51 protein-coding genes and 1 riboswitch (1 of these 52 cut by a window edge) are annotated in these 56,827 nt (G+C 71.2%); of the genes, 25 read left to right on the forward strand and 26 right to left on the reverse strand.

The window, feature by feature from the left end; genetic code table 11:
- Positions 1-113: 113 nt before the first annotated feature.
- The 4 genes from OO014_RS01780 to OO014_RS01795 all read right to left on the reverse strand — a co-directional run bounded on the left by OO014_RS01780 (position 114) and on the right by OO014_RS01795 (position 4,334).
- Entirely contained in the window at positions 114-710 is a 597-nt protein-coding gene (locus OO014_RS01780; RefSeq protein WP_272460538.1) for a histidine phosphatase family protein, read from the reverse strand.
- Between the two features lie 2 nt (positions 711-712).
- Complete coding sequence (locus OO014_RS01785) at positions 713-1,192, reverse strand: hypothetical protein (RefSeq protein ID WP_272460539.1); 480 nt, start codon at positions 1,190-1,192, stop codon at positions 713-715.
- A gap of 117 nt (positions 1,193-1,309) precedes the next feature.
- On the reverse strand, positions 1,310-3,682 hold the full coding sequence (locus OO014_RS01790) for an ATP-binding cassette domain-containing protein (protein WP_272460540.1): 2,373 nt from the start codon (positions 3,680-3,682) through the stop codon (positions 1,310-1,312).
- Between the two features lie 16 nt (positions 3,683-3,698).
- The gene (locus OO014_RS01795) at positions 3,699-4,334 is read right to left on the reverse strand and encodes an ECF transporter S component (RefSeq protein ID WP_272460542.1); all 636 of its coding nucleotides are present in this window, start codon (positions 4,332-4,334) and stop codon (positions 3,699-3,701) included.
- A gap of 120 nt (positions 4,335-4,454) precedes the next feature.
- Positions 4,455-4,571, reverse strand: a riboswitch (TPP riboswitch).
- Between the two features lie 61 nt (positions 4,572-4,632).
- Here OO014_RS01795 and OO014_RS01800 point away from each other — a divergent pair.
- From OO014_RS01800 to ppdK, 4 genes are all read left to right on the forward strand, one after another.
- Positions 4,633-5,061 carry a DUF4235 domain-containing protein gene (locus OO014_RS01800; protein ID WP_272460544.1) on the forward strand — a complete coding sequence of 143 codons (429 nt, stop codon included), beginning with the start codon at positions 4,633-4,635 and terminating at the stop codon, positions 5,059-5,061.
- A 61-nt stretch (positions 5,062-5,122) separates the two neighbouring features.
- Complete coding sequence (locus OO014_RS01805) at positions 5,123-6,532, forward strand: MBL fold metallo-hydrolase RNA specificity domain-containing protein (RefSeq protein WP_272460545.1); 1,410 nt, start codon at positions 5,123-5,125, stop codon at positions 6,530-6,532.
- A gap of 168 nt (positions 6,533-6,700) precedes the next feature.
- Positions 6,701-6,910: a DUF1918 domain-containing protein gene (locus OO014_RS01810; RefSeq protein ID WP_272460547.1), complete on the forward strand. Its 210-nt coding sequence runs from the start codon at positions 6,701-6,703 to the stop codon at positions 6,908-6,910.
- A 133-nt stretch (positions 6,911-7,043) separates the two neighbouring features.
- Complete coding sequence (ppdK, locus tag OO014_RS01815) at positions 7,044-9,788, forward strand: pyruvate, phosphate dikinase (RefSeq protein WP_272460548.1); 2,745 nt, start codon at positions 7,044-7,046, stop codon at positions 9,786-9,788.
- Positions 9,789-9,936: 148 nt separating this feature from the next.
- On the opposite strand, the gene OO014_RS01820 is transcribed toward ppdK, so the two are convergent.
- The 6 genes from OO014_RS01820 to OO014_RS01845 all read right to left on the reverse strand — a co-directional run bounded on the left by OO014_RS01820 (position 9,937) and on the right by OO014_RS01845 (position 17,545).
- Entirely contained in the window at positions 9,937-11,445 is a 1,509-nt protein-coding gene (locus OO014_RS01820; RefSeq protein WP_272460549.1) for an amidase, read from the reverse strand.
- 2 nt (positions 11,446-11,447) lie between these two features.
- Entirely contained in the window at positions 11,448-12,734 is a 1,287-nt protein-coding gene (locus OO014_RS01825) for a M20 family metallo-hydrolase (RefSeq protein WP_272460551.1), read from the reverse strand.
- A 55-nt stretch (positions 12,735-12,789) separates the two neighbouring features.
- Positions 12,790-14,121: an MFS transporter gene (locus OO014_RS01830; protein WP_272460553.1), complete on the reverse strand. Its 1,332-nt coding sequence runs from the start codon at positions 14,119-14,121 to the stop codon at positions 12,790-12,792.
- A gap of 134 nt (positions 14,122-14,255) precedes the next feature.
- A complete protein-coding gene (locus tag OO014_RS01835; protein ID WP_272460554.1) occupies positions 14,256-15,176 on the reverse strand; it encodes a LysR family transcriptional regulator in 921 nt (306 codons plus the stop codon).
- A gap of 30 nt (positions 15,177-15,206) precedes the next feature.
- Positions 15,207-15,863, reverse strand: coding sequence for a response regulator (locus tag OO014_RS01840; protein WP_272460555.1), 657 nt, complete (start codon positions 15,861-15,863; stop codon positions 15,207-15,209).
- Positions 15,864-15,871: 8 nt separating this feature from the next.
- The gene (locus OO014_RS01845; protein ID WP_272460557.1) at positions 15,872-17,545 is read right to left on the reverse strand and encodes a GAF domain-containing sensor histidine kinase; all 1,674 of its coding nucleotides are present in this window, start codon (positions 17,543-17,545) and stop codon (positions 15,872-15,874) included.
- Positions 17,546-17,678: 133 nt separating this feature from the next.
- On the opposite strand from OO014_RS01845, the gene OO014_RS01850 reads away from it, so the two are divergent.
- The gene (locus OO014_RS01850; protein ID WP_272460559.1) at positions 17,679-18,224 is read left to right on the forward strand and encodes a dsRBD fold-containing protein; all 546 of its coding nucleotides are present in this window, start codon (positions 17,679-17,681) and stop codon (positions 18,222-18,224) included.
- A 37-nt stretch (positions 18,225-18,261) separates the two neighbouring features.
- Here OO014_RS01850 and OO014_RS01855 read toward each other — a convergent pair whose 3' ends face one another.
- Genes OO014_RS01855 through OO014_RS01875 form a run of 5 tightly spaced genes read right to left on the reverse strand, consistent with a single transcriptional unit; the run spans position 18,262 to position 23,646 of the window.
- The gene (locus tag OO014_RS01855; RefSeq protein WP_272460560.1) at positions 18,262-18,975 is read right to left on the reverse strand and encodes a hypothetical protein; all 714 of its coding nucleotides are present in this window, start codon (positions 18,973-18,975) and stop codon (positions 18,262-18,264) included.
- Positions 18,972-19,772, reverse strand: a complete 801-nt coding sequence (locus OO014_RS01860) for a helix-turn-helix domain-containing protein (protein ID WP_272460561.1) — start codon at positions 19,770-19,772, stop codon at positions 18,972-18,974. Before OO014_RS01860 ends, OO014_RS01855 begins: the two co-directional genes overlap by 4 nt.
- A 50-nt stretch (positions 19,773-19,822) precedes the next feature.
- Positions 19,823-21,067, reverse strand: a complete 1,245-nt coding sequence (gene hutI / locus OO014_RS01865) for an imidazolonepropionase (protein WP_272460562.1) — start codon at positions 21,065-21,067, stop codon at positions 19,823-19,825.
- On the reverse strand, positions 21,064-22,401 hold the full coding sequence (locus OO014_RS01870; RefSeq protein WP_272460564.1) for a formimidoylglutamate deiminase: 1,338 nt from the start codon (positions 22,399-22,401) through the stop codon (positions 21,064-21,066). Before OO014_RS01870 ends, hutI begins: the two co-directional genes overlap by 4 nt.
- A gap of 12 nt (positions 22,402-22,413) precedes the next feature.
- Positions 22,414-23,646, reverse strand: a complete 1,233-nt coding sequence (locus OO014_RS01875) for an allantoate amidohydrolase (RefSeq protein ID WP_272460565.1) — start codon at positions 23,644-23,646, stop codon at positions 22,414-22,416.
- Between the two features lie 144 nt (positions 23,647-23,790).
- Between OO014_RS01875 and OO014_RS01880 the strand changes: the two genes are divergently transcribed.
- Both OO014_RS01880 and OO014_RS01885 read left to right on the forward strand, forming a co-directional pair.
- Positions 23,791-25,035, forward strand: coding sequence for an MFS transporter (locus OO014_RS01880; RefSeq protein WP_272460567.1), 1,245 nt, complete (start codon positions 23,791-23,793; stop codon positions 25,033-25,035).
- Between the two features lie 54 nt (positions 25,036-25,089).
- The gene (locus OO014_RS01885; RefSeq protein ID WP_272460568.1) at positions 25,090-25,563 is read left to right on the forward strand and encodes an aminoacyl-tRNA deacylase; all 474 of its coding nucleotides are present in this window, start codon (positions 25,090-25,092) and stop codon (positions 25,561-25,563) included.
- An 86-nt stretch (positions 25,564-25,649) separates the two neighbouring features.
- Here the strand turns inward: OO014_RS01885 and hutU are convergent, their stop codons facing one another.
- Together hutU and hutH are read right to left on the reverse strand one after the other, a co-directional pair.
- Entirely contained in the window at positions 25,650-27,305 is a 1,656-nt protein-coding gene (gene hutU, locus OO014_RS01890) for a urocanate hydratase (protein WP_272460569.1), read from the reverse strand.
- Between the two features lie 179 nt (positions 27,306-27,484).
- A complete protein-coding gene (gene hutH / locus OO014_RS01895; RefSeq protein ID WP_420485467.1) occupies positions 27,485-29,044 on the reverse strand; it encodes a histidine ammonia-lyase in 1,560 nt (519 codons plus the stop codon).
- A 103-nt stretch (positions 29,045-29,147) separates the two neighbouring features.
- On the opposite strand from hutH, the gene OO014_RS01900 reads away from it, so the two are divergent.
- The 6 genes from OO014_RS01900 to OO014_RS01925 all read left to right on the forward strand — a co-directional run bounded on the left by OO014_RS01900 (position 29,148) and on the right by OO014_RS01925 (position 33,920).
- The gene (locus OO014_RS01900) at positions 29,148-29,912 is read left to right on the forward strand and encodes an IclR family transcriptional regulator (RefSeq protein ID WP_272460571.1); all 765 of its coding nucleotides are present in this window, start codon (positions 29,148-29,150) and stop codon (positions 29,910-29,912) included.
- Positions 29,913-30,002: 90 nt separating this feature from the next.
- Positions 30,003-31,244 carry a sensor histidine kinase gene (locus OO014_RS01905; RefSeq protein ID WP_272460572.1) on the forward strand — a complete coding sequence of 414 codons (1,242 nt, stop codon included), beginning with the start codon at positions 30,003-30,005 and terminating at the stop codon, positions 31,242-31,244.
- Positions 31,241-31,933: a response regulator gene (locus OO014_RS01910; protein ID WP_272460573.1), complete on the forward strand. Its 693-nt coding sequence runs from the start codon at positions 31,241-31,243 to the stop codon at positions 31,931-31,933. Before OO014_RS01905 ends, OO014_RS01910 begins: the two co-directional genes overlap by 4 nt.
- Before the next feature lie 68 nt (positions 31,934-32,001).
- A complete protein-coding gene (locus OO014_RS01915) occupies positions 32,002-32,979 on the forward strand; it encodes an NAD(P)H-quinone oxidoreductase (RefSeq protein ID WP_272460574.1) in 978 nt (325 codons plus the stop codon).
- Positions 32,980-33,079: 100 nt separating this feature from the next.
- On the forward strand, positions 33,080-33,652 hold the full coding sequence (locus OO014_RS01920; protein ID WP_272460575.1) for a PadR family transcriptional regulator: 573 nt from the start codon (positions 33,080-33,082) through the stop codon (positions 33,650-33,652).
- A 16-nt stretch (positions 33,653-33,668) separates the two neighbouring features.
- Positions 33,669-33,920 carry a hypothetical protein gene (locus OO014_RS01925; protein WP_272460576.1) on the forward strand — a complete coding sequence of 84 codons (252 nt, stop codon included), beginning with the start codon at positions 33,669-33,671 and terminating at the stop codon, positions 33,918-33,920.
- Between the two features lie 139 nt (positions 33,921-34,059).
- On the opposite strand, the gene OO014_RS01930 is transcribed toward OO014_RS01925, so the two are convergent.
- Positions 34,060-35,529, reverse strand: a complete 1,470-nt coding sequence (locus tag OO014_RS01930; protein ID WP_272460577.1) for a PhoX family protein — start codon at positions 35,527-35,529, stop codon at positions 34,060-34,062.
- Between the two features lie 234 nt (positions 35,530-35,763).
- On the opposite strand from OO014_RS01930, the gene OO014_RS01935 reads away from it, so the two are divergent.
- The 5 genes from OO014_RS01935 to OO014_RS01955 all read left to right on the forward strand — a co-directional run bounded on the left by OO014_RS01935 (position 35,764) and on the right by OO014_RS01955 (position 40,709).
- Positions 35,764-36,375: a hypothetical protein gene (locus OO014_RS01935; protein ID WP_272460578.1), complete on the forward strand. Its 612-nt coding sequence runs from the start codon at positions 35,764-35,766 to the stop codon at positions 36,373-36,375.
- A 122-nt stretch (positions 36,376-36,497) separates the two neighbouring features.
- Positions 36,498-37,727 carry a sensor histidine kinase gene (locus OO014_RS01940; protein ID WP_272460579.1) on the forward strand — a complete coding sequence of 410 codons (1,230 nt, stop codon included), beginning with the start codon at positions 36,498-36,500 and terminating at the stop codon, positions 37,725-37,727.
- Positions 37,724-38,353 (forward strand): response regulator, encoded by a 630-nt coding sequence (locus OO014_RS01945; protein WP_272460580.1) that lies wholly within the window; start codon positions 37,724-37,726, stop codon positions 38,351-38,353. Before OO014_RS01940 ends, OO014_RS01945 begins: the two co-directional genes overlap by 4 nt.
- Positions 38,354-38,380: 27 nt before the next feature.
- Complete coding sequence (locus tag OO014_RS01950) at positions 38,381-39,019, forward strand: proteasome activator (RefSeq protein WP_272460581.1); 639 nt, start codon at positions 38,381-38,383, stop codon at positions 39,017-39,019.
- 22 nt (positions 39,020-39,041) lie between these two features.
- The gene (locus OO014_RS01955; RefSeq protein WP_272460582.1) at positions 39,042-40,709 is read left to right on the forward strand and encodes a metallophosphoesterase family protein; all 1,668 of its coding nucleotides are present in this window, start codon (positions 39,042-39,044) and stop codon (positions 40,707-40,709) included.
- Here the strand turns inward: OO014_RS01955 and OO014_RS01960 are convergent.
- Positions 40,699-42,474, reverse strand: coding sequence for an AMP-binding protein (locus OO014_RS01960; RefSeq protein ID WP_272460583.1), 1,776 nt, complete (start codon positions 42,472-42,474; stop codon positions 40,699-40,701). The genes OO014_RS01955 and OO014_RS01960 overlap by 11 nt on opposite strands.
- A gap of 400 nt (positions 42,475-42,874) precedes the next feature.
- On the opposite strand from OO014_RS01960, the gene ric reads away from it, so the two are divergent.
- Positions 42,875-43,585: an iron-sulfur cluster repair di-iron protein gene (gene ric / locus OO014_RS01970; RefSeq protein ID WP_272460584.1), complete on the forward strand. Its 711-nt coding sequence runs from the start codon at positions 42,875-42,877 to the stop codon at positions 43,583-43,585.
- A gap of 117 nt (positions 43,586-43,702) precedes the next feature.
- On the opposite strand, the gene OO014_RS01975 is transcribed toward ric, so the two are convergent.
- Complete coding sequence (locus OO014_RS01975) at positions 43,703-44,332, reverse strand: PH domain-containing protein (protein ID WP_272460585.1); 630 nt, start codon at positions 44,330-44,332, stop codon at positions 43,703-43,705.
- Between the two features lie 148 nt (positions 44,333-44,480).
- Between OO014_RS01975 and OO014_RS01980 the strand changes: the two genes are divergently transcribed.
- Both OO014_RS01980 and OO014_RS01985 read left to right on the forward strand, forming a co-directional pair.
- Entirely contained in the window at positions 44,481-45,539 is a 1,059-nt protein-coding gene (locus tag OO014_RS01980) for an SGNH/GDSL hydrolase family protein (protein WP_272460586.1), read from the forward strand.
- A 163-nt stretch (positions 45,540-45,702) separates the two neighbouring features.
- Positions 45,703-47,004, forward strand: a complete 1,302-nt coding sequence (locus tag OO014_RS01985; protein WP_272460587.1) for a TrpB-like pyridoxal phosphate-dependent enzyme — start codon at positions 45,703-45,705, stop codon at positions 47,002-47,004.
- A gap of 7 nt (positions 47,005-47,011) precedes the next feature.
- Here the strand turns inward: OO014_RS01985 and OO014_RS01990 are convergent, their stop codons facing one another.
- Both OO014_RS01990 and OO014_RS01995 read right to left on the reverse strand, forming a co-directional pair.
- The gene (locus tag OO014_RS01990; protein WP_272460588.1) at positions 47,012-47,599 is read right to left on the reverse strand and encodes a DNA-3-methyladenine glycosylase I; all 588 of its coding nucleotides are present in this window, start codon (positions 47,597-47,599) and stop codon (positions 47,012-47,014) included.
- A 111-nt stretch (positions 47,600-47,710) separates the two neighbouring features.
- Entirely contained in the window at positions 47,711-48,334 is a 624-nt protein-coding gene (locus OO014_RS01995; protein WP_272460589.1) for an FMN-binding negative transcriptional regulator, read from the reverse strand.
- A 180-nt stretch (positions 48,335-48,514) separates the two neighbouring features.
- On the opposite strand from OO014_RS01995, the gene OO014_RS02000 reads away from it, so the two are divergent.
- Together OO014_RS02000 and OO014_RS02005 are read left to right on the forward strand one after the other, a co-directional pair.
- On the forward strand, positions 48,515-49,831 hold the full coding sequence (locus OO014_RS02000) for an MBL fold metallo-hydrolase (protein WP_272460590.1): 1,317 nt from the start codon (positions 48,515-48,517) through the stop codon (positions 49,829-49,831).
- On the forward strand, positions 49,824-50,951 hold the full coding sequence (locus tag OO014_RS02005; RefSeq protein ID WP_272460591.1) for an MBL fold metallo-hydrolase: 1,128 nt from the start codon (positions 49,824-49,826) through the stop codon (positions 50,949-50,951). Before OO014_RS02000 ends, OO014_RS02005 begins: the two co-directional genes overlap by 8 nt.
- Positions 50,952-51,011: 60 nt before the next feature.
- On the opposite strand, the gene OO014_RS02010 is transcribed toward OO014_RS02005, so the two are convergent.
- Both OO014_RS02010 and OO014_RS02015 read right to left on the reverse strand, forming a co-directional pair.
- Positions 51,012-52,466 (reverse strand): HAMP domain-containing sensor histidine kinase, encoded by a 1,455-nt coding sequence (locus tag OO014_RS02010; RefSeq protein WP_334685024.1) that lies wholly within the window; start codon positions 52,464-52,466, stop codon positions 51,012-51,014.
- Positions 52,467-52,470: 4 nt separating this feature from the next.
- The gene (locus OO014_RS02015) at positions 52,471-53,208 is read right to left on the reverse strand and encodes a response regulator transcription factor (protein WP_272460592.1); all 738 of its coding nucleotides are present in this window, start codon (positions 53,206-53,208) and stop codon (positions 52,471-52,473) included.
- A gap of 150 nt (positions 53,209-53,358) precedes the next feature.
- On the opposite strand from OO014_RS02015, the gene OO014_RS02020 reads away from it, so the two are divergent.
- Both OO014_RS02020 and OO014_RS02025 read left to right on the forward strand, forming a co-directional pair.
- Complete coding sequence (locus OO014_RS02020) at positions 53,359-54,030, forward strand: VIT1/CCC1 transporter family protein (protein WP_272460618.1); 672 nt, start codon at positions 53,359-53,361, stop codon at positions 54,028-54,030.
- Between the two features lie 214 nt (positions 54,031-54,244).
- A complete protein-coding gene (locus tag OO014_RS02025; RefSeq protein ID WP_272460593.1) occupies positions 54,245-56,383 on the forward strand; it encodes a DEAD/DEAH box helicase in 2,139 nt (712 codons plus the stop codon).
- A gap of 2 nt (positions 56,384-56,385) precedes the next feature.
- Here OO014_RS02025 and OO014_RS02030 read toward each other — a convergent pair whose 3' ends face one another.
- Entirely contained in the window at positions 56,386-56,562 is a 177-nt protein-coding gene (locus OO014_RS02030; protein ID WP_272460594.1) for a hypothetical protein, read from the reverse strand.
- 27 nt (positions 56,563-56,589) lie between these two features.
- Positions 56,590-56,827, reverse strand: partial view of an NAD(+) synthase gene (locus OO014_RS02035; protein WP_272460595.1) — the 3' end only. The gene runs 1,805 nt beyond the window's last position; 238 of the gene's 2,043 nt are visible here — the last part of the coding sequence; its start codon lies off the right edge, out of view; its stop codon occupies positions 56,590-56,592.

Below are 56,827 nucleotides of genomic sequence, written 5' to 3' on the forward strand. Positions count from 1 at the left end.
CGGACCCCCAGGACGAGGCGGCCAGGGCGGCAGCGGCAGCCAGGCCGAGGAACCGCCAGGCGGTGGCCGTGCGGTGCCCGGCGCCCGTGCGATGCGCGGCGGCCCCCGCTGGCTCAGTCATGGGTGATGGGTTCGTCTCCCCAGGCGAGGAGGCGCCAACCCGCGTCGGGGTCGCCCTCCAGGGTCACGACGAGCGTGTTGTCGAGGCGCCGGGCGTCGAAGAAGCCCGGGTCGAGGTTCGTGGCTGCCGCCACCCAGACCCGCATGGCCGCGCCGTGGCTCACCGCGACCGCTGACTCGTGCCCGTCGCCCGCGATGCGGCGGATCGCCGCCTCGTAGCGGCTCATGAAGCCGATGCCCGAGTCGCCACCCGGGATCGTGTGCTCCGGGTCGTCGCGCCAGCGCTTCACCGCGTCGACGAACGGCCCCCACTCCGTCGACATCTCGTAGTCCCCCGCCTGGATCTCGCGCAGCCCCGGCAGGACGACGACGTCGAGCCCCAGCGCGGCGGCGAGGGGCTCGGCGGTCTGCTGCGCCCGCAGGAGGTCCGAGACGTAGATCGCCCCGAGGTCCTCGCTGGACAGTCGCTCGGCGAGGTCCTTCGCCTGCTGCTCGCCGGCCTCCGTCAGGTGCAGGCCGGGGACGGCCGTGTCGAGCTGGCGGGCGACGTTGGCGTGTGTCTCACCGTGCCGGACGAGGAAGAGTCGCACGGTCAGTGGCCCTTTTCGGTGACGCCCGTGAGGCACTGGACGGTGGCCGGGTCGACGTCCTGGCTCGTGTAGAAGGCGGCCGCCTCCACCGGCACCGTCTCATTGGGCGGGACGGCGAGGTCCACCTCGTGGACGGTGAGTACATCGAGGTCAGTGGTGGAGACGAGGGAGATCGCGACCCCGATGTCGAGCTGCTCGGCGGTCGTGTTGGCGAACGAACCCGCATAGCTCCACACGCCGCCGCTCTGCTCGCACGACTGCGTCGTCAGCATCGCCTCGAGGTCGAACGCGCCGCCCGGCACGGCCTCGGACGGGTCCGCGGACGGTGCACCCGTCTCGTAGGGCGTGATCGTCGGCTGGATCGGGACGCTGACCGTGCCATCGTCCGTGGGCGCCACCTCCGGCTGACCACAGCCAGCCAACCCCACGAGGGAGGTGACCACGAGAGCCAGCCCAGCGGCATACGTCAAAGGTCTGCGCACGACGCCCATTCTGCCCTGTTCGCTCCCACGGCATCGGGGACACCTGACGGACCTTCACCGAGTGCTCGACGGAGCAGGTGCCGTATGCCGCTGGGCCGGCTCCCAGCCCACGGTGCCTCAGGCAGGCAGGAAGAAACGCGCGGCGAACCCTGCGATGACGATGACCAGCCCGGCCACGAGGGCCAAGGTGTCAGCGAGCCGCCACGGCGCATCGCGCGCCCAGGTCCGTCGGCGCGCCTCGGCGAAGCCGCGGGCATCCATGGCGAGGGCGAGGTTGGCCGCCTGCCCCAGGGCGCCGACGAGGAGGCCGCCGGTCACCACGACCGCCTCTCGGATCCTCGGCACGACTCCCCGGTCGGCGCGGATGCCACGCACGCGACGAGTCTTCATCAGCTCGTCCCACAGGGCGTCGAAGGACTGGACCCGCTGCAGGGCAGCGGTGGCCGCGACGACCGGCCTGGCGGGCAGCCGCAGTCGCTGGGCCAGCTGGTCACCGAGGCGTTCGGGGTCGAGGTAGCCCACGACGAAGGCCGAGGGGACCACGAGGCACAGGACGCGTAGGCCGGCGCCCGCGGCGACCTCGAGGTCGCGTCCACCGAGGAGCCAGGCCGACCACGCGACACCGACGACCGCGAGCCCCGCGGGGGCGAGGCGGGTCAGGACGCCGCGGACTCGCCCGACCGGCCGCCGGCCAGAGCCGGGAGCGAGCAGGCCGATCACCCCGAGGAGCAGCTCCACGCCGAGGACTGCCAACCCCTGGCGCCAGGACTCCAACAGCGCCGGGAGCGGGAGGACGCTCAGACCCACCGCGAGCAGCGCCAGAGGGCCCACTCTCGCCACCAGGGGCCGCCGTTCTGGTGTCGCCGGTGGCGGGGAGGGTGGGGGCGCCGTGAGGCGGAGCGTCTCGTCGGCCCGGCCGATGGCCCCGTCGTCGTGGGTTGTCACCACCAGCGCGGCGCCCTCGTCCCGGGACGCCTCCAGGATCCCCATGACGGCGGCCCAGGTCAGGCGGTCCTGGCCCACGGTGGGCTCATCCGCCAGAACGAGCGCCGGTGAGTGCAGGACTGCCGAGGCGACGGCGAGCCGGCGTTGCTCACCGCCGGACAGGTGCCGAGGGTCCGCCGCGCCGAGGCCGGTGAGCCCGAGAGCCGCGAGCACCTCGTCCGCCCGCCGCTCGCTCAGCTCGGGGTCGAGGCCGAGAGCCCGCGGCGTCGTGAGCACGTCGTCGCGCACGGTGCGTCCGACCACGGCCGAGGCGGACCGCTGCGGAACCCACGCCACGACGCGCGCCAGGTCCGTCGAGGACCACTCATGTGGCGGCTCGACGCGGCCCTTGGCGTCGAGGGCGCCGGCCGAGCCGCCCGGAGTCAGCGGAAGGGCGAAGTCGACGCGGCCCGATGCCGGCGCGGTGAGGCCGCCCAAGGCGCCCATGAGGGATGTCTTGCCGGATCCGCTCGGCCCCACGAGCGCCACGACGCAGCCGGCCCGCACGTCGAGGTCGACGCTGCTCACGGCCGTCGTCGTGCGGCTCTCGGCGCCCAGGCGACGGGTGCGGTGCTCGACCGTGACGTCCCGCGCGGCCAGGACGACCTCGCCTCGGCCGACGCTGCCCGCCCCGGCACTGTCGCCCGGCCACGGCGTCAGCTCGATCTCGAGCGGCTCGGGCTCCGGAAAGCCGGGGACCCAGATCCCCTCGGCGGCCAACCTGCTGCCGTGCTCACGCAGGACACTTCGCGGCGGCCCGTCGGCCACGATCGTGCCGTCCGCGCCGAGCACGACGAGCCGGTCCACCAGCTCGACCCAGCCGGTGAGCCGGTGCTCGACGACGAGCAGCGTCAGCCCCCTGCGGCGGGTCACGGTGTCGACCAGGCTGCGCACGGAGGCTGCCGTGAGAGCGTCGAGCATCGCCGTCGGCTCGTCGAGCAGCAGCACCCGGGGCTCCATGGCGAGCGCGCCGGCGAGCGCGAGCCGCTGCGACTCGCCACCGCTCAGCGCACCAGGTGGACTGCCCTCGTCCATCGTCAGGCCGACCTCCGCCAGCGTCGCAGCGACGCGGGGAGGCATGTCCCCGCGGGGCAGCTCGACGTTCTCGAGTCCGAAGGCGACGTCGCGGCCGATCGTCGACGCCACCACTCCTGCCCCGGGGTCCTGCAGGACCAGCCCAACGGAGCCGGGGCGGTCCTGCGGCGCTTCGCCGCCGACGCTGACGGACCCCGCGAGGTCGCCCGAGTCCGCGGTGAGCAGCAGCCCGGCGATGGCCCGGAGCAGCGTCGACTTGCCGGAGCCGCTCGGCCCGGCGAGCAGGACGCGCTCGCCGGGCTCGACGGTCAGGTCGAAGCCGGCCAGAACCGGTCGGCTCCGGCCGTAGGGGCGCCACGTGAGGTCCGCGACGCGAACGGCGGCCCCGGCCTGCGCCGAAGCGCGCTCGGCTCCGCCCTGCGTCGAGGTCGTCGCAGAGCGGGCTCCGGGCCGGGGCTCCGTCGTGGGCATGGCTCTGGCGTGCCCGTCAGACCGCGTGACGCTCCCTGACCTCCTGGCCCGGCGGGAAGGCGTTGAGGGCCCCCGCTGAGGCCAACCCGCGAGTCAGGGCGACGGAGACGATCGAGCCGAAGACGGCGACCGAGGCGCCGAAGAGGAACAGGTAGGCGACCTTGTAGCCCAGGTCCCACTCCTGGTACCAGGAGTACCACTCGTAGACGGCCTCGAACGCGCCGCCGAGGAAGCCGCCGAGGAGCAGCGGCCCCCACCGGAAGGTCGCGTAGGCGAAGGCCGCGAAGCCGAGCTCGACGCCGAGGCCCTGGACGAGGCCCGAGACGAGCGTGGTGATGCCCCACTGGGTGCCGATCAGCGCGGACACCACCGCGGCGAGCAGCTCGGTGAACACGGCGGCGCCGGGCCGGCGGATGACGAGCATGCCGACGATGCCGGCGACGAGCCAGGGCCAGTTGAGGAGCGCGGAGAGCGGCGGGAACCCCGCCGAGATGACGTTGGACGGCGTCTCGTAGACCAGCCCCCAGGCCCAGTAGGCGACGCCGAAGGCGACGCCGAGGAAGGCGCAGGTGAGCAGGTCGATGGTCCGCCAGCGCGGCAGCGGTCCGGACGCGCGGATCTCGTCGGGCCGGACCGAGTTGGATGTGGTCATGATGAGTGACTCCCGTGGTGTCCTTGGAGATGGTGGAGACCTCGGGGAGGGCGACCAACGATCTCCGTCAGTGCATGGCCGTCGAGCTGATGCGCCATGAGATGACGGAGCGCGTGGGTGTCCTGAGAATTACCGACTCCCTTCGCCGGTGCTAACCGGAGCAGGTTCGAGGGTCTGCGGCCTCACGCGTCTGGTGGGCCGCACTCTCAGCGCTACTGCGCTCCCCTGTCGTGAATAGGGTGGTGCTGTTCAGTTTTCAGCCCGACTCTACCCCCACCGCCGTGGGTACAGTCACACCATGGCCAAGGCGAGCAAAGCGGCGAAGCATGACGTGACAACCCCCGACGAGGACCAGCACTCACCCCTCGGCGGACTCGCGTGGAAGGCGATCACCGTCACGTCGACGGTTGTTGCGACGAAGCTCGCCACCACCGTCGCCTCGAAGGGGTGGAAGCTCGCGACCGGCAAGCCGGTCCCGGTGCGGGGCGACTACGACAACGAGAAGACCCGTGACGTCATCGCCTTCACCGCGCTCTCCGGGATGATCATGGCCGGCACCAAGGTCGCCGCCGAGCGCAAGGCGGCGGAGTACTACCGCCAGTCCACCGGACACCTCCCCAAGGCGCTCGAGCACACGAAGCTGACGCGCAAGGAGAAGAAGGCGCACAAGAAGCTCGAGAAGGCGACGGCCAAGGCCGAGAAGAGCGCCAAGAGGCTCGCCTCCTGACTCCTGCGCCACATTCCGGCGCCCACCCAGGTCGTGCGCGACACGATGGACGAGGGTGGTGATGACGGTGCAGCAGGCACGGGCCGCGAGCGCGCTGACCTTCCTCGGGGCCGCGGGGACAGTCACGGGAAGCAAGTTCCTCCTGGAGGCGGGAGGCCGGCGGGTCCTCGTCGATTGTGGCCTCTTCCAGGGCGAGCGACAGTGGCGGCGGCTCAACTGGGACCCACCGCCGGTGGACCCCGCGACGATCGATGCGGTGGTCCTCTCCCACGCCCACCTCGACCACTGCGGCTACCTGCCGCGACTCGTGCGCGACGGCTACTCAGGGCCGGTGCACTGCACGGCCGGGACGGCGGAGCTCGCCCGGATCGTCCTGCGGGACAGCGCCTTCCTCCAGGAGGAGGAGGCAGCCAACGCGGCGACCTACGGGTGGTCGCGCCATGCCGAGCCGCGCCCGCTCTACACGACCCAGGACGCCGAGCGGGCCATCGAGCTCCTGACGCCGTGCGGCCCCGAGCGGCTGCTGCACCTCGGTGGCCCGGACGCACCGGAGTCCATCGACGTCCGGCTGCTCCGCGCCGGCCACATCCTCGGCTCGGTGAGCCTCCACGTCACGACCGGGGACTCGACCGTCCTCTTCTCGGGTGACCTGGGACGGCCGCAGCACCCGATCCTGCACGGGAGGGAGCCCTCCCCCGCGGCCCGCACCGTGGTCCTCGAGTCGACGTACGGAGACCGAGCACATCCGGAGGTCGACCCGTCCCATGCCGTGATGGCCGCGGCGATCCGACGCACGATCGGCCGCGGCGGCTCGGTCGTCATCCCGGCCTTTGCCGTCGACCGCACGGAGGTCGTGCTGCTCGCCCTGGCTGACCTGCTCGCTCGGGGTGACATCCCGGACGTCCCGGTCTGGGTGGACAGCCCGATGGCCCTGGCCACCCTCGACGTCTACCGCGACCCCGCCCACCGCGACGAGGTGAGGAGCGACGTCCTCGAGGCGATCAAGGGGATGCGCCAGCTGCGCACCGCCCGGACCGCAGAGGAGTCGATGCGGCTCAACACACCCGGCACCCCGAGCATCATCGTGTCCGCCTCGGGCATGGCCACGGGGGGCCGGGTGGTCCACCATCTGCGCCACCTGCTCCCCGGCGAGCAGAACCTGATCATGCTCACCGGCTACCAGGCAGCCGGGACTCGCGGTCGGGCCCTGCTCGAGGGAGCGACCGAGCTCAAGATCGCGGGCCGCTACGTCCGCGTCCGGGCCGAGGTCCTCCAGGTCGAGGACTTCTCGGTGCACGCCGACGCCGACGAGCTGGTCGCCTGGCTCGCGGACCTGCCCGAACGGCCAGAGACCGTGCACGTCGTGCACGGAGAACCCGAGGCGAGCCGGGTCCTCGCCCGCCGCATCCGCGAGGAGATCGACTGCGCGGTCACCATCCCGAGGCTGCTCGAGCGGGTCCTGCTCGACTGATCGCCCGGCCCTCAGTCAGTCGTCGCCGAGCGGCCCCGAGTCCCCGCAGGGATGAGGGCCCGGCCTCGGCCCACGACGTGATCCTCGCGTCACCCCTTCCGGCCGAGGCCCCTCTAGTGGTGTGCTTGGAGGGCAACGAAGCCGGACCGTCTGAGGAGGACCACACTCATGAAGGCAGCCGTCGGAGACCGGATCACCATGGCCGCAGAGCACGTCGGCGAGCGGGTCCGTGAGGGCACGATCCGCGAGGTGCACGGCGAGGACGGGGCGCCGCCCTACCTCGTCGAGTGGTCGGACGGGCACTCCGGGCTCATCCACCCCGGCCCCGGCTCGGTCCTCAAGTGCGAGCACCAGGAGAGTCACAGCGCCGGCAGCTGAGGAGCGTGACGAAGGCTCGGGACCAAAGTCCCTACTGCCCCCTAGGGGTATCCGACGCACGATGCAGGAAGGCGGGACCCCTCGTCAGCCTGCGATATGAGGCAGGGCCCGCCGTGTAGGCCTGGAGACTGCCATGACCGCAACGGACCTGACCATGCCGATCAACACCAGTGGCCGCCCGCTCGTCCTCGAGTTCCACGAGGGCGACCGGACCATGGCCGAGCTGCTGGGGGGCAAGGGCGCCGGGCTCGCCGAGATGACCCGCCTGGGACTGCCCGTCCCTCCCGGGTTCATCGTGACGACGGAGGCCTGCCGCGCCTACCTCGCGGCGGGCGGTGACCCGGAGGGGTTGTGGGACCAGGTCGACGCGGCGCTCGCCGACCTCGAGACGCGCTCCGGGCTCGTCCTCGGCGACCCGGACCGGCCGCTGCTCGTGTCGGTGCGGTCAGGGGCCAAGTTCTCCATGCCGGGGATGATGGAGACCGTCCTCAACATCGGCATGAACGACGAGGTCGTCGCCGCTCTGGCGGAGCGCGGCGAGGCGCACTTCGCCTGGGACAGCTACCGCCGGCTCGCGCAGATGTATGGCCGGACCGTCCTCGGCGTGGAAGGCGCGCGGTTCGACGACCTGTTGACCGAGGCCCGGGCGGACGCCGGGGTCGCCACCGACGCCGAGCTCGACGACGCCCACCTCCAACGGCTCGCTGCGGCCTTCCGGGAGCTCATCATGGCCGAGACGGGCAAGGAGCTCCCGCAGGACGCGCGCACCCAGATGCGCGAGGCCGTGCGCGCCGTCTTCCGCTCGTGGAACGGCGAGCGCGCCCGCCTCTACCGGGCCCACGAGGGCATCCCCGACGACCTGGGCACGGCCGTCAACGTCGTCCAGATGGTCTTCGGCAACCGCGGCGACCGCTCCGGCAGCGGCGTCTGCTTCACCCGCGACCCCGTGACGGGTGCCCCGGGGGCGTTCGGCGACTATCTGCCCAACGCCCAGGGTGAGGACGTCGTCAGCGGCGTGCGCAGCCCGATGGACCTGTCCGAGCTGCACCGCCGCGACCCCGAGATCCACGACGAGCTCACCCGCCACCTGCAGACGCTGGAGACCCACTACCGGGACCTCTGCGACGTCGAGTTCACCGTGGAGCGCGGGCGGCTCTGGATCCTGCAGACGCGCTTGGGCAAGCGCAGTCCCGCTGCGGCCTTCCGAATCGCGGTCGAGCTGGCCGACGAGGGGGTCATCGACCTCGATGAGGCGCTGACCCGCGTCAACGGCCACCAGCTGACGAGCCTGCTGCACCCGTCGTTCCAGATCGGTGCCGCGAGTCCCTTGGCCGGCGGCCTGGCAGCCAGCCCGGGGGCCGCGGTGGGCCAGCTCGTCTTCGACGCTGCGACGGCGATGGAGTGGGCCGGGCTCGGGCGCGACGTCGTCCTCGCGCGTCCCGAGACGAGCCCCGACGACTTCGGCGGCATGCTGGCCGCGAAGGCGGTCATCACGTCACGGGGCGGCCTCACGTCGCACGCGGCAGTCGTCGCTCGGGGGCTCGGCAAGACCTGCGTGACGGGCATCGAGGAGATGCTCGTCGATCCGGTCGGCCGGGTCGCGACGTTCAACGGCAGCCACGTCCTGGCCGAGGGCACCGTGGTGTCGGTCGACGGCAGCACGGGCGAGATCTTCGAGGGCAGCCGCGAGATCCAGGCGAGCGTGGTCGCGACGGCCATCCAGGCCACGGCGTCCGACGCGACCACGGAACCCCCCGCGGACCCCACGGCCGGCGCGGTGCTCCGTCTCCTCCAGCAGGCGGACAAGCGCCGCACCATGGGCGTCCGAGCCAACGCCGAGACTCCTGAGGAGGCCCGCACCGCGCGGCGTTACGGCGCCGAGGGCATCGGCCTCTGCCGCACGGAGCACATGCTCATGGGCCCCCGCCGCGCGCTGGTCGAGCGGGTCGTCACCGACGACGACGCGCCGGGCGCGCTCGAGGAGATCGAGGCACTTGCGCTCGACGAGTTCACGACGCTCCTGACCGTCATGGAGGGGCTGCCGGTCGTCGTGCGCCTGCTCGACCCGCCACTGCACGAGTTCCTCCCGGACCTCGTCGACCTCTCCGTGGCCGCCGCGGTGGCGGCCGCCCAGGGCGAGGCCGAGGACCCGGTGGCCGAGAAGCGCCTGGCCGCCGTCCGGCGTCTGCACGAGGCGAACCCGATGCTCGGGCTGCGCGGCGTGCGACTCCTCCTCGTCCACCCGGAGGTGGCCGAGGTCCAGGTGCGGGCTCTGGCGGAAGCGGCGGCACGGCTCCTCGCGGAGGGCCGCAACGTGCGGCCCGAGGTGATGCTGCCGCTCGTCGCGGAGGTCGCCGAGCTCTCGGCCGCGCGCGAGCGGCTCGAGTCGGTGATCGCTGACGTTGCTGCGCGGCACGGCACGACGCTCGACATCCCGGTCGGCGTCATGATCGAGCTGCCGCGGGCCGCGCTGACGGCCGGGGCGCTGGCTGCCCACGCAGACTTCTTCTCGTTCGGCACGAACGACCTGACGCAGACGACGTGGGGCATCTCGCGCGACGACGCAGAGGCCAGCTTCCTCGCCGCCTACCGGGAGGAGGGCATCATCGCGGCCGACCCGTTCCAGACGCTCGACGAGGTCGGCGTGGGCGCGCTCGTGCGGACCGCGGTCGAGCAGGGCCGCGCGACACGCCGCGACCTCGAGCTGGGCGTCTGCGGTGAGCACGCCGGCGACCCGACGTCGATCGGCTTCTTCGCCGGAGCCGGCATCGACTACCTGTCGTGCTCTCCCCCGCGGGTGCCCGTGGCGCGTCTCGAGGCCGGCCGCCAGGCGGTGCTGAGGTCGGCTGGCTCGCGCGCGGCGAGCGACACGCGATAACCCCAGGAGGCCGTATGCCGCTGGGCTGGCTCCCAGCACCCGGACGCTCGAGTGGCCCCACTCTCCACAGGCAGGCTGGGGACAGTGGGGCCACTCGAGTTGCGCTGGGTGCCTGCGCGTGACCCGGCGAGGCCAACCGATCTCCGGATCAGCTCAGCGTGGGCCAGGGGACGCGCGGGAGCAACGCCTCAACGGCTGCACCCACGGCGAACACCGCATCCTCGTCGAAGGGATGCCCCACGATCTGGACTCCCGTCGGAACTCCGTTGGCAGCCAGTCCGCTGGGCACGGCAAGGACTGGGCAGCGATTGGCCACGTTGAACGGGCTGGTGAGGTGGGCCTCCCAGTAGTGGCCCAGCCTGCGACCTTCGACCTCGATTCCGTCGAGGTACTGGCCCGAGGCCTCCAGCGAGGTGACCGCGGACGTCGGGCAGATCAGGACGTCAACGCCCTCCATCGCCACGGCCAGCTCTGCCTGCAACGCCGCGTCCAGCTCGAGCGACTCGACGAGGGACCGCTGCTCTGCTGCGGCTCGGGCATCCGCCATGAACTGGCGTGTGTAGGGCGCCAGCTGCTCCTCGGTCCCGGCCGTCTCGCGCTCCATCGCTGGACCGAGAATGTGTCCGAAGTGGGTGAAGATGATCGTCGCGATGCGTGACGTCGTCCACGGGAGGGCCACGTCGACAAGGACCGCGCCCGCGGACTCGAGGGCACTGGCCACCTTCAGGGTGTTCGCCTTGACTTCGGGTGCCACCGGGTAGTCACCGAGCGTGAGTGAGATCCCGATTCGCTTGCCCGCCAATGCATCCAAACGCTCGATCAGTGGTGTGGCGGTCGGGCGGCTGGCGGTGGGGCCCCAGGACGAGTGGTCCGCTGCATGGCGCCCCGAGAGGACGTGGGCGAGCAGCTCCGTGTCTGCCACGGTTCGGCCCATCGGCCCGTCTCCGCGGTACCAGTCGGCGGCCAGCGGCGCCTGACCCGGGATACGGCCATAGGGGGCCTTGTAGCCAACGGTTCCGGTGAAACCGGCAGGGACCCGCGTCGAGCCGGCGATGTCGCTCGCTGTGGCGAGGGTCGTCATCCCCGCGGCCAGCGCCGCGCCGGCTCCTCCGGACGAGCCGCCGGGAGAGGCGGCACGGTTCCAGGGATTCCGGGTGACGCCCCACATGGCACTGTGCGTCACGGTGGCGCAGCTGAACTCCGGGGAGGTGGTTCGCGCATGGATGATCGCACCGGCATCCCTGATGCGGGCCACGACGGGATGGTCTGCGCCCGCGACGCGACCGCGATGCGCGTGCAGCCCCTGCTCGATCCTGCGCCCGGCGATCCCGTGCTTCTCCTTCGTCGCGATGGGGATGCCGAGCAGCGCGGGTGGCGTCTCCCCCGTCGACGCGCACTTCAGATACAGGTCGGCGGCCGCCCGCGACTGCTCCAGCGCCTCGTCGAACAGCGTCTCGGTGAAGGCGTTGATGCCAGTTACCCGATCCCCGTTGACGGCATCCGCACGCTCGACGACCGCGCGCAGCAGTTCGACCGGCGACAGCTCCAGCGACGTGAACGCCGCCAGGGCCGAGACCGCGTCGAGGTGGTGCAGGCCTCCGTCCCTCGCGTGCTCGAGGTCGTGGTCAGCCAGCCCGCCCGCCGTGCCGGTGCTCACGGTCACCCCTCCATCGCCATGGCGCGCTCTGCGATCCCCTTCCGACCGTCGTCCAACGCCCCGTTCACCAGTTCCCAGGTGACCTCGGTCAGGGCCGAGAGGCCCGAGACCATGTCTTGGTCGCTGGTGAACTCCCGCTCGCAGTGCGAGACCCCACCGGCTGACGGGATGAACATCATGACGGTCGGAACGATCCGGTTCATCGCCACCGAGTCGTGACCGGCCATGGTCCTGATGCGGCGAACCCCGAGTCCGAGGTCGGCTGCGACCTTCTCCACGAGCACGATGCCGTCCTCGGGGTAGTGCTGGATCGGTCGGACGTCGAAGTCGTTCACGTGGATCGTCAGGTCGTGTTCCCTCGCTACGCCCTCGATGCTCTCCAACAGCGAGGCCCGGGCCTCCGCCACGATCTCCGGTGAGGCGGAGCGCAGGTCGGCCACCAGGTGGACCCGACGCGCAACCACGATGGGCGAGTTGGGCTCGAGCGTCAGGTGGCCGACGGACGAGACCAACGCCTCGTCCTCGAACTTCCGCGTGACCTCATGGACGAGGACCACCACTTTCGACGCAGCCACCAGAGCGTCGTGCCGGTCAGACATTGCGGTCGCGCCGGTGTGAGACTGTTCGCCCAGCACCTCGATGTCGAGCTTCTGTGTGTACCAGCTGAAGTCGACGGCGCCCAGGTCAAGCCCCTCCCGCTCGAGGATCCGGCCCTGCTCGATGTGGATCTCGGCATACCCAGCCACCTGTGGACGCTCGTCCTGTCCGCGATAGCCGATCCGTTCGAGGGCTTCGGCCACCGTGGTCCCGGCCAGATCCTGGACCTGGAGCATCTCGTCCTCGTCCATGAGACCGGCGAAGACCGAGCTGCCCATGATCGAGGGCGCGAAGCGACCGCCTTCCTCGTTGAACCAGTTGACGACTGCCAGGTTGTACGGCGGCACGGTCTGCCCCACGCCGGCCGCAGCCACCAGGCGCTCGACCTTCTCGGCGGCATGGAGTGCCGCGATGACGCCATAGGCGCCGTCGAAACGGCCACCGAGCGGCTGGCTGTCCAGGTGGGAACCGATGAGCACGTAGGGTGCACCGGGCCTCCACTCGAGAAGGGCGAACATGTTGCCGATCCCGTCGACTCGGACGTGCCAGCCGCGGGCAGTGGCGAACTGCGTGAACCAGTCGCGGGTCTGGCGGTCCTCATCGGTCGCTGCCTGCCGGTCAACGCCGTTGGCCGGCGTGGCACCGATGGTGGCCACGTGGTGGAAGTCCGCCAGGAACTGTTGGGCGCTCATGAAGTGGCTCCTTGGGTGCGGCTGCTGTTCAGCCTGCGAGGGAAAGCGGGAGGAATCAGTGAACTTGCCGGTGGGTCTCGGGCACGTTGGTGAAGATGAGGAGACCCAGGACGACCACAGCGGCTGCTGACATGTAGAACCCCGGCGCCGAGGAGACGCCCGTCTGGGCCACCAGGGCAGCGCCGATGAACGGGGCGGTGCCGCCGAACACGGCGTACGCCACGTTGTAGCTGATGGCCGCAGACGTGAACCGAGTGCGAGTCGTGAAGATCTCGACGAAGAACGTGTAGCACCCACCCCCGTAGATGCACAGCGGGACCACGAAGAGCAACTGACCGGCCAGTGCCAGTGCCAGCGACCCACTCGTGACGAGCATGAAGCACGGAACGGCCAGGACGGCGAGGGCCAAGGAGCCGGCGATGAGCATCGGCTTGCGGCCGAACCGGTCCCCGAGCAGGCCCCCGATGGGGAGCAGGAGCGCGTACAGCATCATGGCTGCGGCGTTGGCCAGCAGGGACTGCTCGCGGCTGAGGTCCCCGGTGGTCTGGACGTAGGGGACGAAGTATCCCGAGAGGAAGTAGAACCCCATCGCGGTCAGACCCATGACGAAGATGACCTGGAGCATCCGCACCTTGTTGTCGCGGAACGTCTCCCGGAGTGGGCTGAACTCCTTGGTGGCGGACTTCGCCATGACCTGCTTGAAAGCGTCGGACTCCTCTGTCCGAGAGCGAATCCACAGGCCGAAGAACGCCAGGGGAAGTGCCAGGAGGAAGGGGATCCGCCAGCCCCACGCCATGAAGGACTCAGCGGCCATCGACTGGGAGAGCACGAGAATGAGCGTTCCGCCCACGACGGACGGGAGTGCCGTGGCTGCAAGGGTGATGTTGAGCCAGAAGCCCCGACGGTTGACTGGGGCGTGCTCGAACACGAACGCTGGTGCCCCCACCGACTCGCCGCCTGCCGAGAAGCCTTGGATCATGCGGCAGAGCACCAGCAGGACCGGCGCCCAGAACCCGATGGAGGCATAGGGCGGCAGCAGTCCCATGAGGGCCGTCGCCGTGCCGATGGAGAGCAGCGTGATGTAGAGGACGCGACGCCGACCGATCCGGTCGCCCAGCGCACCGAAGAACAGTCCGCCGAGCGGGCGAACCAGGAAGGCGACGCCGAAGGTCGCAAAGGTGGCCAACAAGGCCGTCACGGGGTTGCTGTCCGGGAAGAAGAGCTGAGAGATGACGACGGCGGACAGCCCGTAGAGCGTGAAGTCGTAGAACTCGATGAACTGCCCCACGCTCCCACCTGCAAGGACGCGGTACTGCATCCCGGAAGGGCGCGCCGACTGGTTCATCGGTGCGGGGCGGGCCTGGAGATCGATGCTGTTGGTAGACATGGCGTTCCTTTCGGGACCTCGCTGTCCCGGTCGTTCGTGCCACCCGGCTCTGCCGGCTGCCGACCATGGTTCAAGAGCAACCTTTCAACGGTCCAATTGATTCTTTCTGTCAGTGTCATCGAGGGAATCGATCATCAAGTCGATTCGGTGGCCTCGAACAGGGCGCGCGTGACGTCAGCGAAGGCCTGTGCCTTGGCCGTCGGTCGGACGCCGGGTTGGCTCACGAGGACCACCTGCACACCTGGGAGGCTCTCCTTGATCGGCAGGGGCACGACGCGACCCCCGGCATAGGTCAGGTCGTGGTCCAGCCGCTGGTTGAGGACCGAGTAGCCGTGCCCTCTGCCCACGAACGACCTGACGGTCTCGTATCCGGTGGCTCGGTGCCGGATCTTGGGCACCACACCGGCGATCTGGAAGAGGCTCATGAAGTACTCGCGAGTGTGGGGCAGATCCAGGAGGATGAACGGCTCATCGGCGAACTCCTGGAGGCTGACGCCTTCGTCGCGGCGGCCGGCGAGCGGGTGGTTGGCTGACACCAGCACGTGCGGTGGCACGCGGGCGACGACATGGCGAACGATCTCCGGACCGAGGCCGAGGTCATACATCAAGGCGAGCTCGCAGCGGCCCTGGGCCAACGCCTGTCGCAGGGTCTCCTGGTCGGCTTCCAGGAAGGTCACGTCGACTCCCGGGTGCTGGTTCTCGAAGCTCTGCAGAATCACCGGCGCACGGAAGGGCGCCAACGGCGAGAAGACCCCAACGCTCAGCTCCCCGACGAGGCGACGCTCTTCGCCGTGGACGGCCTGGTAGAGCATGTCCGCTTCTTCGAGGAAGGCCCGACATCGGCCGACCATGAGCTTGCCGGCAGCGGTCAGACGCAGTCCCCGCCGAGGCACCCGGGTGAAGAGCCGCGTACCCATCTCTCGTTCCAGCTGGTTGATCGCCGAGGACAGCGTCGACTGGGTCACGTTGAGCGCAGCGGCGGCCGCGGTCATGTTCTCGAGTTCGGCCACAGTCTGGAAGTAGCGCAGCTGGACCAGCGTGAACTGCCTGCTCATTGCAGCATTGTCAGTCACGCCCCGGGCTCGTCAGTGGGCAGAGGGGTCGTGCGGCTCCCGGTGGGTCGCTGCGTAGACGGCTGCCTGCGTCCGGCTCTCCATGCCCATCTTGCTCAGGACCGACGAGACGTAGTTCTTCACCGTCTTCTCGGCAAGGCCCAGGCGGTCCCCGATGTGGCGGTTCGTCATCCCCTCGGCGACGAGGTCGAGAATGCGCCGCTCGACCGGCGACAGCGTCTTCAGACGGGGGTCGTGCTCCTCGTGGGAGGCCCATCGCTCGCGCAGCGCCTTGGCGTGGGGATGGTCCGAGAGATCCTCGCCGGCCGCCACGCGCCGGATCGCCGCGACGATGCCCTCGCCGCTCAGCTGCTTGAGCAGGTAGCCGGACGCGCCGGCCAGGACCGAGGAGACCAGCGCCTGGTCGTCGTCGTACGACGTGAGCATGAGTGCACGGATCCGGGGGTCCACGGAGCGGACCTCCCGGCAGACCTCGATGCCGGAGCCGTCCGGGAGGCGCACGTCGAGGACCGCCACGTCCGGCAGCAGGGCAGGGATGCGGCGCGCTGCCTCACGCGCAGATCCCGACTCCCCGACCACCTCCATGTCGGAGGCGGCCTCGACGAGGTCGCGCAGGCCCCGCCGGACGATCTCGTGGTCGTCCAGGAGAAACACCTTGATCGTGGTCATGCCATCCCTCAGGACCTCGCGTAGGTGGGCACGCGCCACTTCAGCTCAGCCCCGCCCGCGACTCCGCGGCCGATCTCGAGGGAGCCACGGTGCGCGAGCGCTCGACAGCGCAGGTTGACGAGGCCGCTACGGGCATCCTCGGCGTCCAGGCCGATTCCGTCGTCCGTCACACGGACCATGAGCCCGCCGCCACCGACGGCAGCTGGCGAGACAGCGACCTGTGCGGCTCCGGCCCGGGCGTGGCGCGCCACGTTGGCCAGACCCTCACGGACCACAGCGACGACATCGGCCCGCAGCTGGTCGGGCAGCGGACCCAGCCCCCGCGCGACCGTCACCTCGGGCACGAAACCCAGGCTCACGGCATACGACTCGGCGATGGCCCGCAGGACGGCGCGGAGGTTCTCCCCCGGGTCCTGGTGGTGCAGCTCGAAGATCGCCTGGCGGATCTGCCGGATGGCCCCGTCGAGGTCGTCGACCGCCTGACTCAGGCGGGCCCGGACGACGGGGTGCTGGGCGAGCGGCACCGCCGACTGCAGCGACAGCCCGGTGGCGAAGAGCTGCTGGATGACGTGGTCGTGCATCTCACGAGCGATTCGCTCTCGCTCCTCCAGCAGTGCCACCCGCCCCCGGTCCGCATGCGCCTGGGCGGCCAGGACTGCGACACCGGCCTGGACCGCATACGCCGTCTGGGCGGGGAGCGCCTCCTGCGCCGTCGACTCGTCCTCCTCCTCCCAACCGGTGATGAGGACGCCGTTCCCGCGGGGCCCGGTGCCGAGCGGGACCAGCGCCACGGCGGTGCACTCATCGAGCCCGAGGACGGCCCGGGCCTCCTCGGCCGGGCGAGCGCGTGAGTCGACGGCGCCACCCGGCACGTGGAGGATCGGCTGGCGCGAGGCCAGCAGTTCGTCCCACTCGCTCCCGGCGAGGATCGCTCCCGACGGCTCACCCGAAGCGGGCAGGGGCGCTCCGGGACGACGGTCGATCGCCCGGACCTCCAGTCGGCCGGCCGGATCAACGAAGGCCACGGCGCTGACGACAGCACCGCTCAGCTCACGCACCTGGGTCGCCATGAGCGCCACGGAGGGCTCGTCGGAGTCCGACTCGAGCAGCGACTGGACGAGACGGCTCGTCGCGGCGGACCACCGCTGGCGGACCTCGCTCTGGGCGAGCAGCCGGGCATTGTCCAGAGCCGAGCCGGCCGCACTGGCCAAGGACACGAGGAGAGACTCGTCCTCGGTGGTGAACGGCCCCCCGCCGCGCTTCTCGGCGACGTAGATGTTGCCGAAGATCTTGTCGCGGATGCGGATGGGCGCCCCGAGGAGCGAGCGCATCAGCGGGTGGTTCGCCGGGAAGCCGACTGACCGGGCGTGCAGTGTGAGGTCGTCGAGTCGCAGTGGCCTTGGATCGGTGAGCAGCAGCCCGAGGACGCCGTGGCCGGCCGGCGGAGCACCGATGGCGGCCGCTTCCTCAGGGGTCAGTCCGTGGGTGTAGAAGCCCGCGAGATGCCGTGCGTCCGGGCCCAGCACGCCGAGCGCTCCGTAGCGTGCGCCGACGAGCTCGCAGGCTCCCGAAACGATCCGGGAGAGCACCTCGGGCAGGTCGAGGTCGGCGCTGAGCGGCATGATCGCGTCGACGAGCGCTGCCAGTCGCTCATCGACGGGCTCGACCTCGTCCCGCTCCATGTATCGATCGTAGGCAGAACCCTCGCCTACGGGTTCGTTTGGCGCAGACCCGACGATCGGGACCTTCGACCCTGCCCGACCGGGGGGCTCAGTGGTGTCCTGACGGAGTCGGCAGGACCTGAAGGAGGCCAAGATGCAGGCACGAGTTGGAGACCGAATCATCCTCGCGGCGGAGCACATCGACGAACCGACTCGGGACGGCGAGATCCTCGAGATCCGCGGCGACGAGGGCGCCCCGCCCTATCTGGTCCGCTGGTCCAACGGGCACACCGGCCTCATCTATCCCGGCCCCGGCGCCGTGCTTCGGATCGGCGCGAACGAGGTGCATGTCGAACCGCCGCCAGTGACCGTCGCGCCCCGGGCGCCCGCCGCCCCCGTCAGCGCCGCGCCGCTCGAGCCGGACCGGCCGGCCCATGTCCGGGAATGGAACGTCCGCGTCTCGATCTTCGAGTCCGGGGACGAGACGAGCGCCAACGTCGTGCTCCTGGCCGACTCGCCCGAGCGACTCAGCGCCCGCGGCACCGCACACCGCTCGGCCCATGACCTGGGGGTGCCGGAGATCGGCGACGAGGTCGCCGTGGCCCGCGCCTTGCGGCACCTGGCTGACCAGCTGATGGAGATGGCGGAAGGCGACGTCTCCGACCTGACTGGCGAGGAGGCCCACATCAGGGCCGTCTGACCGCGGACGCGCGGGCCCGCCGCACTCACGGGCAGGCTCAGCCGACCAGCTGACCGAGTCGCTCCAGGCGAGGTTCGACGTCAGGAACGAGCATTGCCCGGTCATGCTGCCGCGTCAGCTCAATCATCACGCGCAGAGATCGTCGCTCACCTTTGGTCAGTGCCAGTCCTCGGGTATCTGTAGCAGCGAGCATGGCGGTCAAGACAGCGAAGTCCTCACAGTGACGCTCACGGTTAGCACCAAGAGTGTCGATGCGAGCCTTGGCCTTCAGGATCATGGCGCCCACGAGGCTTGGCCGCGGGATTCTTCCAATGCGCGCAGCGACCTGGACCTCCACGACCTCGGTGCGCGCCAACGCCTGCGTGCCACCCGGCGCCGCGACGGTCGGAAAGCCCGTGATGGACGGACGGGCCTCTGCTCGCTCCCCCATGCCTTCCGGGACAAGCACGTCGATAACGGCTTCACCTCTGGTCCACCGGTGCTGAATTCCGTCCGCGCTCGCGGCGGCCGGAGCGAACTGCAGCGCTTTCAGTGAAGCAGTCACCGAGCCGAGAACCGTTGCATCTCTCCCGTTGACGACGGCGTCCGCGTCATCAGTGGGACGCTGTGGCCGGAAGCCTCGCTCGGCGCAGTGCAGATGGACCAACTGGCCGCCGATGAGAGTCCAGTCGTGCGGGTGAGCTTCGTAGAGGTCCAGGAGTGCGTGCCAGGCAGCTTCCTGCCGCGCCCCCATGGCTGGCAGGACGATCACGCGAAGACACCTATGGCCAACTCGCGCGCACGGGACTGCTCCCGTGGGCCCTCGTGTTCGAACAGGTCGGCGGCGAGCAATAGGGGGGACACCCGGTCCGGCCTACCTGGCGCGACGTGGAGAAAGACGTTGGGGCTCGAATCGACGCGCGGTGGGTCCAGCCAGTAATCATTGACGACGGCGGCGAGGTCGTCGAGGGCCACGTATCCCTCGACTACCCGAGGGTCCTCCATCCCCGACCGCGGATCGGACAAGCCAGAGAGGGCAACCCGTTCGTCCCCCCTCAGGTCCTCCAGGTCGGGGAGGGCGGCCCTGTAGAGCTTCCGGTCCGCACGCGCTCCCAACCATTGGAGGAGACCGTCGAGGGCTGGTTGCCCTTCCGCGCCTCCGAGTGCCTCTGCAGCGTGCAAGACCCTGAGGAACGCGCGTCGGCGCGAAGACCTGCTGGGCTGGGGCAGAACGACTGACCCCTCGGCGATGGCGAGCTCCAGAGGGTGTGGCGACTGGGCCTGCGGGCGCCAGTCGTCGGCATAGACGAGACGCAGGACATCTTCGAACGAGAGGCCACCCTCAGCCTTGAGTATTGCCGCAGCATCCACGCGCTGAATGGCATCCCAGACGAGCTCGGGATTGACCGGCCTTCCGCGGCGTTTGAGCTCAGGCACCACGGACAGGTCAACCAGCCACCGGCCGCCCACCCTGTCCGCGATCAGGGATCCCTCATCGATCCGCTGCCGCACGCGCGCCGGTGACACCCCCAGTCGTTCAGCGGCTTGAGGAACCGACAACCTCGCCATGGCATAATTCTATCGGTTTCGCAAGAATTATGGAAGCAGCGGTCTGGGCGTCAGTTCGGCATGCCTCTCGTTGGGGCATGCCCAGGCATAGGGCTCGGTAGGACATCGAGCGCTCGGACGAGTGGCACGCCGGCCCGGTAGGACAGGTGCAGATGGCTGGGGCCGTCGATGACCGCCAGCTCGGCGGGCGCCCCAGCGACGACCCGCCGGTCCAGTCCGAGCGAGCGCCCCGACACTGCGGTCGCCGCGTGGAGGGCCTCGGCGGGCGTCATCCCCATCTCGCGCACGGCCAGGGCGATGGCGAAGGGGATCGACGACGAGTAGCAGGTGCCGGGGTTGCAGTCGGAGGCGAGCGCCACGTCGACGCCGGCGTCGATGAGGCGTCGCGCGTCGGGGTAGGGCGAGCGCGTCGAGAACTCCACGCCGGGCAGCAACGTGGCCACGGTCGCCCCCCGCGCAGCAGCCAACGCGTCGATGTCTGCGTCACTGAGGTAGGTGCAGTGGTCGACGCTGGCGGCGCCGAGCTCGCAGGCGAGCTGCACGCCAGGTCCGTGGCCGAGCTGGTTGCCGTGCACCCGCAGCGCGAACCCCCGGGCGCGCCCCGCCTCGAGGATCACGCGCGCTTCCTCGCCGGTGAACGCGTGCCCCGAGTGGGGCTCGCAGAAGACGTCGACGTATGCCGCTGGGCTCGCTTCCAGCCCATCGGTGAGGAGGGCGTCGAGCATGGGTCCCGTGACGAGGTCGACGTAGTCGGCGCGGCGGTCGGCATACTCCGGGGGGACGACGTGGGCGCCGAGGAAGGTGGTGTGGGGGGTGAACTCGCGGGCGATCCGCAGCGCGCGCAGCTCGTCCTCGAGGGTCAGTCCGTAGCCGCTCTTGATCTCGACCGTCGTCGTGCCCTGCGCGCGCATCTCGGCGACGCGGCCAGCGACGAGGGTCCGCAGCTCGTCGTCGCTGGCCGCCCGGGTGGCCGCGACGGAGACCTTGATGCCGCCGCCGTCGTAGGGCGTCCCGGTCATTCGGGCGGCGAACTCGGCGGACCGGTCGCCGGCGAAGACGAGGTGCGTGTGCGAGTCGACGAACCCGGGGATGACGGCGCGACCGCCGAGGTCGCGGCGTTCGTCGGCAGCCGGCGCGTCGGCGGCCGGCCCGACCCACTCGATGATGCCGCCGCTGACCACCACGGCCGCGTCCCGGATGATGCCGAGCAGCCGGTCGCCGGGGTCGCCCTGCCGCTCCCCCCAGACAGGGTCGTTGGTGACGAGCTCACCAATTCCGTTGAGCAGCAGGCTCATCCGCCGACCGCCGCAGAGATGACGCGTTCGATCGAGGACCCGAGGAGCCGCCCGACGTCGCCGAGCCGGTGCTGCCCGTCGCGGACGACGACGTCTCCACCGACGACGACGGTCGACACGTCCGACGCGACACAGGAGTAGATGATCTGCTCCGGTGTGGACCCGGCCGTGTTGACCGTGTCGCTGCGGACGGTGACGAAGTCGGCGAGGGCCCCCTTCGACAAGTGGCCACCGTCGGACCAACCGAGGGCGCGGTAGCCGTTGAAGGACGCGGCGTGGAGCAGCTCGCTGGAGGTGAAGCGGTCGCGCTCGTTGGTGATGAGCCGCTCGTGCATCTCGAGGCCGCGCAGCTCCTCGTAGGGGTCGATGACGACGTGCTGGTCCGTCCCGAGCGAGAGCGGGGTGCCGGCGTCGTGCAGCGCGCGGGCCGGGCCGATGCCGTCGGCGAGGTCGCGCTCGGTCGTCGGGCAGAAGCATGCTCCCGTGCCGGTGCCGCCGAGCAGCTCGATGTCGCGGTCGGTCAGGTGCGTGGCGTGGATACCCGTCACGTGGTGGCCGAGGGCGCCGGCCTCGTCGAGCAGCTCGGTCGGCGTGCACCCGTAGAACATCTGGCAGGCGAGGTTCTCGCCCGGCTGCTCGGACAGGTGGACGTGCAACGGCATCCCCGCGGCGGCCTCGACGACCTTGGGCAGGTCCTCGCGGCGCACGGCGCGGATCGAGTGGATCGCCGCGCCGAGGCGCACCCGGTCGTTCTCGGGGCGCCGCGCGAGCATCCGCTCGGCCCACGCGTCGACGGAGCCGTCGCTGAAGCGGAGCTGTCCCGGGTGCAGCTCGACGTGGCCGCCGCCGTTGAGGCCGCCCTCGAGGTAGCACGTGTCGAGCAGGGTCAGCCGGATGCCGGCCTCGTCCGCGGCCTGGCGCACCGCGAGGCTCATCGCGTTGGGGTCGCCGAACTTCTTGCCGCCGGGCCGGTGGTGCACGTAGTGGAACTCGCCGACCAGCGTGAACCCGGCCAGGACCATCTCGGCGAAGACCGCCCGGGCCAGCGCGAGGTAGGTGTCGGGGTTGAGCTGCGCCGCGATCTGGTACATCTGCTCGCGCCAGTTCCAGAAGTTGCCGCCCCCGCCGTTGACCCGGCCGCGCAGGGCCCGGTGAAAGGCGTGGCTGTGCGCGTTGGCCATGCCGGGCAGGGTCACCCCCTCGAGGATGACGTCCCGCTCGTCGGGGTCGGTGTCGACCTGGATCTCGCGGAGCAGGCCGTTGCCGACGACGAGTCGGACCCGCTTGGCAAGTCCGCCGGTCAGCCATGCGCTTTCGCACCAGAACGCGGTCATCAGTGGAGGTCCTCAGTCAGCATCTCGAGTGCACAGGTCGGTCACGACGGCGGCGAGCGCCGCAACCCCATCGTGGCAGTCCGCGGGCTCCGCGTGCTCGACAGGGGAGTGGGAGATTCCGGTCGGGTTGCGCACGAAGAGCATCGCCGTGGGGACCCCATGGGTGGCGAGGATGCCCGCATCGTGCCCCGCCCCCGTTCCGAGGTGGGGCGCATCAGGGAGTATGCCGCTGAGCCGGGTCACGAGGCCAGCATCGAAACGCGTCGGCGGCGTCCACGACTCCTCGCGCTGGGTGGCGTCGAATCGCTCGGCCGTGCTGACGACCCCGGCGACGGTCGCCCGCACGGCGGCCTCGTCCTCCCCCCGCGCATCCAGCCACGCGGTCACCTGGCTCGGCACGGCGTTGACCCCGCCCGGCTCGACCACGACCTTGCCGACGGTGGCGACGCAACCCAGCTCAGCGGCATACGTCCTCGTGTCCTGGACGACGGCAGCGAGCCCGAGCATGGCGTCCTTGCGGTCGACCAGGCGGGTGGTGCCGGCGTGGTTGGCCTCACCGGGGATGTCGATGCGCCACCGGCCGTGCGGCCAGATGTGGGTGCCGATCGCCACGGCCCGGCGAGGGTCGCCGAGGTCCTCGGTCCCGTCAGGAGCGAGCGCCAGCGCCTTGCCCTGCTCGACGTGCAGCTCGACGAAGGCCGCGATGCGCCGCAACGCGTCGGGATCGGCGCCCATCGAGTCCGGGTCCCGACCGGCCGCACGCCACGCCTCGGCCATGGTGACGCCGTCGGCATCGCTCAAGGAGCGGGCGCGGTCGGCGCTCAGCTGGCCGGTGATGATCCGCGAGCCGGCGCACGCGACGCCGAAACGCGCGCCTTCCTCGTCGACGAAGTTGACGACCCCGAGCGGGCGGTCCGGGGTGACACCCGCGGTGCGGAGTGCGTCGACCACGGCGAGGGCGCTGACGACGCCCAACGGGCCGTCGAAGGCTCCCCCGTCGGGCACCGAGTCGAGGTGGGAGCCGATGACGATCCCCGGCTGCTCGTCGGGGTCGCCCCACCACGCCCACTGGTTGCCGGCCCGGTCCTCGGTCAGGTCCAGCCCGCGCGCCCGGCACTCGCCGGCGAACCACTCCCGCAGGTCGTGGTCCGTGCGGGTCCACGCGAAGCGCCGGTAGCCACCCGTCTGCAGGTCACGCCCCACTGGCTCGAGCTCGGACCACATGCGGGTGAAGTCGGTCGCCATGCCTCACATTCCACACCGGCAGGCCGCGCCGGCCCCACTGCGGCGCCCCCGAAGTGTCTCGAATCCGAGACTGGGCCCCGGTCGCGGCGCTCCGTCGAGCGACGTGGAGGTGCTCGGGCGGCCGCAGTGCCCCAGAGTGGTGCCATGACGTCGTCGCCGCCACCCGGGACCCACGCCGGGTATCGCACCGGCGACCCGGAGCACCGACGCGTCTCCATCGCCCTCTTCGCCGCCGGCATGGCCACGTTCGCCCTGCTCTACACGACCCAGCCACTGCTGCCGGAGCTCGCGAGCGCCTTCGACGTGACCGCCGCCGAGAGCACCCTGTCCCTGTCGCTGACGACGATCGGGCTCGGCGCCGCCCTCCTCGTCGCCGGGCCGGTGTCCGAGGTCCTGGGACGCACGCCGCTCATCCACGTCTCCCTGACGGCCTCGAGCCTCATCGGACTTGCCTGCGCTCTCGCGCCCCACTGGGACGCGCTGCTGGTCCTGCGCCTGCTGCAGGGTGCGGCACTCGCCGGCCTGCCGGCCGTGGCGACCGTCTACCTGCGCGAGGAGCTGCACCGCTCGGTCCAGGCTCGGGCGGCCGGGCTGTACATCGGCGGGACCGCACTCGGCGGCATGACCGGCCGCGTCCTCTCCGGCTTCGTCGGTGAACACGCCGGCTGGCGGTGGTCCCTCGCCGCGGTCGCGCTGCTGGGGCTCGCCTGCGCGCTCGCCGTGCGGTTGCTGCTGCCCCCGTCGCGGGCGTTCACCCCGGCGCCCGCGCAGATCGGACACCTGGTGGGGCTCATGCGCAGCGCCCTCACGGACCGCGCACTGCTCGGGCTGTATGCCGTCGCTGCCTGTGCCATGGGCGTCGCTGTCGCCATCTTCAACACCGTGGGCTTCCGGCTCAGCGCGGCGCCGTTTCACCTCGGGCTCGGAGCCGTCAGCCTGGTCTTCCTCGTGTACCCCGTGGGGGCGGTGAGCTCGACGGTCGCCGGGCACTTCGCCGACCGGCACCCCCGCCGCTCCGTCCTCGCCGTCGCCTCCGTCGTGTTCGCCGCGGGCCTGCTCCTCACCATCCCCGACAACCTGGCCGTCATCATCGCCGGACTCGCGGTCATGACGGGGGGCTTCTTCGCCGTCCACGGCATCGCCAGCGGCTGGGTGCCGGTCCGGGCGCACGCGGCCGGCCTGGCGCCGGGGGCCGCGGCCTCGCTCTATCTCTTCGCCTACTACCTCGGCTCCTCGGTCGTCGGCAGCGTCGCCGGGATCGCGTGGTCCACAGCCCGGTGGACCGGCGTCATGGCGCTCACGGTGGGCCTGGTCGCGGTCGTCGCGGCCCTGTCCCAGTACCTGCGGCGGGTGCCGCCGCTCGAGGGCCGCGGACCCTCACCGGAGTGAGACGACGCAGATCGCCGCCCGGACGCCTTCATCGCCCGCCCGTAGAGTGACGGCATGACGACCGACCAGGAGCCGAGCACCCCCGCGATCGACGCCGTGCAGGCCGCCGGGATCACGCACGCGGTGACCAGGCATGGCCGGGTCCGCTCGCTCGAGGAGGCGGCTGCCGCCCGCGGGATCGAGCCCCGCGACCTCATCAAGACGCTCGTGGTGCGCGTGTCCGAGGGCGAGCACGTCTTCGTCCTCGTCCCCGGCGATCGGACGTTCTCCTGGGCCAAGGTGCGGGCGCTGCTCGGCACCAACCGGATCTCGATGCCGGACGCGGACGAGGCCAGGGAGGTGACCGGCTACGAGCGGGGGACGATCACGCCCTTCGGGTCGCGTTCGCGCCTGCCGGTGATCGCCGACACGCACCTGTGCGGCCGGACCATCTCCATCGGCGGCGGCGCGCACGGCGTCGGGCTCACCGTGGCCGGCGACGACGTCATCCGCGAGTTCGGCGCGACGGTCGCGGACATCTCCGACTGACCCCGCAACACGCCCGGCTCCTCGCAGCTCCCCCTGTGGCTTCACTGGTGAGTTGCTGGCGGCCGGGCGTGTTGCCGGGGTGAGAGTCAGGCTTCCTTCATCGGGATCCGGACGCCGCGCTCCTGCGCCACCCGGTCGGCGATGTCATAGCCCGCGTCGACGTGGCGGATGACGCCCATGCCGGGGTCGTTCGTCAGGACCCGAGCGAGCTTCTCGGCGGCGAGCGGCGTGCCGTCGGCCAGGGACACCTGGCCCGCGTGCAGCGACCTGCCGATGCCGACGCCGCCACCGTGGTGGATCGACACCCACGACGCGCCCGAGCTCGTGTTGACGAGGGCGTTGAGCAGCGGCCAGTCGGCGATCGCGTCGGACCCGTCGGCCATCGCCTCGGTCTCGCGGTACGGGCTCGCCACGGAACCCGCGTCGAGGTGGTCACGGCCGATGACGATCGGCGCGGAGATCTCGCCGGAGGCGACCATCTCGTTGAAGCGCAGCCCCGCCTTGTCGCGCTCGCCGTAGCCGAGCCAGCAGATCCGAGCAGGCAGGCCCTGGAAGGCGATCCGGTCCTGAGCCCCCCGGATCCACTTGTGCAGCCGGTCGTTGTCGGGGAAGAGGTCGAGCACCGCACGGTCGGTCGCCGCGATGTCCTTCGGGTCACCGGACAGGGCCGCCCACCGGAACGGGCCCTTGCCCTCGCAGAACAGCGGACGGATGTACGCCGGCACGAACCCGGGGAACTCGAACGCCCGGTCGTAGCCGCCGAGCCGCGCCTCGTCGCGGATCGAGTTGCCGTAGTCGAAGACCTCCGCCCCCGCGTCCTGGAACTCGACCATCGCCTGGACGTGCTTGGCCATCGAGGCGCGCGCCCGGTCGGTGAACTCCTCGGGCTTCTTCTCCGCCAGCTCGGCCCAGTCGGCCAGGTCGACGCCCTCCGGGAGGTAGGACAGCGGGTCGTGCGCCGACGTCTGGTCGGTGACGATGTCGATCGGCACGCCCCGACGGAGCAGCTCCGGGAAGATCGTGGCTGCGTTGCCGACGACACCGACGGACCAGCCGCGGCGCTCCTCCTTGGCCTTGAGTGCCTTGTCGATCGCCTCGTCGAGGTTGGCGGCGACCTCGTCGAGGTACCGATGCTCGACCCGCCGGTGCAGCCGAGCCGGGTCGACGTCGACGATGAGGCAGGCGCCATCGTTCATCGTGACCGCGAGCGGCTGAGCGCCACCCATGCCGCCGCACCCGCCGGTCAGCGTGAGCGTCCCGGCGAGCGTGCCGCCGAACCGCTTCTCCGCCACCGCGGCGAACGTCTCGTACGTCCCCTGCACGATCCCCTGCGTCCCGATGTAGATCCACGACCCGGCGGTCATCTGGCCGTACATCGTCAGGCCCAGGTGCTCGAGCCGCCGGAACTCCGGCCAGTTCGCCCAGTCGCCGACGAGGTTGCTGTTGGCGATGAGCACGCGCGGCGCCCACTCGTGCGTCTGCATCACGCCGACGGGCCGGCCGCTCTGCACGAGCATCGTCTCGTCCTGCTTGAGGGTCGTCAGCGTGCGCACCATCGCGTCGAACGACTTCCAGTCCCGCGCCGCCCGGCCGGTGCCGCCATAGACCACCAGGTCATCGGGCCGCTCGGCGACCTCGGGGTCGAGGTTGTTCATCAGCATCCGCAGCGGGGCCTCGGTGGCCCACGACTGCGCAGTCAGCTGGGTGCCGCGCGGGGCGCGGACGGGTCGTGCACCTTCCATGTCAGTTCCCTTCTCGTTCAAGCCTTCAGAATGAGTTGCCGTATGCCGCTGGGCTCAGTCCCGATCGAAAGAGCAGTTCGCGACACCCCACCCCGATCGAAAGAGCAGTTCGCGACAAGACCCGGTCGTGAAGTGCTCTTTCGATGGCACGGAGCCGTCGTGAAGTGCTCTTTCGATCATCAGTTCAGGGGTCCGGTCACGGACTCGACCGCCGTGAGCGCCCGGCCGGAGCGGACCAGCTCGACAGCCGCCTCGATCTCGGGCGCGAGGAACCGGTCGGTGCCCGCGCCGTCGACCGACTCACGCAGCGCGGCGATGACGGCGCCGGTCGCCGGGGCCGGCTGGAGGGGTGCCCGCATCTCGATGCCGCGCGCGGCGGTGAGCAGCTCGATCGCGAGGACCCGGGTCAGTGCGTCGACGGAGCGGCGCAGCTTGCGCGCCGCGGACCAACCCATCGAGACGTGGTCCTCCTGCATCGCCGAGCTCGGGATCGAGTCGACCGAGGCCGGCGCCGCGAGTCGCTTCATCTCGGACACCATGGCGGCCTGGGTGTACTGCGCGATCATGTGGCCGCTGTCGACACCGGGGTCGTCCGCGAGGAAGGCGCTGAGCCCGTGCGACCGTGCAGTGTCGAGGAAGCGGTCGGTGCGCCGCTCGGACATCGACGCCACGTCCGCGGCGACGATGGCGAGGAAGTCGAGGACGTAGGCGACGGGCGCGCCGTGGAAGTTGCCGTTCGACTCGACCCGGCCGTCCTTCGTGATGACCGGGTTGTCCACGGCCGACGCCAGCTCCCAGCCGGCGACTCGCGCTGCGTGGTCGACCGTGTCCCGGGCGCCCCCGGCGACCTGCGGCGCGCAGCGGAGGGAGTAGGCGTCCTGGACCCGCGTGCACTCGTCCGTCCGGTGCGACTCCCGGATGGGCGAGCCGGCCATGACGGCACGGATGTTCGCTGCGGATCGGGCCTGGCCCGGCTGCGGGCGCAGCTCGTGCAGGTCGGCGGCGAAGACGCCGTCCGTGCCGAGCAGGCCCTCGACGCTCATCGCGGCGGTGACGTCGGCGACCTTGAGCAGGGCCCGGAGGTCCTCGATCGCGAGGACGAGCATGCCGAGCATCCCGTCAGTCCCGTTGATGAGGGCCAGGCCCTCCTTCTCCGCGAGGGTGATCGGCTCAATCCCGTGGTCCCGCAGGGCCACGGCCGCGTCAACGAGGGTGCCGTCCGCGAGACGCACGGGGCCTTCACCCATCACCGCGAGCGCGCAGTGGGCGAGCGGCGCGAGGTCCCCGGAGCAGCCGAGCGAACCGTACTCGTGCACGAGGGGGGTGATCCCGGAACTCAGCACAGCGGCATACGCCCTCGCTGTTTCGAGGCGCACGCCGGTGCGGCCGGTCGCGAGCGTCGACAGGCGGAGCAGCATGAGCGCCCGGACCACCTCACGCTCGACCTCGGCCCCCGTGCCGGCGGCGTGCGAGCGGACGAGCGAGCGCTGCAGCTGGGCGCGCAGCTCGGCCGGGATGTGCCGGGTCGCGAGGGCGCCGAAGCCCGTCGAGATCCCGTAGTGCGGCTCGGTGTCGTCGGCGTGGGCCTCGACGATGGCGCGGCTGCGGGCGATCTCGGCCTCCGACTCGGCGGACAGCTCGACGCGGGCGCCGTGCCGTGCCACGGCGACGACCTCGTCGAAGGTGAGCGGCCCGGTCCCGACGGTGACGGTCGCGGGCGGGGAGAGCGTCTCGGTCATGTGATCCATCGAACCCCCTCCCTCGTGACGCAGCAGCCCACGAGGACGCACAATTGTCTCGGATCCGAGACGATCCACCGCCGACCCCGAAGGGAGGACGACCGTGCCCAACGTGCCCGCGGCGGCGAGCGCCCTCGACGTGCTCGAGTACCTCTCCCGGCATGCCGAGCCGGTCCCTGCCGCGTCCATCGCCCGCGACCTGCCGCTCCCCCGTTCGTCGGTGTACCACCTGCTCAAGGTGCTCTGCTCCCGCGGCTACGTGACCCACTACGTCGAGGACCGGCGCTTCGGCCTCGGCTCCGCTGCCTACGAGCTCGGCTCGGCCTACCAGCGGCAGGCTCCCCTGGCCCGCGTCGCCCGGGGCCCGGTGCGCCGGCTCGTGGACCAGTCCGGCCGCAACGCGCACTTCGCCACGCTCGACGGCCGCGACGTCATCTACCTGCTCGAGGAGCGAGCCCCCAGCCAGCCGACCCTCGTCACCGACGTCGGGGTGCGGCTGCCGGCCCACCTCACCGCGAGCGGCGTGGCCATGCTCGCGGCCCTGCCCGGGCCCCAGGTGCGCGCGCTCTACCCCGACCGTGACTCGTTCACGCAGCGGCACGGCACCGGCCCGCGGTCCCTGACCGAGCTGCGGAGCCTGCTGTCCCGCACCCGCACCGACGGCTTCGCCCGGGAGGACGGCACCGTGACGCCCGAGCTGTCCTCCGTCGCCGTCGCGGTCCTCGACCGTGCGGAGCGGCCCCTGGCCGCAGTGGCGGTGACCTTCCGGAGCGTCGACGGCCAGCCCGAGCACGTTGCCGACCTGGTCGGCCGGGCCAAGGCCGCCGCAGGGGACATCGCCCGCCGCCTCAGTCCCACTCCGCGCTGAGACCCACCGAGAAGTCCCCCTCACGGGGGAGGGCAGAATCGCTCGCACGCGGGTGGTGGGTGAGCTGCCCCGAACTGGAAGGTGTCTCCCATGACGAGTCGACACCTTGACCTGGACCTGGACCGTGCGTTCCAGGTCATCCGCTCCGTGCCCGCCCGGTTCTGGGCCACCACCCTGGTCTGGGCGCTCGCCGTCTACGCCTTCGCCGTGACGTCTGGCACGCTCCAGCCGCTGTGGCCCGGGCGGTCCGGGACCATGACGGAGCTCGCCTCCTCGCTGCTGCCAACCCTGTGGCCCCTGCTGCTCCTGGCGACGACCAGTGCGCCGGTCGTCGCCCGCCTCCGGCCCCGGCTGGCCACGGTCCTGGCGGCATCGGGACTGCTCGTCGTCCTCACCACCGAACCAGTAGCCCTGATGTTCGCGACGTTCCTCTCCTTCGTCGGAGTGGCCGTGGGTGCGACCTGGACGCGTCCTCGCCTGGCCTGGCCAATCGGGGCGATGTCCCTCGTGGTGCCGGTGGCCCTGTCCTTCGGCGCGGGCGTCCTGATGCCGGGCTTCATCCTCGACTCGACGTACTGGGAGCCCGACCAGCGCCTCCTCGTGCCGGTCCTCTACGCGGTGGGGGTGGCAGCGGCGATCGGCCTGGCGCGGGTGCTGCGCGCAGGCGCGCTGGTCGCGGCGACCAGGAGCGACCTCGCCGCCGGTGCGCGCCGGCTGGCCAACGAGGAGTCGGCGCTGACCGAACGAGCCCGGATCGCCCGAGACCTCCACGACATCGTGGCGCACCGGATCTCCCTCATCGCCGTGCGCGCCGAGACCGCGCCCTACACGAGTCCCGACCTCGGCCCCGACGCCCGCCGGCTCCTGGCCGAGACCGCAACGGATGCCCGCTCCGCCCTCGAGGAGATGCGCACGGTGCTGGGGGTGCTGCACCGCAGCACGGACCCGGCGGCCCGCGCCCCCCAGCCCGGTGCCGGGGACATCGCGCACCTGGTCGAGGAGGCCCGAGCCGCGGGAGCGGAGGTCGAGCTCGTCGGCGAGGTGCCGCCAATGTCCGAGGCCACGGGCAACATCGCCTACCGCGTCGTCCAGGAGGCACTGACCAATGCCCGTCGCCACGCCCCGGCCAGTCCGACGACGGTCTCGCTGATCCCGGAAGCGGACCATCTCGTGGTCACCGTGACCAACCCGGCCGAGGCCGGACCGGTGTCGTTCGGACGTGGGCTGACGGGTATGCGGGAGCGGGTCGAGCTGGCCGGCGGGGACCTGAGCGCCACCGCTCGGGACGGCGTGTTCACGGTCGTGGTCCGCCTGCCCGGGTCCGCGAGGTGAGGCCGATTCGTGTCGTCGTGGCGGACGACCAGCCGATCATCCGCGACGGCTTCGCGGCCGTCCTCGGCGCCCAGGTGGACCTCGAGGTCGTCGGTCGGGCAGCTGACGGGATCGACCTGGTCGAGATGATCGAGAGCGGCCCGGCGCCCGACATCGCCCTCGTGGACATCCGCATGCCACGGCTGGACGGCATCGCGGCCACGGCCCGGATCTCCGGGCGCACGAAGGTGCTCATCCTCACGACGTTCGACCTCGACGAGTACGTCCACGACGCACTCGTCGCGGGTGCGAGCGGGTTCCTGCTCAAGGACGTCCCCGCAGACCGTCTGGTCGAGGCGGTGCGCCTCGTCGCCGAGGGCTCGCTGCTGCTCGGGCCAACGATCACGCGCCGCCTCGTGCAGGAGGTGGCGACACGGCGACCGCCGGACCCGCCCGATCTCGGGGCTCTCGGCCTCACCGCCCGAGAGCAGCAGGTCTTTGCCCTGCTGGCCCGCGGTCGGTCCAACCGGGAGGTCGCCGACGAGCTCTTCCTGGCCGTGGAGACGGTCAAGTCCCACGTGTCGGAGGTCCTGCGCAAGCTCGAGCTGCGTGACCGGGTGCAGGCTGTGGTCTACGCGTACGACAGCGGCCTCGTCCCGGTCGAGGTGGATGCCGCGACGAGCACGGCACCAGGCCGACCAGTGGGATGACGGCCCCTGCCACCGGCCGCAGCTCAGGGGCCAACGTCTTGGAGCCGCCCGCCGCATAGGCTCCAACCATGCGCGCCATCACGATCCCCGAGCCGGGTGCTGCCGACGCCCTGGTGCTCGCCGAGGTCCCGGACCCGTCGCCAGCCCGCGGCGAGGTCCTCATCGACGTCGTCGCGGCCGGGGTGAACCGGGCCGACGTCATGCAGCGCCAGGGCTTCTACGACCCGCCGCCGGGTTCCTCGCCCTACCCCGGCCTCGAGGTCAGTGGCCGCATCGCCGAGATCGGCGAGGGCGTCGACTCGTTCGCCGTCGGTGACCAGGTGTGTGCGCTCCTCGTGGGTGGGGGCTACGCCGAGCAGGTCGCGGTCCCCGTGGGCCAGGTGCTGCCCAGGCCCGCCGGCATCGAGCTCGTCGACGCCGCCGGCCTGCCCGAGGTCACCTGCACGGTGTGGTCCAACGTCTTCATGACGGCCAACATCCAGCCGGGCCAGTGGCTCCTCGTGCACGGCGGGAGCTCGGGCATCGGCACCATGGCGATCCAGCTGGCCAAGGCCGTGGGCGCCCATGTCGCCGTCACCGCCGGCACGCAGGAGAAGCTCGACTTCTGTCGTGACCTGGGCGCGGACCTGCTGATCAACTACCGCGACGAGGACTTCGTCGAGAAGCTGCGGGCCGGCACCGGCAACCACGGCGCCGACGTCATCCTCGACAACATCGGCGCGAAGTACCTCGCACGCAACGTCGACGCCCTGGCCATCAACGGGCGGCTCGTCACGATCGGGCTGCAGGGCGGGCGCAAGGCCGAGCTCGACCTGGGCAAGCTGCTGGCCAAGCGGGGCGCGGTCATCGCGACGACGCTGCGCTCCCGGCCCGCCGCCGAGAAGGCCGCCATCGTCGCGGCGGTGCGCGAGCACGTGTGGCCCCTGGTGGAGTCCGGCGTCGTGCGGCCGGTGATCCACTCGCGCCACCCGCTCCAGCAGGCCGCTGACGCGCATCGCGAGATGGAGGCCTCGACGCACATGGGCAAGATCCTCCTGCTGCCCTGAGAGCCCGTATGCCGCTGGGCTGGCGCCGTGCCGGCCGTTCCTCTCGCTCCTTCCGCCCTTGAACCGTGCGTAATATATCTGGCAGATATATAGTCGTCGCATGGCGCGTTCCAGCAAGACCCGATTCGCCGTGCTCGGCATGCTCACCCTCCGGCCGATGAGCGGCTACGAGCTGCGGGAGGAGATCGCCGGGTCGATCGGCTACTTCTGGAGCGAGAGCTTTGGCCAGCTCTATCCGACGCTGCGGGTGCTCGAGGCGGACGGGTTGGTCATCCCCGAGCGGCACGCGGGTGAGGGACGCGGACGCACGACGTTCGCCATCACGCGGGCGGGTCGAGACGCCCTGGTCGACTGGCTCGGCACGGAGGTCGAGTCCCTCACCCCTGATCGCAACGAGCTCCTGCTCAAGCTGTTCTTTGCCCGCCGCCTCGCACCGCAGACCCTGGGCGCACATCTCTCGCACCACCGTGAGGCTCTCGAGGCACAGCACGAGCAGTACCTCCGCGTCGAGGCTGCGGTCGCGGCCGACCGCTCGCCCGACCAGCCCTTCTGGCTGGCCACGATCCGCTATGGCCTCGCAATGACCGAAGCAGGCCTGGCCTGGAACCGGGCGACCACGTCGACACTCCTGCCTGATCGAGAGGGCCAGCATGGATCCCACCCGGCAAGCTGAGTCCCAGCGCCGCCGCATGCTCGGAAGCGCGGGCGCCCTGGCCGCCTTGGGGATGACGGCGCTCTGGCTGACGGTGGTGCCCGACAAGGCCGAAGCCACCGACGGCCTGCAGTCGCTGGCCATCCGCTACGGCCACCCGGTCAGCTGGGGGGCGCTGGCCGCCCTCGGCCTGCTGGTGGCCACTGACGCGCCGAGACCCCTCCGCTCCGCTGCCGGCGCGGTCAGCCTCGGCTCCTACGTGGCCTTTCTCGCGGCCCTCGTCCTGTAGGCAGCCCTGGGGACACCGGGGCCACTCGAGTTGCGTGCCCACTCGAGTGGCCCCACCGTCCACACCAGCCCTGGGGACACCGGGGCCACTCGAGTTGCGTGCCCACTCGAGTGGCCCCACCGTCCACACCCCCTTGGGATCACACCCCGTGCTGGTGCCACGGCCCCCAGATCGCGAACGACATGCCGGCGCTCGCCTGGATGTTGACGAAGAGCGTCCGCCCGTCCGGGCTGAACGTCGAGCCGGCGAACTCGTCGTCGTAGCGCGGCTTGCCGGTGCGGGCACTCTCGACCCGGTTGAGGGCGATGTCCCACAGCTGCCCACCGCGGTTGAGCCCGCGCAAGTAGTTGTCCTGGGAGTTGTCCTCACAGACGACGAGGGTGCCGCGCTTGCTCACGGTGATGTTGTCGGGGAGGTCGAGGACCATCCGGCTCGGCGACTGGTAGATCAGCTCGAGGCGGCTGGACCTGCAGTGGTAGGCCCAGACCTGGCCGTAGCCGTTGCCGTAGCCGTTGCCGATCGGCCCGTCCGACTCCTCGGCCGGGCCGCCGCCCTGGGTCGAGGTGAAGTAGACGACCCCGTTGTCGTAGATCGCGCCCTCGAGCCGGGAGAAGTTGGCGGCGCCCTGCTCCCGCCCCTGGTTGCCCACGTAGGCAATCGCTGCGTCGTTCGTCGTGGGGGCGTTCTCTCCCGGGGTGTAGGGGAAGGTCGGGTTGGGCTCCTCGATCTCGACCCACTCGACCTCGTAGGAGGCGCGGTCGCGCTGGGTCGCCTCGAGATGGGCGTTCGGCATGCCCTTGACGGCGAGCATCTGGAGCGTGCCGTCGTTGTCGATGTGCCCGGACTCCATCGGGTGCTGCTTGGGCTGGTAGCGGTAGAAGCCCGAGGCGAAGCCGTAGTTGTCCTCCGTGAGGTAGAGGTAGCTGTCGACCGGGTCGAGGGCGACCGCCTCGTGCGCGAACCTCCCGGCCGCGGTGATCGGCTCACCCGACGCCCGGCCCGTGGTCGGCACCTCGAAGATGTAGCCGTGGGGCTTGGTCAACGGGATGTTGGACGTGCCGGTGAAGTCCGGGCCGACGTCCGGGCCGTTGATCGTCTCCTCGCACGTGATCCAGGCACCCCACGGCATCGGGCCGCCGGAGCAGTTCATCATCGTGCCGTTGATGCCCGTCCACGCGGCGGCCACGTGCCCCTCGTGGGACACGTTGACGACGGTGCAGCCCCCTTGGGCCATCGGGTCGTAGGTCCAGTCGCCGACCGGCCCGAACGCGGCTCCCGGGGCATTCACCTCGTGGTTGCGGACGAGGGTGACGTGACCGTCCGGTCCGTCGAAGGCGGCCATGCCGTCGTGGCGACCGGGCAGGATCGTGCCGTCGTCGAGGACGACCGGGGACTCCGTGTCATGGAAGGACCGGTAGGTGAAGCCCTCCGGCAGGTGGAGCCGGACCTTGCCGTCGCGCAGGTCCGGAATGGGTCGCAGGTCGCGGAAGGCGGGGGCGCCCAGGGCGTTGGCGGGTGCCGCCACGAGTCCCTGGAAGGGTCCGCCCAGGGTGGCGGCTCCCGCAACGGCCGCGGTGCCCTTGAGCATGGTGCGTCTGTCGATGGCCACAGTTGCTGTCTCCTTGCTGTTGCTCACCAGGTGGTCAGTGGTGATCCAGGTCACACTAGGCCGCGATCCGGGCGAATGGGTCTCCAATTCGGGAGCAATCCTGGGCGGTTGGCAGACCGCCCCTTTCCTGCCGGTTTGAGCGAGTGACGCGATGTCGGGGCCGGCGTACCGTCGTGATGTGGACCACTTCGACTCGAAGCGGCCCTCCCAACTCACACAGCGGGAGGTCATGAAGTGTTCATCCAGGTGATCCAGGGTCGATGCAACGACGCGGACGAGCTGCACCGCCGCATGGACAAGTGGCGTGAGGACCTCGAACCGGAGGCGATGGGGTTCCTCGGCGGCACATACGGCGTGACGGACGACAACGAGTTCATCGGCGTCGTCCGCTTCGACTCCAAGGAGTCGGCGATGCGCAACAGCAACCGCCCGGAGCAGGGCGCGTGGTGGGCCGAGACCGAGAAGTGCTTCGACGGTCCCGTCACCTTCCACAACTGCGACGACGTGCAGCTCATGCTCGACGGCGGCTCCGACGACGCCGGCTTCGTCCAGGTCATCCAGGGCCGCATCAGCAACCCCGAGACGTTCCGGATGATGATGGACCAACCGATGGACATGCTCCACCGCGAGCGCCCCGAGATCATCGGCGGCACCATGGCGGTCGACGAGGACGGCTTCTTCACCCAGACGATCTCCTTCCGCTCCGAGGCAGAGGCGCGCGAGGGTGAGCACAAGGAGATGCCGGCCGAGATGCGCGAGCGGATGGCCGACATGGGCGACGCGATGTCGGACGTCTCCTACCACGACCTGCACCACCCCTGGTTCGCCACCGCGGGCCGGCGCTGACCCTCAGCGCCAGTCACCCCTGCACACCCGTCGTACGCAGCACCCTCCCCTCAGCGTGCCCGGGTGTGCAGGCTGTTGCTGCTCGCCCGCGGCGAGCGGCGAGCGCCCACTAGCGTGGGCGGGTGAGCAGCTCCGCGCCCGCCCAGCCGCGCCCCCTCGTCGTCCTGACGCGCGCCCTCCTGCTCGGTCAGCACGCGCTCTTCGCCATCCTGCTCCTCGTCGCCTGGGCGCGGGCTGCCGGTGAGACGCCGTGGTTCGAGCTGGTCGCGGCCGGACTGGGCCTCGGCTATGCGGCCCTGGCCGTGGTCGAGCACCGGACCGCCGAGGCGGGGGAACCGAGCCAGCCCCTTGCCCTCGTCCTGCTCCTCCTGCTCCTCGGTGCATGGTTCGCATCGGTGAGCCTGACTCCCGACTTCGCCTGGCTCGCCTTCCCGCTGTTCTTCGCCGTGCTGCGGCTGCTGCCGAGCGGTTGGGCCCTGCCGCTCATCGTGCTCATGGTCCTCGCGGTCGTGTGGTCCCACGCCCGGCTGTCCGGGTGGGCCGATGTCGGCCTGGCCACCGTCGTCGGGCCCACCGTCGGCGCACTCGTCTCCGTCGGCATGGCGCACGCCTACCGGATGCTGCTGCGGGACAACGCGATCCGTCAGGACCTGGTCGACCAGCTCGCCGCGGCCAAGGCTGACCTCGAGGCGACGCACGAGTCCCTCGCCGAGAGCCGTCGGCAGGCCGGGGTCCTCGAGGAGCGGGCCCGCCTCTCCCGGGACATCCACGACACCCTCGCCCAGGGCTTCTCCTCCATCCTGCTGGTCGGCCGGGCCGCCTCCCAGCCGGGCAGCGGACCCATCCGGCTGCACCAGGCGCTGGAGGAGATCGAGCGACAGGCCGCCTCCTCCCTGGCGGAAGCCCGCGCCGTCATCGCCGACCTGACCCCTCAGACCCTCTCCGGCGGCGATCTGCCCGCCGCGCTGGAACGGCTCGTCACGAGCGTGAGCGAGCTCAGCGGCATACGGGCGACGTTCGAGCTGGACGGGGAGCCGCGTCCGCTACCCCGGACCCACGAGGTGGCGCTGCTGCGCCTGGCCCAGGGTGCCCTCGCCAACGTCACCGCCCACGCTGCGGCGAGCCGGGTCGTCGTCTCCCTCAGCGTCGACGACGGCGGGGCGCGTCTCGACGTGGTGGACGACGGGGTGGGCTTCGAGCCAGGGCTGACGGGGCCGCGGGAGGACGGCACGGGCTACGGGCTGCGGTCGATGCGCGAACGCATGACCGCCCTCGGCGGGCAGCTCACCATCGAGTCCGCACCCGGCTCCGGCACCGCCGTCGCCGCCCATCTCCCGGCCGCGTCCGCATGACCACCCCGGTCCGCCTCGTCGTCGTGGACGACCACCCCGTCGTCCGGGCCGGGCTCGCCGCCCTCCTCGCAGCCGACCCCTCGATCGAGGTGGTCGGCGAGGCGGCGAGCGCCGCCGAGGCCGTCGTCGTCACCGAGCGGAGGCGGCCGGACGTCGTGCTCATGGACCTCCAGCTCGGCGACGGCGTCGACGGGGTGGGGGCCACCCGCCGGCTGCTCGCCCTCGACCCGGCGCCCCGCGTCGTCATCCTCACCACCCACGAGTCCGACGCCGACGTCCTCGCGAGCGTCGAGGCCGGTGCCTGCGGCTACCTCCTCAAGGACGCCCCCGCGGCCGAGCTCGCCGAAGCCGTGCGGACCGCCGCCCGCGGGGGAACCGTCCTCGCCCCGGTCGTCGCCCGCCGGCTCGACGAACGACGCCGCTCGCCCGAGCCCGTGCTGAGCGCCCGCGAGCTCGACGTCCTGCGCCTCGTCGCCGCCGGAGAGCCGAACCGCGAGATCGCGCGGGCCCTCTTCCTGTCCGAGGCGACCGTCAAGAGCCACCTGGTGCGTGCGTTCGGCAAGCTCGGCGTGACCTCGCGCACGGCCGCGGTTGCCTCAGCCCGGAGCCGGGGCCTGATCCGCTGACGCGGCTCGTGCGGCAGGATGGGAGCCATGACTGACCAGCCCAGCCAGCCCGAGCCCGGCTCCGACCGCCCCGCCGAGGAGGTCGCGGACGACCAGCGCGTCGTCGTGCTCACTCCCGACGGCATGGGCGTCGCCGACGGCCCCGGGCCCCGACGCGAGACCGCTGACCGGCGGGAGCGGGAGCGGACCAACCCCGCCGACCTCGTCGAGGAGCCGGCCAAGGTGATGCGGATCGGGTCGATGATCAAGCAGCTGCTCGAGGAGGTCCGCAGCGCGCCACTCGACCAGGCCGGCCGTCGCCGCCTCGCGGAGATCCATCACCAGTCCATCGAGGAGCTCAAGGACGGCCTGTCGCCGGAGCTCGTCGACGAGCTCGAGCGGATCGCGCAGCCCTTCCGTGAGGAGTCGCCGAGCGACCCCGAGCTGCGGATCGCGCAGGCCCAGCTCGTCGGGTGGCTCGAGGGCCTCTTCCACGGCATCCAGACCGCGCTCGTGGCGCAGCAGATGGCCGCTCAGCAGCAGCTCCAGCAGATGCGGGCGCTCCCGGGACCGGGCGCGTCCTATGGCACCCCTCCGGGCGCCGGCCCGGGTCACCCCGCCGGCCATCCCGAGGGCGCACCTGGACAGGGCACGAGCGAGCCGGGACCGACGGGCCAGTACCTCTGACCCGCCCGGACGGGTGGTCCCCATGCGGCTGACGACGCAGCATCCAGCCTGGGCCCGAGCCGGTCTGGTGGCCCGCTGGTTCGCGATCCTCGTCGCCTGCTACCTCGGCGGGGTGGCGGCGACGAACCTCTCGCCGACCACCGTAGAGACCGCCCACTACCGGGCGACGCTGCGTCTCGACCCGGTGCCGCAGCCGCGGCCGACGCTGCACAGCCCCACCATCGTCGGCGACGTCGACCTCGCCTTCACGTCGCCGGCGCTCGCGCCCGGGCTCGACGTCGCCGTGTCGGTGCGTGAGGAGATCACCGCCCTGCTCAGCCGGGGCTCGGTCAGCGTCCGCGCGCTCCAGCCCAGCGACGAGGAGGTCTCGGCGGCCATCCGGGAGGCGGCCATCGGGGTCGGCTGGCGCTTCGCCCTGGGTGCGGCGATCGTGGCCATCGCGTTCTCGGTGGCCGTCCACTACGCCAGGCGGCGACGGCCGGAGCGAACGCACCTGGCGATGGTGGCCTCGGCGCTCGTCGTCGTCTCGGCGGGCACCGGCCTCAGCACGGCTCTCACCTACCAGCCGGACCGGTTCGCTGCCCTGTCCACGACCGGTGTCCTCGGCACCGTGCAGCGCAACGCCGGCCTGCTCGAGGGCGTCGAGTCCCGGGCGGAGCAGGCGACCCCCTACCTGCGCAACCTCCTCGCCCTGTCCCAGGCGCTCCAGGAGAAGTTCGTGCCCGCCGACCTCACCGAGCAGGAGGTCTCGGCCCGTTTCCTCCTCGTCTCGGACATCCACGGCGCGAACCAGTACGCGCTCATGCGCACGATCATCGAGGAGGAGGGCGTCGACGCGGTCATCGACACCGGCGACCTGATCAACTTCGGGCAGGTCCAGGAGGGTGAGGCCGCGGGCATCTTCCGGGGCATCGAGTCGCTCGGTGTGCCCTACCTCTTCGTCAGCGGCAACCACGACCAGTCGTCCCCCACCGACCGGGCACTGCTGCGCCGCATGGCACGAGTGCCCAACGTCGTGCTGTTGCAGGACCCGGAGGGCATCCACCGGGAGCTGTCCTTCCGCGGCCTACGTATCACTGGCTTCAACGATCCCCGCTACTTCGGCGACGACGCGCAGGACCCCGCCGGCAAGCAGGCCCCCGCTGTCGCTGCCTACAACCAGGCGATGGAGGACGAACCGGAGAGCGACCTCGTGCTGACCCACGAGCCCTACGCCGCGACCGGGGTCGAGAGCGGGCGTGTCCTGCTCAACGGACACATCCACACCTCGGTGCTGGAGGGGTCCCGGATCCAGGTCGGCACCTTCACCGGTGGCGGAGTCGTGTCGCACTTCATCGCCACGGATGACGAGGAGCTGCGGGGTCAGCCCTACGCGTTCGACCTGCTCACCTACGGCCCACGCTGCGCCCTGACCCAGCTGACGCGCTACACCTACCGCAACCTCCTCGAGGGGCGGCCCGCCTACGACAACATCCAGGTCATCAACGGCGCCACGATCGACCCCCGGGGTGCGGAGGAGCCGCGCTCCTGCAGCAGCGCGGCCGAGACGACGATCCGCGACATCCCCGTCGAGACGCCGGGCGAGCAGGGCACGACAGCACCGGCGACGGTGACGACGTCGACCTTGGGCACCCCGACGACGCCGCCGCCGACGCCGTCCACGCCGTCGACCTCCTCGGTCAGCCCCTGAGGTCGGGGAACTGCTCGTCGCGCCACTCGAGCTCGGGTTGCGCGGCGCCGGTTGCGTCGAGCTCCTCCTCGCGGCCCCGGAGCTCGACCCGCCGGATCTTGCCGGAGATCGTCTTGGGCAGCTCGTAGAACTCGATGCGCCGGACCCGTTGCCACGGCGCGAGCCGCTCCCTGGCGTGCGCGAGGATCGACCGGGCGACCTCCTCGCCCGGCTCGTAACCGGCGACGAGCGCGATGTAGGCCTTGGGCACCGCGAGGCGCACCGGGTCCGGTGCGGGGACGACCGCAGCCTCGGCCACGGCCACGTGCTCGATGAGGACGGACTCCAGCTCGAAGGGGCTGATCTTGTAGTCGCTCGCCTTGAAGACGTCGTCGGTCCGGCCGACGTAGGTGACGTAGCCGTCCTCGTCCACCGACGCGACGTCGCCCGTGTGGTACCAGCCGCCTTCCATGGCGGCCGCGTTGCGCTCCGGGTCGCCCTGGTAGCCGGTCATCAGCGGAATCGGCCGCTGGGACAGGTCGAGGCAGATCTCGCCCTCGACGGTGCCGCCCGCCTCGGGTGCGGGCAGGAGGTCATTGGTGAGGGGGTCGACGATGGCGACCGGCACGCCCGGCAGCGGTCGGCCCATCGAGCCGGGCTTGATCCGGGAGCCGGGTGTGTTGCCGATCGCGGCGGTCATCTCGGTCTGGCCGAAGCCGTCACGGATCGTCAGGCCCCACGCCCGCTCGACCTGGGCGATGACCTCGGGGTTGAGCGGCTCTCCCGCGCCGATGACCTCGCGCAGCGAGCCGGGGCCGCCGGACAGGTCGGCGTTGATCAGCATCCGCCACACGGTGGGCGGCGCGCACAGGGAGGTGACCTCGTGGGTCCGCAGCGCCCGCAGGAGGGCCGCCGGGTCGAACCGGGAGTAGTTGTAGATGAAGATCGTCGCCTCGGCGATCCACGGCGCGAAGAAGGACGACCAGGCGTGCTTGGCCCAGCCGGGGCTCGAGATGTTGAGGTGGACGTCGCCGGGGCGCAGGCCGATCCAGTACATCGTCGACAGGTGGCCGACGGGGTAGGAGCGTTGGGTGTGCTCGACGAGCTTGGGCTTGCTCGTCGTTCCCGAGGTGAAGTAGAGGAGGAGCCGGTCGTCGGGACCGGTCCCCGGGTGCTCGGCCGGCTCGGCCACCACGTCGTATGCCGCTGAGTACGGTTCCCAGGCCGCCTGACCTGCCGCTCCGGTCGGGTTGGCCGGATCGGCGCCGACGGCGATGCGGACATAGTCACCCGGCACGTCGTCGAACTTGTGGCACTCGGTCGCGTTCGTGATGACCGCCCGGGCGGCACCTCGCTCCATCCGGTCGACGAGGTCGCCGGGACCGACTGCGACGGTGGTGGGCATGATGACGGCGCCGAGCTTCATGACGCCGAGCATCGACTCCCACAGCTCCAGCTGGTTGCCGAGCATGAGGATCACCGAGTCGCCGCTGCTGATGCCGAGTCCCTTGAGCCACGCGGCGACCTGGTCGGAGCGACGGGCCATCTCGTCGAAGCTGACCGTCCGCACCGACTCGTCCTGCTCGACGATGGTCAGTGCCGGCTTGTCGTTGCCTCGCGCGATGGCGTCGAACCAGTCGATGGCCCAGTTCCAGCGCTCGCCCACGTCGGGGAACGCGAACTCGGAGCGGGCCCGCTCGTAGTCCTCACGGAGCTCGACGAGCTGGTCACGGGCGGCACGGTACCTCGCGGTCACGGTCTGCGTGGCGGTGTCGGGTGCGGTCATGCGAAAAACTGTAGGACGTCCAAGCAATTGCCGGGAGGGTGCGTGACGCAGTCCACGCTGCGAGTCCACCGTTCAAGAGATATCCGGTCGACACTTCCGATGTGGCAGGAGCAGGGTTGCGATTCATGACCTCACGCATCTCACACACGTCGATCGACTGCGGCAATGCCTTCGAGCTCTCCGAGTGGTGGAGACAGGTCCTCGGCTACGAGGACATCCCCGGCGACCCCAACGAGCCCGGGCACCAGGAGTGCCCTCGTCGCGGACCGCCGCGGCCTCCACGGACCCGGCACGGGGTGGTACGTGATGGCCGACCCGGAGGGCAACGAGTTCTGCATCCTCAAGAGCGACGCCGAGCACGCCGCACGGGTCTCCGACGCGTCGTCGTAGCATCAGGTCCATGCAGGTAGACACCAGCGCCACGTTGGGTGACCTCGTCACCGAGGACCCACGCCGCTCCCGTATCCTCGAGCAGTTCGGGATCGACTACTGCTGCAACGGTCAGCGGTCCCTCACCGAGGCGACGAGCGATGCGGGCCTTGACCTCGACGAGCTCGTCCGGGCCCTGGATCTGCCGGACCGCGCAACGGTGGCGGCCGGCGCCGACCAGTCCGGGCGCGGCAATGCGGTCCTCGCCCACGACATCGTCGACACCCACCACGCCTACATGTGGGAGGAGATGCCGCGGCTGCAGGCGCTCGTCGACAAGGTCCACGGGGTGCACGGTGACCGTCACCCCGAGCTCGCTCGGGTGCAGGCCGCCTACACGGAGGCCGTCGCGGCCCTTGATCCGCACATGACCACGGAGGAGCGGGTCATCTTCCCGGCCATCGCCCGGTTCGAGAAGTCCGGCGCCATCACCGCGTTCGGCTCGTTCGCCGAGCCGATCGACGAGCTGCGGGCCGAGCACGAGGTCGTCGGCCGGCTGTTCAAGGAGATCCGCACCCTGACGGACGGCTACGCCGCACCGGACGACGCCTGCAACTCCTACCGAGCGATGCTCAAGGGCCTCGAGGAGATGGAGCTCGACCTGCACGAGCACATCCACAAGGAGAACAACGTGCTCTTCCCCAGAGTCCTCGAGCTCGAGCAGCAGCTCGCAGGAGCCTGATCCGCAGCAGTCCCGTGCAGACCGGCACCTCTACGTGACCTCTTTGCTCACGGGCTGAAACCCCCGTTCGAGGTAGGGATCGACGACAGGGAGTCGAGCGATACCTCGAACCGAGAGTCATTCCTCAGCCAACGGCGGACGGTCACGTCGGCGCCGTTCCGAGCCCAGCGGCATACGGCCGACTTCGTCGTCGTCCTCAGCCGGCTCGTAACCCGGCCGTCCGTGCGCGGCCCGGCCCGAGGCCACCATGCGGCGGCGCGTGTCGTCCTCGTCGATGAGCCGGTTGATCAGCTGCTGGACGTGGTTGCTGTGCGGAATGTTGCGCAGCTGCTCGTCGGGGCTGTCGCCGGCCGACTCGATGCGGAGCGACCCCGAGTTGATGATCCGGTCGAGGAGGGACTGCTCGAAGGAGACGTCGGTGATCTTGGACAGGGTGATGTCCTTGCCCGACTTGCGCAGGATGCCGCGGCGCACCATGACGCGGTGCGACGTCACGACGTAGTGCGTCGTGCGCCACCGGAGGAACGGCACGAGCACCGTGGGGACGGCGATCAGCACGGCCAGTCCGACGAGGACCCACTGCACGATGTTGCCCTGCGAGTCGTCCGGCGTCGCGACGACGGCGAAGGCGGCTCCGGCCACGAGCACGAGACCGAAGAGCATCGGTCCGACCACGGTGAGCCAGTGCGGGTGGATGCTGCGCTCGACCCGCTCGCCCTGGGCGAGGACGTTCTCCGGGAATCCCATGCGGCCAGCGTAGAGCGCGGCCGGTCGTTTCCGGTGGCAGCTCGCGCCAGTCAGCCTTACCGTCGGTAATGGCGACCCGAGTCAGGGGGCGCCGGTTCTTGCAGTGCCTCTGGTTGACAGCGCAGTTGACACCCCCAAGGAGAGCGCAGTGAAGAGCTATACCCCTCGCCGCCGGGTGGCGGCCGTCCTCACCCTGGCCGCCGGGCTCGTCACCGGACTGGTCATGGCCCTCGCCGTCCCCGCGCAAGCGGCCGGCGAGAGCTACGTCGCTCTCGGCGACTCCTACTCGTCCGGCACCGGCACCCGCACCTACATCAACGACGGGACGAGCTGCCAACGCTCCGTCTACGCCTACCCCTCGCTCGACGCCGCTGCGCTCAACCTGACGCTGACGTTCCGGGCCTGCTCGGGGGCCAACGTCGCCGACGTCACCAACACGCAGCTGTCCGCGCTCTCGAGCACCACGCGCTTCGTCACGATCTCGGTCGGCGGCAATGACGCAGGCTTCGCCGACGTCCTCACCGAGTGCGCGATGCCCGCCTGGATGAGCAACTGCAACGGGGCGATCGACAACGCTCAGTACATCATCAACAACGTCCTGCCCGGGCGGCTCTCGACGCTCTACGCCTCGATCCGCACCAAGGCGCCCAACGCGAAGGTCATCGTCGTCGGCTACCCGCGCATCTTCAACGGCACGGACTGCAACCTGCTGACGTGGTTCTCCTCGTCGGAGATGTCCCGGCTCAACTACACCGCGGACCTGCTCAACTCCCGGACGTCCACCCAGGCGGCGGCCAAGGGGTTCAGCTTCGTCAACCCCACGTCCCGCTTCCTCGGCCACGCCGTGTGTGACCCGACCGAGTGGATCAACGGACTGTCCAACCCGATCTCGGAGAGCTACCACCCCAACATCGCCGGACACCGGGACGGCTACGCCTACGTGACCAAGCCCGTCTTCGGCGTCACGGTGACCTCCAGCGGGGCCGCCCGGCTGTCCGCGGCCACCATCGAGGCCGACGCCCGGCGGTTCACGAGCGTCGACCGGACGATCGAGCCGGAGGAGTTCGTCGCACCCGATCTGACGACGCCGCGGGCCAAGGCAGCGGCCGCCGCAGCCGGCGTCGACCTGTCGAGCCGCGCCAGCATCGACCGGGCCGACCGGATCTGGTCGGAGCGCCAGGCCGCGGAGCACGCGGCCCGCGGCTGACCCGCCGCTCTGGCGGCATACGGCCTCGATCTCCAAACACGACTACGGCACTGCTCAGCGAGACTGAGCAGTGCCGTAGTGACGTCCGCCTCGACTGGTGATACGGGGGTCCCCCCAAGCGGGACCCCCGGATAGCCTCCCTGTGTCGCTCAGAGGAGGCCCCATGACCGAGATCGCAGCCAGCCAGCCGCTCACCGAGCCCACGGGCACCGCCGTCCCGTCCTCGGTGCCGACGCACTGGTACAACCTCGCCGCCGATCTGCCCGAGCCGTGCCCGCCGGCGCTGCACCCGGGCACCCGCGAGCCGCTCGGCCCGGAGGACCTGGCGCCGCTGTTCCCGATGGCCCTCATCGAGCAGGAGGTGTCGACGGAGCGCTGGGTCGAGATTCCGCAGACGGTCCGCGAGATCTACGGCCGCTGGCGTCCCTCGCCCCTGATCCGCGCCGACCGGCTCGAGCGCGCGCTGGGCACCCCGGCGAGGATCTACTACAAGTACGAGGGCGTCAGCCCGGCTGGGTCGCACAAGCCCAACACCGCGGTCGCGCAGGCGTACTACAACGCCGTCGAGGGCACCCGGAAGCTGACGACCGAGACCGGGGCGGGCCAGTGGGGCGCGTCCCTGTCCCTCGCCTGCTCGCTCCTCGGCCTCGAGTGCGAGGTCTGGCAGGTCCGAGCCTCCTACGACTCCAAGCCCTACCGCCGCTTCCAGATGGAGACCTACGGCGGCGTCTGCCACCCGTCCCCGTCCGACCTCACCGAGTCCGGCCGGGCGATCCTCGCGGCCGACCCCGACACCACCGGCTCCCTCGGCATGGCGATCTCCGAGGCGGTCGAGGTCGCCGCCCAGGACCCGGAGGCCCACTACGCCCTGGGCAGTGTCCTCAACCACGTCCTGCTCCACCAGAGCGTCATCGGCATCGAGGCGCTCGAGCAGCTCGACTCCATCGGGGAGAGCGCCGACATCGTCTTCGGCTGCGCGGGCGGCGGGTCCAACCTCGCCGGCCTGACCTTCCCCTTCATCGGCCGCAACCTGCGCGACGGGGCGACCACCAGGGTCGTCGCCTGCGAACCGGCGGCGTGCCCGTCCCTCACCCAGGGTGAGTACCGCTACGACCATGGGGATGTCGCCGGCCTGACCCCGCTGCTCAAGATGCACACGCTCGGCAAGGACTTCGTGCCCCCGCCCATCCACGCGGGCGGGCTGCGCTACCACGGCATGGCGCCGATGGTGTCGCACGCGCTCGAGCTCGGCCTGCTGTCGGCGACCGCGATCGAGCAGGACGACGCCTTCCGCGCGGGCATCGAGTTCGCCCGAGCGGAGGGCATCATCCCGGCGCCCGAGTCCACTCACGCGGTCGCGGCGGCCATGGCGCACGCCCGTGCCGCAACGACGGACGAGACGATCGTGATCGGGCTGTCCGGCAACGGCGTCCTCGACCTCGTCGCCTACGAGGACTACCTCTGACCCGCCGCTAGCCCGGCCACACCCCGGACGCGCCGCGCCGGTGGCTCGTCAGCAGGTGCGTGTCGATGATCCCGACGGCCTCCATCAGGGCAAACATCGTCGTCGGCCCGACGAACGCAAACCCCTTCTTGCGCAGGGCCCGTGAGAGCGCCTTGGACTCGTCGGAGATCGTCGGCACGTCCGGCTGCTCCCGCGGCCGCGGCGTCTCAGCCGGCTGAAACCCCCACACGAAGTCGACCAGCCCACCGTCCGCACGGAGGGCCACGGTGGCCCGGGCGTTCTGGATCGTCGCGTTGATCTTCATGCGGTTGCGCACGATCCCGGCGTCCTGCATGAGGCGTTCGACGTCCCCTGGGCCGAAGCCCGCCACGACATCCGGGTCGAAGTCGGCGAAGGCCGCCCGGAAGCTCGGCCGCTTGCGCAGGATCGTCGCCCAGGACAGCCCGGCCTGGAAGCCCTCGAGGCAGATCCGCTCATAGAGGCCCTGCTCGTCGCGGACCGGCATCCCCCACTCCGTGTCGTAGTACTCCATCAGGAGCGGGTTGACCGACGCCCACGCAGGGCGCGCCAGTCCGTCAGCGCCAACCACCGTCATGGTCCGAAGATAGGGGGGCCCGCCGACGATCCGGGTGGCGGCAGGGCGCGGAGGGGGCCGGGGCGCGGACCCAGCTCAGCGGCATACGACATGTTCCGTATGCCGCTGGACTCAGTCCCCGAGGACCGCTCGCATCGCGCGGGCGACGTCGTGCGCCGCCGGAGCGGGCTCGGCCTCGAGACCGGCGATGGCACCCTCCCGGTCGGCGTCGGAGCGGTTCTGGCTGAGCTTCGCCTTGGCGGAGACGGACTCGATCCGCAGCTCGACGCCCACCACGGCCTTGAGCTGGCCGTCGACATAGCGCTCCGGGGCGTCGGTGACCGCCCACGGCTCCGCGCGGTGGTCCTCGTGGCGGTGGGTGAGCCGAGTGACGACGTCGCGGACGAACTCGACGTCGTCGTGCACGGTCACCGGGCCGGTGAGCTGGACCTCGCTGTAGTTCCACGTCGGCACGGTCCGCCCGTGCTCCGCCTTGGACGGGTACCAGCTCGGCGAGATGTAGGCGTCGGCCGCCGTGACGACGACGATGCCCGGCGCTCCGGCGGCGATCCGACGCCAGTGCTCATTGGCCCGCGCGAAGTGGGCCAGCACGCGGCCCTCGTCGACGACCAGCGGCAGGAGCGTCACGTCGGGGGCGCCGTCCGGGCCGACGGTGACGAGATGGCCGGCGGGGTGCGCCTCGAGGAACGGCGCGATGGCCTCGTCATCCATGACGTTGAAGTGAGGGACGTACACCCCTTGATTGTGAGGGGTGAGGCCGCGCGTTGGCAGTCAGGGGCTCAGGGGCCGGCCGAGCCGGACACCGCGAGCGTGACGTCGCCCGTGCCCGTGCGCACCTTATCTCGGCACCGGGACCCCGGAGAGCACACAATGGTGCCGACCGCGCATGTGCGCGGCTCCGACCCAAGGAGTGACATGCGCAGCCTCGCCACGTCGGACCGCCGCTCCGCTCGCGCCCTCTCGCGCGTCGTCGCCCGCGTGTCCAGCCGAGCCCACGCCCGCGAGCTCCTCCAGGTCGCCTATCGCCTCGGGGCGTCGCCGACGGAGATCGTCGGGGCCGTGCGAGAATCACCGAACTTCCGCAACCGCCGCTTCGAGGCCGACGAGCCCTCGCTCCGACCCCGCCTGCGCGCCCAGACCAGCGCCCTCCTGGCGGCCATCCGGGTGCACGGTCGGGGACGCCCTGTCGGCGCGGTCCCGCGGGTCGTCCCCCAGCTGCCCCACGAGGCGGGTGACCTCGCAGTCACGTGGTACGGCCACGCGACGACACTCCTGGAACTCGACGGGGTGCGCATCCTCATCGACCCCGTCTTCGGGGAGCGGGTCTCGCCGTCGGAACGGTTCGGCCCGCGCCGGCTCCATCCGGTCCCGGGCTCGATCGAGGACATTCCGGGCGTCGACGTCGTCCTCATCTCGCACGACCACTACGACCATCTCGACACTCCCTCGATCGCCACCCTCGAGCGCACGCACCGGCCGCACTACGTCGTGCCGCTCGGTGTCGACTTCCACCTGCGGGCCTGGCGCGTCCCGGCCGAACGGATCACGGCGCTCGACTGGCGCGAGAGCACCGAGGTGGCGGGGGTGCGCCTGACCTGCACCGAGGCGCGCCACAACTCGGGGCGCGGGCTGGTCGACAGCCAGACCCTGTGGGCGGGATGGGCTGTGCACGGCCCCCGCCACAGCGCCTACTACTCCGGGGACTCCGGGACGTCCAAGCGCTTCGCCCACATCGGCGCCGACCTCGGCCCGTTCGACGTCACCCTGCTGCCCATCGGGGCCTACGACCCCTTCTGGCCGGACCTCCACCTCGAGCCGGAGCAGACGGTCGCCGCGCACCGTGACGTCAACCGGATCGGCAGCGACTACGCCGCGGTGACGGCCGACGACATGGGAGTGGCGGACGCGTTCATCGCAGGAGACCAGCGGATCGACACCCCGGGCGGCACCCACGAGGAGGGAGAGGTCACCGCGACCGAGCGCCGCGCTGAGACCGCTGCGCGGAGGTCGGTGCTCTTCCCGGTGCACTGGGCGACGTTCAACCTCGCGATGCACTGGTGGGCCGAGCCGATGCGCCGGCTGAGACGAGCCGCCGCGGAGGCCGGGGTGCCGGTCGTGTCGCCGCGTCTCGGCGACCGAGTCGACCTCACCGAGGCTGAGCCCGAGGTGGTCGCCGCGAAGTTCGCCGATCCGTGGTGGGACCAGTGCTCGGCGCAGGACGACCGTGACTGAGCGGACGTCCTGGCGCTCAGCGGTCAAGAGCCGGGTGCCGCTGCTGCGTAGCCTCGGGGCGCTGCCCGCGGCGATGCGCAGCCGCGCGGCCGGGTCGCCGAACTACCGTGACGGGCAGTTCCGGTCGCACGAGCCCACCAACTGGGTCGCGGCTCCCGAGGGGGAGGGCCTCCCCCATCCGGCGGTGGCCGCCTACCAGGCCCGGGGCCGGGGCCGGCCGGCCGGCTCGATCCCCGTCGTTCGTCCGGTGTGGCCCGACCAGGCCGAGGACCTCGCGGTGACCTGGCTCGGGCACGCGTCCAGCCTCGTCGAGCTCGACGGTCACCGGTTCCTGCTCGACCCGGTCTTCGGCGACCGGGTCTCGCCGTCCGGGATGGTCGGGCCACGCCGGTTGCACCCGCCGCCCTGCCGCGTCGACGACCTGCCGCCGCTCGACGCCGTCGTCATCAGCCACGACCACTACGACCACCTCGACGAGCCGACGATCCGCGAGCTGGAGCGCACCCACCGGCCCCACTACGTCGTGCCCCTGGGAGTGGACCTGCACCTCGAGACGTGGGGCGTTCCCGCCGCACGGGTCACGGCGCTCGACTGGCGCGAGGAGACCACCATCGGCGAGGTCACCCTCACGTGCACGGAGGCTCGGCACTTCTCCGGCCGGGGGTTCGTCCGCAACCAGACCCTGTGGGCCGGCTGGGCCCTGCGCGGCCCGCGCCACGCGGTCTGGTTCGCCGGGGACTCGGGCCCATCTCATCGTTTCGAGGACATCGGCCGTGACCTCGGGCCCTTCGACCTGACGCTCGTGCCGATCGGGGCCTACAGCGACCACTGGCCGGACATCCACCTCGATCCCGCCCAGGCCGTCGCCGCGCACCTCGACGTCAACCGGGGCGACGCCGCCGGCTCGGTGCTGCTGCCGGTGCACTGGGCGACCTTCAACCTGGCGATGCACTGGTGGAGCGAACCGATCCGCTGGGCCCGCCGCTGCGCCGACGAGCACGCGGTCACGCTCCTGTCTCCCCGCCCGGGCACCCGGATCGCCCTGGGGGACGGCGGCGCGGGCGCGCCGGCCTCCGACGCGTGGTGGGAGCCGTGTGCCGCCCCGGAGGACCGCGACTGACCCCCTGCCGTATGCCGCTGGGCTCGCTCCCGCGGCAGGCTGCCGCCCGCTCCGGCCGGGTCAGGAGGTCGGCAGCACGAAGGCGAAGGTCGTGTCGCCGGGGCGGCTCGACAGCTCGACCTGCCCGCCGTGGGCTCTGGTCACTGCGGCCACGATGGAGAGGCCGAGGCCGGTGCTGCCGCCGGCCCGGTTGCGGGCGTTGTCGCCACGGGCGAACCGCTCGAACACGTTCGGCTGCAGGTCGCTCGGCACGCCCGGCCCGTCGTCGTGGACGGAGATCCGGACCCGGTCGCCCTCGGGCTGCACCGACGTCGTCACCCGCGTGCCGGCCGGAGTGTGGGTCCGCGCGTTGGCGAGGAGGTTCGCGATGACCTGGTGGAGCCGGGCCGGGTCGCCGCGGACCTCGACGGGGTCCGGGGGAAGGTCGAGGTCCCACCGGTGGTCCGGCGCGGCGGCGTGGGCGTCACTGACGGCGTTGACGACGAGCACCGACAGGTCGACCGGCTCTGACGCGAGGGGGCGCCCTGCATCCAGGCGCGCGAGCAGGAGCAGGTCCTCGACGAGTGATCCCATCCGCCCGGCCTCGGACTCGATCCGGCCCATCGCGTGGCTGACCGACTCGGGCAGCGGCTCCGGTTCCCGTCTCGAGAGCTCGGCATAACCCTTGATCGACGCGAGGGGGGTGCGCAGCTCGTGCGAGGCGTCGGCCACGAACTGGCGCACGCGTTGCTCGCTCCGGTGCCGGGCGTTGAGGGCCTCGTCGACATGGTCGAGCATCTCGTTGAACGCGGCCCCCACCTGCCCGACCTCGGTGCGGGTGTCGGTGTCCTCGGGGGCGACCCGCTCGAGGAGCTCTACCTGGCCCTGGTGCAGGGGCATCTGCGAGACGCGGGTCGCCGTGTCGGCGACCCGGCGGAGGGGCTCGAGGCTCCGCCGGACGATCCACGTGCCGAGACCTCCGACGAGGAGCACCCCTGCGGCGACGCTCGACGCGGCGATGAACACCATCCGCGCGATCGTGGCGTCGGTCGGTGCCATCGACAGGCCCAGCACCACGGTGACGGGGAAGAGCTCGTTGCCGTTCCGAACGCTGGCCTCCTGAGCCACCATGCGGAATCGCCCGAGGTCGCCGCCGAGGTCGACGGTCTCCGGGGCCGTGCCGAGGTCTGCGGCACTGATGGTCTCGAGCGCCGTGCCGCCCAGCTTGATGTCGCGGTCGGATGAGAGGACCCAGCCGATCGCCGAGCCGGAGCTGAAGTTCGCGATGAGGCTGTCCGTGCCGGGGCCCCCGCGCCGCATCTGGTTGTCCATCATCCGGCCTCCGTGCGCTGAGGCGCGGAGCTGGTCGTCGACCTGCGCGACGAGGTGCTGGCTGAGGGAGGCGATCGTGAACGCCGCGGTGGCCAGGCTGAGCACGGTGAAGAGGGACAGGATCGCGGCCATCAGCTTGGCCCGGAGGGTCCATGTCGACAGCGGCCGGACCCGGGAGCGGGCCCGACGGAGCGCAGCTCGCACGCGCTCAGACGGCTGGCCTGAGGACATAGCCGGCCCCTCGCATGGTGTGGATCATCGGGTCGCGTCCGGCGTCGATCTTCTTGCGGAGGTAGGAGATGTAGAGCTCGACGACGTTCGCCTGGCCGCCGAAGTCGTAGTTCCAGACGCGGTCGAGGATCTGGGCCTTCGACAGGACGCGACGCGGGTTGCGCATGAGGTAGCGCAGCAGCTCGAACTCCGTGGCCGTCAGGTGGATCTCCTCATCGCCGCGGTAGACCTCGTGGCTGTCCTCGTCGAGGGTCAGGTCCCCGACGACGAGGACGGAGTCGGTGGAGGTGACGGCCATCGTCGTCCGCCGCATCAACGCGCGCACCCGGGCGACGACCTCCTCCAGCGAGAACGGCTTGGTCACGTAGTCGTCGCCGCCGGCGGTCAGCCCCGAGACCCGGTCCTCGACTGCGTCCTTCGCCGTGAGGAAGAGCACCGGCACGTTCGGGTTGTCCGCCCGCATCCGGCGCAGGACCTCGAGCCCGTCGAAGTCCGGGAGCATCATGTCGAGCACCACTGCGTCGGGGTCGAACTCGCGGGCCGCCCGGACGGCCTCCATGCCGGTCGCCGCCGCGCGGACCTCCCAACCTTCGTAGCGCAACGCCATGCCGAGCAGCTCGGTGAGGTTCGGCTCGTCGTCGACGACGAGAACGCGCACGGGCGACCCGTCGAGGCGCTGGAGCTTGGCAGCCGACATCTTGCCCTGACTGGTCATGGCTCCATGCAACTCGTCACCCCTGTGCCTTGACCAGTACTTCCCTGTGTGAAATCTGTGAGGTTGCTGTCCCGCCTGCTCCTTGGTTGGTGTCAGGATCAGGGCGTGACCACTGCTGACGGCGACCGCATCGAACCGCACGAGGACTCCATGGGGACCCGACTGAACTGGCTGCGCGCGGCCGTTCTCGGCGCCAACGACGGGATCGTCTCCACGGCCGGGGTCGTCGTCGGTGTCGCCGGCGCGACGAGCGACAAGGCCGCGATCATGATCGCCGGCCTGGCCGCGCTGGTGGCCGGCGCGATCTCGATGGCGGCCGGGGAGTACGTGTCAGTGAGCACGCAGCGCGACTCGGAGCGGGCCCTGCTCCACCTCGAGCGGCACGAGCTGCGGACCGACCCCGACGGCGAGCTCGAGGAGCTGACCCAGCTCTACGAGGCGAAGGGGATCAGCCGCCCGCTCGCCGAGGAGGTCGCCCGGGAGCTGACCGCCCACGACGCCCTGGCCGCCCACGCCGAGGTCGAGCTCGGCATCGACCCGGACGAGCTGACCAATCCCTGGCACGCGGCCTGGGCCTCGATGGCCGCCTTCACCGTCGGCGCCCTGCTGCCGATGGTCACGATCACCTTCAGCCCGGCGTCGCTGCGCACCTGGGTCACCGTCGTCAGCGTCGCGCTGGCCCTCGCGCTGACGGGCTGGCTCGGGGCTCGCCTCGGCCACAGCCCGCGGCTCCGCCCCATGGCGCGCACCGTCTCCGGCGGCCTGGTGGCCATGGGCGTGACCTACCTGATCGGCGCTTTGGTCGGCACCACCCTCACCTGAGCAGGCGTGCGGTAAACTCGGCCTGTCCAGAGGGCGTGGACGTCAGCCCGGATTCCCGGCCACTCGGCCCGACCGGCATTCGCTGGGGTTGACCTCGACGCACGTGTGGACCATGGGATGGCCAAGACCACCCGAGAGCCGGACCTTCGGTGTGACCCCCCTCGGCGGGGGTGCTGCGTGGGAACGGCAGGCACATCGCATCACCAGGAGGAAGATGCCCACGCGAGTCCGCCACCGGTCCGCCGCGAGCCCTCGAACGGGCCAGCGCGAGAACGACCCGGCCCCGATCATCCCCATCCTCGCCCGTCGGGTGCGCGAGGTGGAGGCCCGAGTCACGTCCAAGGGCCGCGCCACCCCGACGAACCGGACGAAGTTCCAGGTCGTCGCGCTCCTGATGCGAGCGGAGCGGGCTCGGGTCAAGGACGACGCGACCATCCCGGGGGGCCAGCGCGCGGATCTCCTCAAGCGCCTCGACGGCATCGCCGGCATCCTGGCCCAGATCGCGGCGCGGGACACCAGTCTGCTCGCCCTGCTCGATCCCGCGGCCAAGCCGGGCCCGGCCGCCCAGCAGATGCGCCGCGACTGGCTGCTCGAGTCGGGCGCCGAGCTGGCCCCTGAGGATCTCGTCATCACCCGCCCCGAGCCGGTCGAGTCGGCGATCCCGCCCGAGCTCGCGGCCAAGCAGGTGACCCCGCAGTCCGTGCCGGCCCGCGTCCGGTCCAACCCCTTCCTCGCTCCGGACCTCTCGGCGGCCCACCGCCAGGACTACGTCGGCCGGCTGAGCGGCTGGGAGCTGCTCGGTCCGCTCTACCGCGCCTTCGAGCAGGGCTCCGGCGGAGAGGCAGCGACGATGGAGCTGCCCCCGAAGCCGCGCATCGACCGGTTCTCGCCGCCCGGGTCCGAGCTCATGGTGCACCAGTCGCGCTTCCTCCAGGCCGTGCAGCAGGGCCACCGGACCTTCCTGCTGGCCGACGAGCCGGGTCTCGGCAAGACGGCGCAGTCGGTGATGGCGGCCTCCGTCGCCGATGCCTACCCGATGCTCGCCGTCGTCCCCAACGTCGTGAAGATCAACTGGGCCCGCGAGGTGGAGCGCTGGACGCCCCAGCGCCGGGTCACCGTGATCCACGGTGACGGAGAGGACGTCGACGCCTTCGCCGATGTCTTCGTGGTCAACTACGCGATCCTCGACCGGCACTTCCGCTGGCTCTCGACGTTCGGGTTCCGGTCGATGGTCGTCGACGAGGCCCACTTCATCAAGAACCTCCAGTCGCAGCGGTCCCAGCAGGTGCTCGCGCTGGCCGACCGGCTCCGGGCCACCACCCCGGGCGGCAACCCGCTCCTCATGGCGCTCACCGGCACGCCGCTCATCAACGACGTCAAGGACTTCGACGCCATCTGGCGCTTCCTCGGGTGGATCAAGGACGGCAAGCCGGTCGCCGACATCGTCCGCCGCCTCGACGAGACCGGCTTCACCCCGATGGACCGGGCGTTCTACCCCGAGGCGCGGCGGGCCGTCATCGACATGGGCATCGTCCGGCGCCGCAAGGTCGACGTGGCGAGCGACCTGCCGGACAAGCGGATCGCCGACATCACCGTCGAGCTCGACGAGGACGCCAGCCGTTCCATCGAGCGGGCCGAGCGGGCCCTCGGTGAACGCCTCGCCCGTCGTTATCGCGCCCAGCTGGCCGAGGGCCATGGTCATGAGGTCGACGGCCAGCCGGACGAGGCGCTGATGCGCCGCGTCGCGCTGGCGGAGCTCAAGGCACCGTCCGGCGAGGGCACCGGCGAGAACGTCTTCACGCTGGTGCGGCGCATCGGTCAGGCCAAGGCCGCGCTGGCCGCGGACTACGCGGCCCAGCTGTCGCACTCGGTCGGCAAGGTGGTGTTCTTCGCGAAGCACATCGACGTCATGGACAAGGCCGAGCAGATCCTGGCCGATGCGGGACTACGGACGGTCTCCGTCCGCGGCGACCAGTCCGCCAAGCAGCGGCAGGAGGCGGTCGACGCCTTCCAGAAGGACCCCGAGGTCTCCGTCGCGGTGTGCTCGTTGCTCGCGGCCGGCGTGGGGGTCAACCTCCACGCGTCGTCCAACGTCGTGCTCGCCGAGCTCTCGTGGACCGCCGCAGAGCAGCAGCAGGCGATCGACCGCGTGCACCGGATCGGTCAGGACGAGCCGGTGACGGCGTGGCGGATCCTCGCCGCGGGCACGGTGGACGCGCGGATCTCGGAGCTCATCGACGCCAAGCAGGGCCTGGCGGCCCGGGCCCTCGACGGCAGCGACGTCGAGGTCGCGGACACCGACTCGGTCCAGCTCGACGCGCTCGTGACGCTGCTGCGGCAGGTTCTCGGCTGAGCTCAGTCGGGAGTCTGCGTCGACTCCCTGCGCGTCTCCTCGGGGCGCTCGGTGCGCTCGGCCGACTCGTCGAGGATCGCCTCGGCCTGCATCTCGGGGTCATCACTTCCGGCGGCCTGCTCCTCCGGCAGCAGCTCGGCGCGCTGGGCGATGTCGGACTCGTCGTGGTGCTCAGTCATAGCCCGACCGTAGCAACCCACCGCTCATCAGGCGTCGGGAACGTTGGCGTCGAGCTCGTCCAACCAGGCTGCGCCTGACACATCGGACGGCATCCGCCAGTCGCCGCGGGGCGAGAGCGACCCGCCGGCCACGACCTTGGGGCCGTTGGGCAGCGCCGACCGCTTGAACTGGTTGGCGAAGAAGCGCCGGAGGAAGACCTCGAGCCACCGCCGCACGGTCGGCAGGTCATGGGCAGCGCGCTCTGCGTCGGGGTAGCCGGCCGGC

It is taken from the genome of Intrasporangium calvum, assembly GCF_028446585.1.
Taxonomy (GTDB): domain Bacteria; phylum Actinomycetota; class Actinomycetes; order Actinomycetales; family Dermatophilaceae; genus Intrasporangium; species Intrasporangium calvum_A.

What these genes read in the sequence shown, in the direction of transcription:
- OO014_RS01955 (WP_272460582.1), top strand. Translation starts at nt 39,042, where the DNA reads ATGCGGCTGACGACGCAGCATCCAGCCTGGGCCCGAGCCGGTCTGGTG.
- OO014_RS01860 (WP_272460561.1), bottom strand. Translation starts at nt 19,772, where the DNA reads ATGGCGAGGTTGTCGGTTCCTCAAGCCGCTGAACGACTGGGGGTGTCA.
- OO014_RS01985 (WP_272460587.1), top strand. Translation starts at nt 45,703, where the DNA reads ATGACCGAGATCGCAGCCAGCCAGCCGCTCACCGAGCCCACGGGCACC.
- OO014_RS01805 (WP_272460545.1), top strand. Translation starts at nt 5,123, where the DNA reads ATGACGGTGCAGCAGGCACGGGCCGCGAGCGCGCTGACCTTCCTCGGG.
- OO014_RS01800 (WP_272460544.1), top strand. Translation starts at nt 4,633, where the DNA reads ATGGCCAAGGCGAGCAAAGCGGCGAAGCATGACGTGACAACCCCCGAC.
- OO014_RS01790 (WP_272460540.1), bottom strand. Translation starts at nt 3,682, where the DNA reads ATGCCCACGACGGAGCCCCGGCCCGGAGCCCGCTCTGCGACGACCTCG.
- OO014_RS02020 (WP_272460618.1), top strand. Translation starts at nt 53,359, where the DNA reads ATGGGGACCCGACTGAACTGGCTGCGCGCGGCCGTTCTCGGCGCCAAC.
- OO014_RS01850 (WP_272460559.1), top strand. Translation starts at nt 17,679, where the DNA reads ATGCAGGCACGAGTTGGAGACCGAATCATCCTCGCGGCGGAGCACATC.
- OO014_RS01830 (WP_272460553.1), bottom strand. Translation starts at nt 14,121, where the DNA reads ATGTCTACCAACAGCATCGATCTCCAGGCCCGCCCCGCACCGATGAAC.
- OO014_RS01825 (WP_272460551.1), bottom strand. Translation starts at nt 12,734, where the DNA reads ATGAGCGCCCAACAGTTCCTGGCGGACTTCCACCACGTGGCCACCATC.
- OO014_RS01840 (WP_272460555.1), bottom strand. Translation starts at nt 15,863, where the DNA reads ATGACCACGATCAAGGTGTTTCTCCTGGACGACCACGAGATCGTCCGG.
- OO014_RS01905 (WP_272460572.1), top strand. Translation starts at nt 30,003, where the DNA reads ATGACGAGTCGACACCTTGACCTGGACCTGGACCGTGCGTTCCAGGTC.
- OO014_RS01845 (WP_272460557.1), bottom strand. Translation starts at nt 17,545, where the DNA reads ATGGAGCGGGACGAGGTCGAGCCCGTCGATGAGCGACTGGCAGCGCTC.
- OO014_RS02030 (WP_272460594.1), bottom strand. Translation starts at nt 56,562, where the DNA reads ATGACTGAGCACCACGACGAGTCCGACATCGCCCAGCGCGCCGAGCTG.
- OO014_RS01950 (WP_272460581.1), top strand. Translation starts at nt 38,381, where the DNA reads ATGACTGACCAGCCCAGCCAGCCCGAGCCCGGCTCCGACCGCCCCGCC.
- OO014_RS02000 (WP_272460590.1), top strand. Translation starts at nt 48,515, where the DNA reads ATGCGCAGCCTCGCCACGTCGGACCGCCGCTCCGCTCGCGCCCTCTCG.
- ppdK (WP_272460548.1), top strand. Translation starts at nt 7,044, where the DNA reads ATGACCGCAACGGACCTGACCATGCCGATCAACACCAGTGGCCGCCCG.
- OO014_RS01945 (WP_272460580.1), top strand. Translation starts at nt 37,724, where the DNA reads ATGACCACCCCGGTCCGCCTCGTCGTCGTGGACGACCACCCCGTCGTC.
- OO014_RS01960 (WP_272460583.1), bottom strand. Translation starts at nt 42,474, where the DNA reads ATGACCGCACCCGACACCGCCACGCAGACCGTGACCGCGAGGTACCGT.
- OO014_RS01870 (WP_272460564.1), bottom strand. Translation starts at nt 22,401, where the DNA reads ATGACCGCGTTCTGGTGCGAAAGCGCATGGCTGACCGGCGGACTTGCC.
- OO014_RS01880 (WP_272460567.1), top strand. Translation starts at nt 23,791, where the DNA reads ATGACGTCGTCGCCGCCACCCGGGACCCACGCCGGGTATCGCACCGGC.
- OO014_RS01875 (WP_272460565.1), bottom strand. Translation starts at nt 23,646, where the DNA reads ATGGCGACCGACTTCACCCGCATGTGGTCCGAGCTCGAGCCAGTGGGG.
- OO014_RS01990 (WP_272460588.1), bottom strand. Translation starts at nt 47,599, where the DNA reads ATGACGGTGGTTGGCGCTGACGGACTGGCGCGCCCTGCGTGGGCGTCG.
- hutI (WP_272460562.1), bottom strand. Translation starts at nt 21,067, where the DNA reads ATGAGCCTGCTGCTCAACGGAATTGGTGAGCTCGTCACCAACGACCCT.
- OO014_RS02025 (WP_272460593.1), top strand. Translation starts at nt 54,245, where the DNA reads ATGCCCACGCGAGTCCGCCACCGGTCCGCCGCGAGCCCTCGAACGGGC.
- ric (WP_272460584.1), top strand. Translation starts at nt 42,875, where the DNA reads ATGCAGGTAGACACCAGCGCCACGTTGGGTGACCTCGTCACCGAGGAC.
- OO014_RS01810 (WP_272460547.1), top strand. Translation starts at nt 6,701, where the DNA reads ATGAAGGCAGCCGTCGGAGACCGGATCACCATGGCCGCAGAGCACGTC.
- OO014_RS01795 (WP_272460542.1), bottom strand. Translation starts at nt 4,334, where the DNA reads ATGACCACATCCAACTCGGTCCGGCCCGACGAGATCCGCGCGTCCGGA.
- OO014_RS01915 (WP_272460574.1), top strand. Translation starts at nt 32,002, where the DNA reads ATGCGCGCCATCACGATCCCCGAGCCGGGTGCTGCCGACGCCCTGGTG.
- hutH (WP_420485467.1), bottom strand. Translation starts at nt 29,044, where the DNA reads ATGACCGAGACGCTCTCCCCGCCCGCGACCGTCACCGTCGGGACCGGG.
- OO014_RS01835 (WP_272460554.1), bottom strand. Translation starts at nt 15,176, where the DNA reads ATGAGCAGGCAGTTCACGCTGGTCCAGCTGCGCTACTTCCAGACTGTG.
- OO014_RS01925 (WP_272460576.1), top strand. Translation starts at nt 33,669, where the DNA reads ATGCTCGGAAGCGCGGGCGCCCTGGCCGCCTTGGGGATGACGGCGCTC.
- OO014_RS01885 (WP_272460568.1), top strand. Translation starts at nt 25,090, where the DNA reads ATGACGACCGACCAGGAGCCGAGCACCCCCGCGATCGACGCCGTGCAG.
- OO014_RS01920 (WP_272460575.1), top strand. Translation starts at nt 33,080, where the DNA reads ATGGCGCGTTCCAGCAAGACCCGATTCGCCGTGCTCGGCATGCTCACC.
- OO014_RS02015 (WP_272460592.1), bottom strand. Translation starts at nt 53,208, where the DNA reads ATGACCAGTCAGGGCAAGATGTCGGCTGCCAAGCTCCAGCGCCTCGAC.
- OO014_RS01975 (WP_272460585.1), bottom strand. Translation starts at nt 44,332, where the DNA reads ATGGGATTCCCGGAGAACGTCCTCGCCCAGGGCGAGCGGGTCGAGCGC.
- hutU (WP_272460569.1), bottom strand. Translation starts at nt 27,305, where the DNA reads ATGGAAGGTGCACGACCCGTCCGCGCCCCGCGCGGCACCCAGCTGACT.